This is a genomic window from Cupriavidus sp. 10L45 (genome assembly GCF_056395225.1).
On the sequence record NZ_JBFTJC010000013.1, the window covers coordinates 111,372 to 167,288 of the forward strand.

Annotated in this window: 54 protein-coding genes, 1 tRNA gene and 1 pseudogene (2 of these 56 running past the window's edge); 24 read left to right on the forward strand and 32 right to left on the reverse strand. The window is 67.6% G+C overall.

Annotation, left to right across the window (positions count from 1 at the left end; translation table 11 throughout):
- From AC1DFU_RS22180 to trpS, 5 genes are all read left to right on the forward strand, one after another.
- Window positions 1-93 carry the 3' portion of an LPS-assembly protein LptD gene (locus AC1DFU_RS22180; RefSeq protein WP_441591713.1) on the forward strand. 2,385 nt of this gene lie to the left of the window's left edge, so 93 of the gene's 2,478 nt are visible here — the last part of the coding sequence; its start codon lies beyond the left edge, outside the window; it ends in the stop codon at window positions 91-93.
- A gap of 9 nt (window positions 94-102) precedes the next feature.
- Window positions 103-1,614 (forward strand): peptidylprolyl isomerase, encoded by a 1,512-nt coding sequence (locus AC1DFU_RS22185; protein WP_441591715.1) that lies wholly within the window; start codon window positions 103-105, stop codon window positions 1,612-1,614.
- Window positions 1,615-1,644: 30 nt separating this feature from the next.
- Window positions 1,645-2,700 (forward strand): 4-hydroxythreonine-4-phosphate dehydrogenase PdxA, encoded by a 1,056-nt coding sequence (gene pdxA / locus AC1DFU_RS22190; RefSeq protein ID WP_092291935.1) that lies wholly within the window; start codon window positions 1,645-1,647, stop codon window positions 2,698-2,700.
- Between the two features lie 18 nt (window positions 2,701-2,718).
- A complete protein-coding gene (rsmA, locus tag AC1DFU_RS22195; RefSeq protein ID WP_092291937.1) occupies window positions 2,719-3,564 on the forward strand; it encodes a 16S rRNA (adenine(1518)-N(6)/adenine(1519)-N(6))-dimethyltransferase RsmA in 846 nt (281 codons plus the stop codon).
- A 61-nt stretch (window positions 3,565-3,625) separates the two neighbouring features.
- Window positions 3,626-4,663: a tryptophan--tRNA ligase gene (gene trpS / locus AC1DFU_RS22200; RefSeq protein ID WP_092291939.1), complete on the forward strand. Its 1,038-nt coding sequence runs from the start codon at window positions 3,626-3,628 to the stop codon at window positions 4,661-4,663.
- A gap of 46 nt (window positions 4,664-4,709) precedes the next feature.
- Here trpS and AC1DFU_RS22205 read toward each other — a convergent pair whose 3' ends face one another.
- From AC1DFU_RS22205 to AC1DFU_RS22270, 14 genes are all read right to left on the reverse strand, one after another.
- Window positions 4,710-5,615 carry a DMT family transporter gene (locus AC1DFU_RS22205; RefSeq protein WP_092291941.1) on the reverse strand — a complete coding sequence of 302 codons (906 nt, stop codon included), beginning with the start codon at window positions 5,613-5,615 and terminating at the stop codon, window positions 4,710-4,712.
- 9 nt (window positions 5,616-5,624) lie between these two features.
- Window positions 5,625-6,032 (reverse strand): lactoylglutathione lyase, encoded by a 408-nt coding sequence (gloA, locus tag AC1DFU_RS22210; RefSeq protein ID WP_092291943.1) that lies wholly within the window; start codon window positions 6,030-6,032, stop codon window positions 5,625-5,627.
- 92 nt (window positions 6,033-6,124) lie between these two features.
- On the reverse strand, window positions 6,125-7,000 hold the full coding sequence (locus AC1DFU_RS22215) for a M48 family metallopeptidase (RefSeq protein WP_092291945.1): 876 nt from the start codon (window positions 6,998-7,000) through the stop codon (window positions 6,125-6,127).
- Window positions 6,997-7,758, reverse strand: a complete 762-nt coding sequence (locus tag AC1DFU_RS22220) for a lysophospholipid acyltransferase family protein (RefSeq protein ID WP_092291947.1) — start codon at window positions 7,756-7,758, stop codon at window positions 6,997-6,999. The genes AC1DFU_RS22215 and AC1DFU_RS22220 overlap by 4 nt, the downstream gene beginning before the upstream one ends.
- Before the next feature lie 15 nt (window positions 7,759-7,773).
- On the reverse strand, window positions 7,774-8,370 hold the full coding sequence (gene gmhB / locus AC1DFU_RS22225) for a D-glycero-beta-D-manno-heptose 1,7-bisphosphate 7-phosphatase (RefSeq protein ID WP_092291949.1): 597 nt from the start codon (window positions 8,368-8,370) through the stop codon (window positions 7,774-7,776).
- A gap of 13 nt (window positions 8,371-8,383) precedes the next feature.
- On the reverse strand, window positions 8,384-10,507 hold the full coding sequence (gene glyS / locus AC1DFU_RS22230) for a glycine--tRNA ligase subunit beta (RefSeq protein WP_441591718.1): 2,124 nt from the start codon (window positions 10,505-10,507) through the stop codon (window positions 8,384-8,386).
- A gap of 35 nt (window positions 10,508-10,542) precedes the next feature.
- Entirely contained in the window at window positions 10,543-11,193 is a 651-nt protein-coding gene (locus AC1DFU_RS22235; RefSeq protein WP_441591719.1) for a hypothetical protein, read from the reverse strand.
- Window positions 11,190-12,155 (reverse strand): glycine--tRNA ligase subunit alpha, encoded by a 966-nt coding sequence (gene glyQ, locus AC1DFU_RS22240; RefSeq protein WP_441591721.1) that lies wholly within the window; start codon window positions 12,153-12,155, stop codon window positions 11,190-11,192. The genes AC1DFU_RS22235 and glyQ overlap by 4 nt, the downstream gene beginning before the upstream one ends.
- 499 nt (window positions 12,156-12,654) lie before the next feature.
- Window positions 12,655-14,274: an apolipoprotein N-acyltransferase gene (gene lnt / locus AC1DFU_RS22245; RefSeq protein ID WP_441591723.1), complete on the reverse strand. Its 1,620-nt coding sequence runs from the start codon at window positions 14,272-14,274 to the stop codon at window positions 12,655-12,657.
- Complete coding sequence (locus tag AC1DFU_RS22250) at window positions 14,271-15,155, reverse strand: HlyC/CorC family transporter (protein WP_092291957.1); 885 nt, start codon at window positions 15,153-15,155, stop codon at window positions 14,271-14,273. Before AC1DFU_RS22250 ends, lnt begins: the two co-directional genes overlap by 4 nt.
- Window positions 15,156-15,275: 120 nt before the next feature.
- Window positions 15,276-16,016 (reverse strand): rRNA maturation RNase YbeY, encoded by a 741-nt coding sequence (gene ybeY, locus AC1DFU_RS22255; RefSeq protein ID WP_092291959.1) that lies wholly within the window; start codon window positions 16,014-16,016, stop codon window positions 15,276-15,278.
- A gap of 2 nt (window positions 16,017-16,018) precedes the next feature.
- On the reverse strand, window positions 16,019-17,032 hold the full coding sequence (locus tag AC1DFU_RS22260; RefSeq protein WP_092291961.1) for a PhoH family protein: 1,014 nt from the start codon (window positions 17,030-17,032) through the stop codon (window positions 16,019-16,021).
- Window positions 17,033-17,040: 8 nt separating this feature from the next.
- Complete coding sequence (gene miaB, locus AC1DFU_RS22265; RefSeq protein ID WP_441591725.1) at window positions 17,041-18,393, reverse strand: tRNA (N6-isopentenyl adenosine(37)-C2)-methylthiotransferase MiaB; 1,353 nt, start codon at window positions 18,391-18,393, stop codon at window positions 17,041-17,043.
- Between the two features lie 99 nt (window positions 18,394-18,492).
- Window positions 18,493-18,879 carry a hypothetical protein gene (locus AC1DFU_RS22270; protein ID WP_092291965.1) on the reverse strand — a complete coding sequence of 129 codons (387 nt, stop codon included), beginning with the start codon at window positions 18,877-18,879 and terminating at the stop codon, window positions 18,493-18,495.
- 391 nt (window positions 18,880-19,270) lie between these two features.
- Here AC1DFU_RS22270 and AC1DFU_RS22275 point away from each other — a divergent pair, with 391 nt between their 5' ends.
- Window positions 19,271-20,878 carry a DEAD/DEAH box helicase gene (locus tag AC1DFU_RS22275; protein WP_092292153.1) on the forward strand — a complete coding sequence of 536 codons (1,608 nt, stop codon included), beginning with the start codon at window positions 19,271-19,273 and terminating at the stop codon, window positions 20,876-20,878.
- A gap of 14 nt (window positions 20,879-20,892) precedes the next feature.
- Entirely contained in the window at window positions 20,893-21,927 is a 1,035-nt protein-coding gene (locus AC1DFU_RS22280) for a serine/threonine protein kinase (RefSeq protein ID WP_092291967.1), read from the forward strand.
- A 9-nt stretch (window positions 21,928-21,936) separates the two neighbouring features.
- Here AC1DFU_RS22280 and AC1DFU_RS22285 read toward each other — a convergent pair whose 3' ends face one another.
- A complete protein-coding gene (locus AC1DFU_RS22285) occupies window positions 21,937-22,377 on the reverse strand; it encodes a universal stress protein (RefSeq protein ID WP_441591728.1) in 441 nt (146 codons plus the stop codon).
- A gap of 309 nt (window positions 22,378-22,686) precedes the next feature.
- Between AC1DFU_RS22285 and AC1DFU_RS22290 the strand changes: the two genes are divergently transcribed.
- From AC1DFU_RS22290 to AC1DFU_RS22310, 5 genes are all read left to right on the forward strand, one after another.
- Window positions 22,687-23,304, forward strand: coding sequence for a response regulator transcription factor (locus AC1DFU_RS22290; protein ID WP_092291971.1), 618 nt, complete (start codon window positions 22,687-22,689; stop codon window positions 23,302-23,304).
- Between the two features lie 249 nt (window positions 23,305-23,553).
- Entirely contained in the window at window positions 23,554-24,051 is a 498-nt protein-coding gene (locus AC1DFU_RS22295) for a Csu type fimbrial protein (protein ID WP_092291973.1), read from the forward strand.
- Between the two features lie 61 nt (window positions 24,052-24,112).
- Window positions 24,113-24,820, forward strand: coding sequence for a fimbrial biogenesis chaperone (locus tag AC1DFU_RS22300; RefSeq protein WP_092291975.1), 708 nt, complete (start codon window positions 24,113-24,115; stop codon window positions 24,818-24,820).
- Between the two features lie 18 nt (window positions 24,821-24,838).
- Window positions 24,839-27,325 (forward strand): fimbria/pilus outer membrane usher protein, encoded by a 2,487-nt coding sequence (locus AC1DFU_RS22305; protein WP_477159780.1) that lies wholly within the window; start codon window positions 24,839-24,841, stop codon window positions 27,323-27,325.
- A complete protein-coding gene (locus AC1DFU_RS22310; RefSeq protein ID WP_441591733.1) occupies window positions 27,322-28,305 on the forward strand; it encodes a Csu type fimbrial protein in 984 nt (327 codons plus the stop codon). Before AC1DFU_RS22305 ends, AC1DFU_RS22310 begins: the two co-directional genes overlap by 4 nt.
- A gap of 13 nt (window positions 28,306-28,318) precedes the next feature.
- Here the strand turns inward: AC1DFU_RS22310 and creC are convergent, their stop codons facing one another.
- The 13 genes and pseudogenes from creC to AC1DFU_RS22375 form a co-directional block, all read right to left on the reverse strand.
- Window positions 28,319-29,791 (reverse strand): two-component system sensor histidine kinase CreC, encoded by a 1,473-nt coding sequence (gene creC / locus AC1DFU_RS22315; protein WP_441591734.1) that lies wholly within the window; start codon window positions 29,789-29,791, stop codon window positions 28,319-28,321.
- A 13-nt stretch (window positions 29,792-29,804) separates the two neighbouring features.
- Complete coding sequence (gene creB / locus AC1DFU_RS22320; RefSeq protein WP_092291979.1) at window positions 29,805-30,491, reverse strand: two-component system response regulator CreB; 687 nt, start codon at window positions 30,489-30,491, stop codon at window positions 29,805-29,807.
- A 50-nt stretch (window positions 30,492-30,541) separates the two neighbouring features.
- The gene (locus AC1DFU_RS22325) at window positions 30,542-31,648 is read right to left on the reverse strand and encodes an NAD(P)/FAD-dependent oxidoreductase (RefSeq protein WP_092291980.1); all 1,107 of its coding nucleotides are present in this window, start codon (window positions 31,646-31,648) and stop codon (window positions 30,542-30,544) included.
- A 125-nt stretch (window positions 31,649-31,773) separates the two neighbouring features.
- Window positions 31,774-32,301 carry a nucleoside deaminase gene (locus tag AC1DFU_RS22330; RefSeq protein ID WP_092292155.1) on the reverse strand — a complete coding sequence of 176 codons (528 nt, stop codon included), beginning with the start codon at window positions 32,299-32,301 and terminating at the stop codon, window positions 31,774-31,776.
- 66 nt (window positions 32,302-32,367) lie between these two features.
- Window positions 32,368-33,084: pseudogene (locus AC1DFU_RS22335) on the reverse strand (alpha/beta fold hydrolase); the annotation flags it as partial.
- A gap of 7 nt (window positions 33,085-33,091) precedes the next feature.
- The gene (locus AC1DFU_RS22340; RefSeq protein ID WP_441591736.1) at window positions 33,092-34,060 is read right to left on the reverse strand and encodes an isopenicillin N synthase family dioxygenase; all 969 of its coding nucleotides are present in this window, start codon (window positions 34,058-34,060) and stop codon (window positions 33,092-33,094) included.
- Window positions 34,061-34,212: 152 nt separating this feature from the next.
- On the reverse strand, window positions 34,213-35,223 hold the full coding sequence (locus AC1DFU_RS22345) for a LysR family transcriptional regulator (RefSeq protein WP_092292159.1): 1,011 nt from the start codon (window positions 35,221-35,223) through the stop codon (window positions 34,213-34,215).
- A gap of 62 nt (window positions 35,224-35,285) precedes the next feature.
- The gene (locus tag AC1DFU_RS22350) at window positions 35,286-36,275 is read right to left on the reverse strand and encodes an MBL fold metallo-hydrolase (protein ID WP_092291981.1); all 990 of its coding nucleotides are present in this window, start codon (window positions 36,273-36,275) and stop codon (window positions 35,286-35,288) included.
- 180 nt (window positions 36,276-36,455) lie between these two features.
- Window positions 36,456-36,532, reverse strand: a tRNA-Met gene (locus AC1DFU_RS22355).
- A gap of 200 nt (window positions 36,533-36,732) precedes the next feature.
- On the reverse strand, window positions 36,733-38,427 hold the full coding sequence (locus AC1DFU_RS22360) for an MFS transporter (protein ID WP_441591737.1): 1,695 nt from the start codon (window positions 38,425-38,427) through the stop codon (window positions 36,733-36,735).
- 251 nt (window positions 38,428-38,678) lie between these two features.
- Window positions 38,679-39,032, reverse strand: a complete 354-nt coding sequence (locus tag AC1DFU_RS22365) for a DUF4212 domain-containing protein (RefSeq protein WP_441591739.1) — start codon at window positions 39,030-39,032, stop codon at window positions 38,679-38,681.
- Window positions 39,029-40,609: a sensor histidine kinase gene (locus AC1DFU_RS22370; protein WP_441591741.1), complete on the reverse strand. Its 1,581-nt coding sequence runs from the start codon at window positions 40,607-40,609 to the stop codon at window positions 39,029-39,031. Before AC1DFU_RS22370 ends, AC1DFU_RS22365 begins: the two co-directional genes overlap by 4 nt.
- A gap of 12 nt (window positions 40,610-40,621) precedes the next feature.
- Window positions 40,622-41,311 (reverse strand): response regulator, encoded by a 690-nt coding sequence (locus AC1DFU_RS22375; protein ID WP_092291989.1) that lies wholly within the window; start codon window positions 41,309-41,311, stop codon window positions 40,622-40,624.
- A 235-nt stretch (window positions 41,312-41,546) separates the two neighbouring features.
- Between AC1DFU_RS22375 and recA the strand changes: the two genes are divergently transcribed.
- The 11 genes from recA (at window position 41,547) to AC1DFU_RS22430 (ending at window position 52,054) form a co-directional block, all read left to right on the forward strand.
- Window positions 41,547-42,611, forward strand: coding sequence for a recombinase RecA (recA, locus tag AC1DFU_RS22380; protein ID WP_092291991.1), 1,065 nt, complete (start codon window positions 41,547-41,549; stop codon window positions 42,609-42,611).
- An 85-nt stretch (window positions 42,612-42,696) separates the two neighbouring features.
- Window positions 42,697-43,155, forward strand: coding sequence for a recombination regulator RecX (recX, locus tag AC1DFU_RS22385; RefSeq protein WP_441591743.1), 459 nt, complete (start codon window positions 42,697-42,699; stop codon window positions 43,153-43,155).
- Between the two features lie 347 nt (window positions 43,156-43,502).
- Window positions 43,503-44,177 (forward strand): DUF2889 domain-containing protein, encoded by a 675-nt coding sequence (locus AC1DFU_RS22390; RefSeq protein WP_092291995.1) that lies wholly within the window; start codon window positions 43,503-43,505, stop codon window positions 44,175-44,177.
- 89 nt (window positions 44,178-44,266) lie between these two features.
- Window positions 44,267-45,433: an ADP-forming succinate--CoA ligase subunit beta gene (sucC, locus tag AC1DFU_RS22395; RefSeq protein WP_092291997.1), complete on the forward strand. Its 1,167-nt coding sequence runs from the start codon at window positions 44,267-44,269 to the stop codon at window positions 45,431-45,433.
- Window positions 45,434-45,517: 84 nt separating this feature from the next.
- On the forward strand, window positions 45,518-46,399 hold the full coding sequence (sucD, locus tag AC1DFU_RS22400; RefSeq protein ID WP_092291999.1) for a succinate--CoA ligase subunit alpha: 882 nt from the start codon (window positions 45,518-45,520) through the stop codon (window positions 46,397-46,399).
- A gap of 280 nt (window positions 46,400-46,679) precedes the next feature.
- On the forward strand, window positions 46,680-47,375 hold the full coding sequence (locus tag AC1DFU_RS22405; protein WP_477159878.1) for a TerC family protein: 696 nt from the start codon (window positions 46,680-46,682) through the stop codon (window positions 47,373-47,375).
- 260 nt (window positions 47,376-47,635) lie between these two features.
- A complete protein-coding gene (locus tag AC1DFU_RS22410) occupies window positions 47,636-48,139 on the forward strand; it encodes a pilin (protein ID WP_441591746.1) in 504 nt (167 codons plus the stop codon).
- Window positions 48,140-48,350: 211 nt separating this feature from the next.
- Complete coding sequence (locus tag AC1DFU_RS22415) at window positions 48,351-48,878, forward strand: pilin (protein ID WP_092292005.1); 528 nt, start codon at window positions 48,351-48,353, stop codon at window positions 48,876-48,878.
- A gap of 11 nt (window positions 48,879-48,889) precedes the next feature.
- The gene (locus AC1DFU_RS22420) at window positions 48,890-49,414 is read left to right on the forward strand and encodes a pilin (protein WP_441591748.1); all 525 of its coding nucleotides are present in this window, start codon (window positions 48,890-48,892) and stop codon (window positions 49,412-49,414) included.
- Window positions 49,415-49,644: 230 nt separating this feature from the next.
- Entirely contained in the window at window positions 49,645-50,139 is a 495-nt protein-coding gene (locus tag AC1DFU_RS22425; protein WP_441591899.1) for a pilin, read from the forward strand.
- 130 nt (window positions 50,140-50,269) lie between these two features.
- Window positions 50,270-52,054 (forward strand): Wzy polymerase domain-containing protein, encoded by a 1,785-nt coding sequence (locus AC1DFU_RS22430; protein WP_441591750.1) that lies wholly within the window; start codon window positions 50,270-50,272, stop codon window positions 52,052-52,054.
- Between the two features lie 27 nt (window positions 52,055-52,081).
- Here the strand turns inward: AC1DFU_RS22430 and AC1DFU_RS22435 are convergent, their stop codons facing one another.
- The 3 genes from AC1DFU_RS22435 to moaC all read right to left on the reverse strand — a co-directional run bounded on the left by AC1DFU_RS22435 (window position 52,082) and on the right by moaC (window position 53,816).
- Window positions 52,082-52,606, reverse strand: a complete 525-nt coding sequence (locus tag AC1DFU_RS22435; RefSeq protein WP_092292011.1) for a hypothetical protein — start codon at window positions 52,604-52,606, stop codon at window positions 52,082-52,084.
- Entirely contained in the window at window positions 52,603-53,088 is a 486-nt protein-coding gene (locus AC1DFU_RS22440) for a hypothetical protein (RefSeq protein ID WP_092292013.1), read from the reverse strand. The genes AC1DFU_RS22435 and AC1DFU_RS22440 overlap by 4 nt, the downstream gene beginning before the upstream one ends.
- Window positions 53,089-53,339: 251 nt before the next feature.
- Window positions 53,340-53,816 (reverse strand): cyclic pyranopterin monophosphate synthase MoaC, encoded by a 477-nt coding sequence (moaC, locus tag AC1DFU_RS22445; RefSeq protein WP_441591752.1) that lies wholly within the window; start codon window positions 53,814-53,816, stop codon window positions 53,340-53,342.
- A gap of 111 nt (window positions 53,817-53,927) precedes the next feature.
- Here moaC and AC1DFU_RS22450 point away from each other — a divergent pair, with 111 nt between their 5' ends.
- Window positions 53,928-55,712 carry a beta-barrel assembly-enhancing protease gene (locus tag AC1DFU_RS22450; RefSeq protein ID WP_092292017.1) on the forward strand — a complete coding sequence of 595 codons (1,785 nt, stop codon included), beginning with the start codon at window positions 53,928-53,930 and terminating at the stop codon, window positions 55,710-55,712.
- A 9-nt stretch (window positions 55,713-55,721) separates the two neighbouring features.
- Here the strand turns inward: AC1DFU_RS22450 and AC1DFU_RS22455 are convergent, their stop codons facing one another.
- Window positions 55,722-55,917 carry the 3' end of a DUF2946 family protein gene (locus tag AC1DFU_RS22455; RefSeq protein WP_441591754.1) on the reverse strand. It continues 413 nt past the right edge of the window, so 196 of the gene's 609 nt are visible here — the last part of the coding sequence; its start codon lies beyond the right edge, outside the window — the gene reads right to left on this strand; it ends in the stop codon at window positions 55,722-55,724.

Below are 55,917 nucleotides of genomic sequence, written 5' to 3' on the forward strand. Positions count from 1 at the left end.
AACCCGCTGGACATGCTGCGTCTGAACGTGCCCGGCTACGAGCCTGTTACCGCACGTCCGGTGCCCACGTCCCAGTACGATCACTATGAATGACGGACCAAGATGAAACGTCGAGCTTCCAACGCGCTGTCCCGATCCAACCCCCTGTGGCACGTGGCGATGGCTGCCGTGCTTGCCGCGCTGGCCGCGCCAGCCGTGGCGCAGCTCAAGGCCCCGTCGGCGCCCTCGGGCAAGCCGTCACTTTCCGGTAGCGGCAGCGGCAGCGGCCGCACCTCGGGCATCTTCCTGCAGCAGCCCGCCCAGCAGGCCGTGCCGCCGAGCGAGCCGCAGATGGGCGTGCCGCAGCCGGGCCAGAAGCGCTCGCAGCTTGTCGATGAAGTGGTGGCGGTGGTCAACAACAGCGTGATCACGCGGCGCGAGCTGCTGGACCGCGCCGACGAGATCGAGAGCCAGCTGCGCGCCGCGCAGCGTGAGGTGCCGCCGCGCGCCGACCTGCTCGGCGAAGTGCTCGAGCGACTGGTGATGGAGCGCGTGCAGACGCAGGCCGCGCAGGACGCCGGCATCCGCGTGACGGACCAGGAAGTCGACCGCGCCATCGAGTCCGTGGCGCAGCAGAACCGCCTGACCGCTACCGAACTGCGCAGCCGCGTGGAAGCCAGCGGCATGAGCTGGACCAAGTATCGTGACGAACTCCGCAAGCAGGTGCAGGTGATTCGCCTGCGCGAGCGCGAGGTCGACTCCAAGGTGCAGGTCTACGACGGCGAGATCGACAACTACCTCGCCGCGCGCAAGGGCGGCGCCGCGCCGGCCGGTTCGACCGAGTACAACGTCGCCCAGATCCTGATCCGCGTGCCCGAAAACGCGTCCGACGCCCAGAAGGCCGAGCTGAAGACCAAGGCCGAGGGCCTGCTGAAGCAGGCGCAGGGCGGGGCGGACTTCGCCGCGCTGGCCAAGGCCAACTCGGAAGCACCTGAGGCGGCGCAGGGCGGCGCGCTCGGTTTCCGCGAGATCGGCCGCCTGCCGGCGCTGTTCGCCAACGCCGTGGTGGACCTCCAGCCCGGCGCACTGGTGCCCGAGGTGGTGGAGTCGGCCAACGGCTTCCATGTGATCCGGCTGATGGCCAAGCGCGCCGCGCCGGCCGCCGACCAGCCGCAGGCCAGCGAGCGCATCACGCAGACCCAGGTGCGCCACATCCTCGTGCGCACCGGTCCGAACATGCCCGAGGCCGAGGCACGCCGCCAGATGACGACGCTGCGCGACCGCATCACGCACGGCGGCGACTTTGCCGACTTCGCGCGCCGCTTCTCGCAGGACGGCTCGGCCCAGCAGGGCGGCGACCTGGGCTGGGTCTCGTCGGGCGAACTGGTGCCCGAGTTCGAGCAGGCCATGAACCGGCTGCGTCCGGGCGAAATCTCCGACCCGGTGGTCACCCAGTTCGGCGTGCACCTGATCCAGGTGATGAATCGCCGCGAGACCGAGGTGTCGGCGGAGAAGCAGCGCGACTTCGCCCGTTCGGAAGTCCGGGAGCAGAAGCTGCGCGCCGCCTATGATGACTGGGTGCGCCAGCTCCGCAGCGCGGCGTACGTGGAATACCGCATCAACCGCCAGCGCTGATCCGCCGGCGCCCCCGACCCCACCCCATCCATGCCCGACCCGCTCGCGCTAGCCATTACCACCGGAGAACCTGCCGGCATCGGCCCCGACATCACGATCGGGGCGCTGCTGCAGCTTGCCGGCAGCAATGGCAACCGCAACGGGCACTACCGCTTCCATGTGCTGGGCGATGCCCGTCTGCTGGCCAGCCGGGCCGCGGCGCTGGGCGTCGGCCACGCCTGGACGCGCCAGATCGGCGAAGGCGGGGTGGTGGTGGAGGATGTGCCGCTCGGCGTGCAGAGTGAGCCGGGCAAGCTCGACGCCCGCAACGGCCGCTACGTGCTGGCGCTGCTGGACGCCGCCATCGACGGCCTGCAGGCCGGCAAATACGCGGCGATGATCACCGCGCCGGTGCAAAAGAGCACGATCAACGACGCGGGCGTGCCGTTCACCGGCCACACCGAATACCTGGCCGAGCGCGCCGCCGTGCCGCGTGTGGTGATGATGCTGGCCGGCCCGCAGCCGGCCCACGACAACGCCATGCTGCGCGTGGCGCTGGCCACCACGCACCTGCCGCTGCGCGCGGTGCCCGACGCACTCGACATCCCGATGCTGGTGGAGACGCTGACCATCATCGATACCGACCTGCGTCGCCATTTCGGCATCGCCCGGCCGCGCATCCTGGTGACCGGCCTGAACCCGCACGCCGGCGAGAGCGGCCACATGGGGCGCGAGGAGATCGACGTGATCGGCCCCGCCCTGTCCCTGGCCTGCGATGCCGGCATCGACGCCCGCGGCCCCTATCCAGCCGACACGCTGTTCCAGCCGCGCCACCTGCGCGACGCGGACTGCGTGCTGGCGATGTACCATGACCAGGGACTGGCGCCGCTCAAGTACGGCACCTTCGGGCACGGCGTGAACATCACGCTGGGCCTGCCCTTTATCCGCACCTCGGTGGACCACGGCACCGCGCTCGACCTGGCCGGCAGCGGCCGCGCCGAGCACGGCAGCATGATCGAGGCCATCCGCAGTGCCATTACCATGGCTGGCCACGCCAACGGGCGCCATCACGACGGCAATGCCGGCGTGTGGCCCGCTACCCGCTGACCGCCAGCCGCAGACACCATGCGTTCAAACGTGCACCAGGGCCATGTGGCCCGCAAACGATTCGGACAGAACTTCCTGGTCGATGACGGCATCATCCACGGCATCGTCGGCGCGATCGATCCGCAACCGAATGACATCGTGGTCGAGATCGGCCCGGGCCTCGGCGCGCTGACCGACCCGCTGCTCGAGCGCCTGCCGCAGATGCAAGTGGTGGAGCTGGACCGCGACCTCGTGGACCGCCTGCGCCGCCGCTACAACGACCGGCTGGTCGTGCACGCCGGCGACGCGCTGGCGTTCGACTTCGGCAAGCTGCACGAGACCGGCCGCCCGCTGCGCATCGTCGGCAACCTGCCGTACAACATTTCCAGCCCGCTGCTGTTCCACCTGATGGACTTCGCGGACCAGGTGCGCGACCAGCACTTCATGCTCCAGAAGGAAGTCGTGGAGCGCATGGTGGCGGACCCGGGCAGCAAGGCCTTCGGGCGGCTGTCGATCATGCTCCAGGTGCGCTATCACATGGAACATGTGCTCGATGTGCCACCTGGCTCGTTCAATCCGCCGCCCAAGGTCGATTCTGCCGTGGTGCGCATGATCCCGTGGCCGCGCGGCGAGGATGGCCGGCTGCGCTCACCGTACCCCGCCTGCGACGCAGGTGTGCTGGGCGACGTGGTGACCGCCGCGTTCTCCCAGCGCCGCAAGGTGCTGCGCAACACGCTGTCCTTCCTGCGCGATCAGGTCGACTTCGACAAGCTCGGCTTCGACCTTACCCGCCGCGCCGAGGAAGTGCCCGTGGCCGAGTATGTCGAGCTGGCGCGCACCGTCGGCGACAGCGCCGCGCCACGCCCCGCGCGCGGCGTGGCCTGAATCCCGCATAGTTTTCCGTTTTCCGAATTTTTTCGAATATTCCGAAGTTCCAGCGACGCTTATGACCGCCAACACGCTAACCGCGAAAACCGACCCGCGTCCCGTCATCCTGACCGGTGACCGCCCCACCGGCCCGCTGCACCTGGGCCACTTCGTCGGCTCGCTCAAGAGCCGCGTCGCCCTGCAGGACTCGCACAAGCAGTACGTGCTGCTGGCGGACACGCAGGCCATGACCGACAACGCCCACGATCCGGAAAAGGTGCGGCGCAACGTGCTGGAAGTGGCGCTAGACTACCTGGCCGTCGGCATCGACCCGGCCAAGACCACGATCACCGTGCAGTCGCACCTGCCCGCGCTGGCCGAACTGACGCTGATGTACCTGAATTTCGTCACGGTGGCGCGCCTCGAACGCAATCCGACGATCAAGGAAGAGATCCAGGCGCGCGGGTTTGGCCGTGACATCCCGGCGGGCTTCCTGTGCTATCCCGCCTCGCAGGCGGCGGACATCACCGGCTTCAAGGCCGTGCTGGTGCCGGTGGGCGAGGACCAGGCGCCGCTGATCGAGCAGACCAACGAGATCGTGCGCCGGATTAACCATCAGGTGGGTCGCGACGTGCTGCCCGAAGCCGCCGCGCTGATCCCCAAGCATGGCCGCCTGCCGGGTGTCGATGGCAAGGCCAAGATGAGCAAGTCGTTGGGCAACGCGATTCCGCTGGGCGCCTCGCCCGAGCAGATCAAGGAAGCGGTGCACCGCATGTACACCGACCCGAACCACCTGAAGGTGTCCGATCCGGGCCAGGTGGAGGGCAATGTCGTGTTCACCTACCTCGATGCGTTCGATCCGAACGTGGAGGAAGTGACCGAGCTGAAGGACCACTACCGCCGTGGCGGCCTGGGCGACATGGTGCTCAAGCGCCGTGTGGAAGGCATCCTGCAGGAGATGCTGCGCCCGATCCGCGAGCGCCGTGAGGAACTGGCGAAGGACCCGGGCTATGTGTTCGAGATCCTGCGCAAGGGCACGGCCGAAGCGCGCGAACTGACCCAGCAGACGCTGGAAGAGGTACGCGACGCGCTCGGAATGTTCTCGTTCCCGCGCTAAGTCGTTCGATGACAGGCGCCGCGAGCTTGATCGCGGTGCCTGTGCCTCAGCCCTTCCGGTTCACCAGCACGATCCCCAGCAGCACCAGCACCGCCGCCGCGCCGAAGCGCAGGCCGACGGCGTCGTGCATCAGCAGCACCCCGAAGGCTACGCCGAACAGCGGTGTCAGGAACGAAAACACCGACAGCCGCGACGCCAGGTACTGCCTGAGCAGCCAGAACCAGATCAGGTAGCTCGCAAACGCGATCAGCACCGACTGGTAGAACAGGCTCGCCACCACCATCCCGTTGACTTCCACCCGCCCGGCCTGACCCGCCGCTAGCGCCATCGCCAGCAGCAGCACCGCCGAGACCGCCAGCTGGTACAGCAGCGTCTTGCTGGCCGGGGCGCTTGAGAGCGAGCTGGCGCGCACGACGATGGTCGTGGCCGCCCAGAGCGCGCCGGCGACCACGCCCAGCGCGTCGCCGAGCAGCGTGCTGGCATGCGCCGAGGTGGCCGCGATGCCATCGACAAAGGCCAGCGCCATGCCGCAGAACGCCAGCACCACGCCCAGCCACTGGCCGCGCCGCAGGTGCTCGCCGGGCACGAAGAGGTGCAGGCCCAGCGCCGTGAAGATCGGCGCGGTGTAGAGGAACACGGCCATGCGCGAGGCCGTGGTGTGGCCCAGCCCGACGAAGATGCAGAAAAACTCGGCGCCGAACAGCAGCCCGGCCACCAGCCCGGGGCGCAGCGTGCCGTCGCGCTGCCACAGCGGCGTGCCGCGCCAGGACGCGAAGGCGAACACCAGCAGCGCCGCAATCGCCGAGCGCACGCCGGCCTGGAGCACGGCGCCCATCAGCGGCGCCGTCACCTTGATCACCACCTGTTGCAGGCCCCAGGCGGCGCACAGCAACACCATCAGGCCGATGGCCGTGCCGTCCAGCGGGCGCCGCGTCAGGGCTTGCGTGTTCATCGGGCTGGCTTACGGGCGCGACGCGTCACGCGTCGAATGCCGCTCGATCAGCTCGATCTTGTAGCCGTCCGGATCCTCGACGAAGGCGATCACCGTGGTGCCGCCCTTGACCGGACCGGCCTCGCGCGTGACCTTGCCGCCCGCCGCGCGGATGCGCTCGCAGGCCGCCGCGGCGTCCGGGGTTTCCAGCGCGATGTGGCCGTAGGCGGTGCCCAGGTCGTACTGGTCCACGCCGTAGTTGTAGGTCAGCTCGAGCACGGCCGTCTCGCTCTCGGGGCCGTAGCCGACGAACGCCAGGCGGTACTTGTACTCGGGGTTGTCGCTCTCGCGCAGCAGCTGCATGCCGAGCACGCGCGTGTAGAAGTCGATGGAGCGCTGGTAGTCGCCAACGCGGAGCATGGTGTGGAGGAGTCGCATGGGGAGCCCTTTTCTGGAATTCGTAGGATGGCGAGGCCGTATTTTAGTCCGGATGGCGGGGCCTCGCCGGCGGCTCCCCGCCTCGCCGGGCGTCAGAACGTCGGCAGCAGCTCGGGCGGATGCGCGCGCAGCTGGGCGCGGGCATCGCGGAACTCGGGAAAGATCGATTCCACTGTTTCCCAGAAGCGCGGGCCGTGGTTCATTTCCTTGAGGTGCGCCAGTTCGTGCGCGGCCACGTAGTCGATCATCGACAGCGGGAAATGCATGAGCCGCCAGTTCAGGCGGATCTTGCCGTCGGCGGTGCAGCTACCCCAGCGCGTGGCGGCCGAGGTCAGCGCGAAGCCGGTGTGGCGCACGCCGAGCTTGTCGGCGTAGATATCGAGCCGCTCCACCAGCAGGCGGCGCGCCTGGTGCTGGAGCCAGCCCTGCACGCGGTCCTTGATCTGCTGCTCGTCGGCGTGCGTCGGCAGCGCCAGGTGCAGCACGCGCGTGTCGGCGTCGAACAGCAGCGCGCCGGCCGGCGAATCGAGCTGGAGCGTGATCGGCTTGCCCAGGAACGGCAGGCTCGCGCCCTCGCGCCATTGCACCGTCGGCAGTATGCGGCGAGCCTCGCGGTGGCGCCACTCGCCCAGCTTGTTGAAGATCCAGCGCTGCTTTTCCAGGATGGCCGACTCGATATCGGTCAGCGTAACCCAGCGTGGCGCCGTGATCGACAGCCCGCGGTCATCCACCGTAAAGCCGATGGTGCGCCGCGACGAGCGCTTGAGCGCGTAGTGGAGCATGCGCTCGCCCACGTGCAGCGTGCGGCCGTTGGGCAGGGCGGGTGGCCAGGTGTCGGCCGGGGGCGTGTCCAGCGAGGGCGCCAGCAGCGCGGCATCCGCGGCGGAGGCAGCGCTGGGCGCAGCCTCCGCGAGCGGCAGTTCGAGCTGCGCGCCGGGGTTGTCGGGAGTGGGACGCAGCAGCTTCATGCGGCGGCTTCGCTGGGGTTGCGGCGATAGCTTTCGGGATCGATCCGGCGCATCTCGGCCTCGATCCACGCTTCCACTTCCTGGTTCAGCACGTCGGCGGTCTTGTTGGCCGACGAAATCGGCATGCCGATCGAGATCGTGATCAGGCCGGGGTATTTCAGGAAGGAGTTGCGCGGCCAGACGCGTCCGGAGTTGACCGCCATCGGGATCACCCAGGCGCCGGTTTCCACGGCCAGCCGGGCGCCGCCGCTCTTGTAGCGGGGGTTCTCCTGGCCGGCGCGCGTGCGCGTGCCTTCGGGGAACATGATGATCCAGGCGCCCTCGGCGAGCCGGTCGCGGCCCTGGCGCGCGGCCGAGGCGAACGCGCGCGTGCCTTCCTTGCGGTTGATATGGACCATCTTGAGCATGCCCAGCGCCCAGCCGAAGAACGGCACGAACAGCAGCTCGCGCTTGAACACGAAGCACAGCGGCTTGGGCATCAGCGCCACGTAGGCCACGGTTTCCCAGGCGGACTGGTGCTTGGAGAGCAGCACCACGGGCTTGTCGAGCATCGCGTCCATGCGCTCGCCGTTTTCGATGCGGTAGCGCATGCCGCAGATCAGGCGGCCAGCCCAGATCACGAGCAGGGGCCAGCCACGCACGAAGCGGAAGCGCCGGTCGGCGTTCATGAACGGGAAGGCGATGAAGCAGGCGCACGCGTAGGGCGGCGTGAGCACGATCAGGTACAGCGCGAACAGCAGGGAACGGATAAAGGTCATCAGTGTGGCCGGAATTCAGGGGGCGCTGGGCGCGGGTGACGAAGACGCCTTGTGGGCGGCATCGCCGGCAATCAGCCAGCGGGCGAACGCGGCCAGGTCGTCGTGGATGCGCGTGCCGGCGGGCAGGGTGCCCTTGTCACGCGTCTTCACGCCCTTGCCGGTCAGGACCAGATGGGGGATGCAGCCAACCGCCACGCCGGCTTCGAGGTCGCGCAGGGAGTCGCCCACCACGGGCACGCCGCGCAGCTCCAGGCCGAAGCGCTCGCCGATCTGCTCGAACAGGCCCGACTTGGGCTTGCGGCAGTCGCAGTTGTCGGCGGCCGTGTGCGGGCAGAAGAACACCGCCTCCACGCGCCCGCCGAGGTTGGCCAGCCCCTTGTACATCTTCTCGTGCATCGCATTCAGCGCGCTCATCTCGAACAGGCCGCGCCCGATGCCGGACTGGTTGCTCGCGATCACCACGCGGTAGCCGGCCTGGTTCAGCGTGGCGATGGCCTCGAGGCTGCCGGCGATCGGCACCCATTCATCGGGCGTCTTGATGAAGTGGTCGCTGTCGAGGTTGACCACGCCGTCGCGGTCGAGGATCACAAAGCGGGGCTGGGACTGTGGCATCGCAGGGCTCCGGTCAGGCGGCCAGCTTGGAGATGTCCGCCACGCGGTTGGCCAGCGTGTGCAGCGTGGCCAGCAGCGCAAGCCGGTTCGCGCGCAGGCGCGCGTCCTCGGCCATCACCATCACGTCGTTGAAGAAGCGGTCCACGGCGTCGCGGAGCTGGGCCAGGTCGCGCAGGGCGCCGGTGAAGTCGCCGCCGGCGAAGGCCGCTTCCACACCCGGACGCACGCGTTCGATGGCGGCATGCAGCGCGCCCTCGGCGTCTTCCTGGAACAGCGCCGTGTCGACCGTGCCGATGGCTTCGTCGGTCTTGCGCAGGATGTTCGTGATGCGCTTGTTGGCGGCGGCCAGTGCCTCGGCCTCGGGCAGCGCGGCGAAGGTGCGCACGGCCTCCATGCGGCCCAGCACGTCATGCAGTTGCTGCGGGCGCAGGCTCACCACGGCTTCCACCTCGTTGGTGGTGTAGCCCTTGTCCTTGAGGTAGCCGCGCACGCGGTCGAACAGGAAATCGGTGATGGCCTCGCGCGACGGCTTGACGGCGACGATCCCCGCGAACGCCTGCTCGGTCAGCGCCAGCAGGGTGTCCAGCGGCACCGCCAGCGGGCGCTCGATCAGCATGCGCAGGATGCCCAGCGCGTGGCGGCGCAGCGCGAACGGATCCTTCTCGCCGGTGGGCTGGAGGCCGATACCCCAGATGCCGACCAGTGTCTCGAGCTTGTCGGCCAGCGCCACGGCGGTGCTGACGGCACCCTCGGGCAGCGCGTCGCCGGCAAAGCGCGGGCGATAGTGTTCCGAGCACGCCAGCGCCACCTCGTCGGCTTCGCCGTCATGGCGCGCGTAGTAGGTGCCCATCGTGCCCTGGAGTTCGGGAAACTCGCCGACCATGTCGGTCAGCAGGTCGGCCTTGGCCAGTTCGGCGCCGCGCATGGCGGCGGCCTTGTCGACGGTCACGCCGTGGGCATTCATCGCGTCGGCGATGTGGCCGGCAATCTGCTGCAGGCGCTGCACACGGTCCAGCTGGCTGCCGATCTTGTTGTGATAGACCACGTTGCCGAGCTGCGGCACGCGCGAGGCCAGCGTCTTCTTGCGATCCTGGTCGAAGAAGAACTTGGCGTCGGCCAGGCGCGGGCGCACCACGCGCTCGTTGCCGGTGACGATGGACTCGGGCGTCTCGGTGGCCAGGTTCGACACGATCAGGAAGCGGTTGCGCAGGTGGCCGGCGGCGTCGGTCAGCGCGAAATACTTCTGGTTGGTCTGCATGGTCAGGATCAGGCATTCCTGCGGCACGGCCAGGAAGACTTCCTCGAAGTGGCAGGGATAGACCACCGGCCACTCGACCAGCGAGTTCACTTCGTCCAGCAGCGCGTCCGGCATGACCACCTGGTCGGCGCCGGCTTCCTTGAGCAGGACGGTGCGGATGCGCTCACGGCGGTCGGCATAGCTCGCCACCACGCGGCCCTTGTTCTCCAGCAGCGTGGCGTATTCCGCCGCGTGCGGGATCTCGAGGGTGCCTTCGGACAGGAAGCGATGGCCCAGCGTGACATTGCTGGCCGGCAGGCCGAGCACGGACACCGGCACGATCTCGGCGCCGAACAGCGCAATCAGGCTGTGCGCGGGGCGTACGAAGTGCACCGTGGTGCCGTCCGGGCGCTGGTAGCTCATCAGCTTCGGAATCGGCAGCTTGCCGATTGCCTCGTCCAGCGCGGCCTGGAGGCCGTCGGCCAGCGTAGCCCCCTTGGCGGTGTAGCGATGGAACAGCGCCTCGGCCTTGCCATCGGAGGCACGCTCCAGCGTCTGCCAGTCGATCTCGGCCACGCCGACGGACTTGGCCAGCGCGGCCAGTTTCTTGCCGAGCGGGGCGGTGGGGGCGCCGTTGGCGTCCAGCGCCACGGAGACGGGCAGGACCTTCTCGCGCTGCTCGCGGTCGGGGGCGCTGCGGCGCACGCCGGTCACCAGTGCGGCCAGGCGGCGCGGCGTGGCGAACGGGGTCACGCTGGCGCCGGCCTCAAGCAGGTCGCGCGCGCGCAGGCCGTCAGTCAGGCCTTGCGCGAAGGCATCGCCCAGGCGGGCGAGCGCCTTGGGCGGCAGCTCTTCGGTGAACAGTTCGATCAGCAGCGAATCGGTCATGGGTTGCGACATGAATCGTATCCAACGGGTATGAAAGGCGCGCGCTGTCAGCAGCGCGGCGCGAGATTGGGTTCTACGCCAGACAGCAGCCACAGGCCGTTCTGCTGGCGGAATTGCAGCGTGGTGTAGGCGCACTGCGCCACCACGCCGGAGGCGCCACGGGCGCCGGCGGCCGGGAAGCGGGCGTCGATGCGCTGCTGGCGGCGGTCATAGCGGATCTCGTCGATCCGTCCGCCCACCCAGAAATCGATCTTCTGCGGCAACTGCGCCGCTGAATAATAGTTGCGGACGGTGCGGCGCGAGCGGCCGTTGCGCTCTTCCCACGTTGCCCACTGCAGCGGGTAGCGGATGGCGCTCTCGTAGGTGCGCAGCGGCACGCGGTGCCAGCCGAGGTCGCGCGAGCCGGACAGGTCGCACGAGAACGAGCGCACCAGCTGCGTCCACTGGTCGATGCTGGCCAGCGACGGCTTCCAGTGCCGGGCGATGGCCTGCTGGAGCGCCTGCGGGTCGGCCTCGCAGATATTGGCGAGGTCGGCCGGCAGGTACAGCGCCTGCGGCACCGGGGTGGTGGCCGCGCGGGCAGCCGCCTGCGCCGCGCCGGACGCCGCCAGCAGCCCGCCCAGCGTTGCCAGCGACACCACGGTCGCCAGCGCTGTCAGGCGCCTCGGCATGCGTGCGCCGCGCACGCGCGAGGTCATGCGCGGGCCCCGTTGCCGCACATCGGGAAGCCGAGCGCTTCGCGCGAGTCGTAGTAGGCCTGCGCCACCTGGCGCGACAGATTGCGGATACGGCCGATGTAGGCCGCGCGCTCGGTCACGGAGATCGCGCCCCGGGCATCGAGCAGGTTGAACGTGTGTGCCGCCTTGAGCACTTGTTCGTAGGCCGGCAGCGCCAGACGCACGCCGGAATCCTTCTTCTGGCCGTCTTCGGTGGTCTCGCCGCGACTGTCACGCACCTCGCCCATCAGCCGGCGTGCCTCGCCCTCGTGCTCGGAGAAATGGCGGAACAGGATCTCGGTGTTGCTGTGTTCGAAGTTGTAGGTGGACTGCTCCACCTCGTTCTGGTGGTAGACGTCGCCATAGGTCAGGCGGCGCGTCTCGCCGTTCTCGACCCACTCGGTCCAGACCAGGTCATAGACGTTCTCCACCTGCTGGAGATACATCGCCAGACGTTCGATGCCGTAGGTGATCTCGCCCGTGATCGGCTTGCAGTCGATGCCGCCGACTTGCTGGAAGTAGGTGAACTGGGTCACTTCCATGCCGTTGAGCCAGACTTCCCAGCCTAGGCCCCAGGCGCCGAGCGTGGGATTCTCCCAGTCGTCCTCGACGAAGCGGATGTCGTTCTGCTTGAGGTCCAGCCCCAGCGCTTCCAGCGAGCCCAGGTACAGGTCGAGGATGTTCTCGGGCGCGGGCTTGAGTACCACCTGGTACTGGTAGTAGTGCTGCAGGCGGTTCGGGTTCTCGCCATAGCGGCCATCCTTGGGGCGCCGCGACGGCTGCACGTAGGCCGCGCGCCAGGGCTCGGGGCCGATCGCGCGCAGGAACGTGTGCACATGCGACGTCCCTGCGCCGACCTCCAGATCGATCGGTTGCAGCAACGCGCAACCCTGCCGGTCCCAGTAGGCCTGCAGGGTAAGAATCATTTGTTGGAAGGTCAGCATAGGAAGACGAAAAAGAAAGCCGCCGGCAAGTGCACGAGCGGTCTCGTGCCAGGATTGCCAAACCCTGAATTCTATCGGGTTTTGGCCACAAGCCGACCGGAACAGGGGGCAATCCCGTACGTTGTGTCACGAAACGGGCCCCGGCGGCGGTGTCGGGCTTTCGCAACGGGTCGGGTAAATCCTGACACGCCATTCAGAACCCGCCGATAGGTGCCGATACTATTTTTGTATACAGTGGAACTACGCAGCCGCTTCACTGCGCGCTGCTCCCGGGCAGCCTCCTCAGGGGGACAACCGCTCATAAAAGGTGTCCGGGCAACAATAACTTTTGGGGATTGGTCATGACGCTACTTTCTCGCAAACCATATCTTGTCGCCCTGGCCGTGATGGCCGCCGCAGCCGCGGTATCGGTGGCGACCTCGGTCCTGGGCTAACCGCTCCGGGCCGTAAAGAAAACGGGCCCTCAGGCCCGTTTTTTTCATTGGCGAAGCTCACGCCGCTACGGGCGTGCCCGCCGCCGCGCGCCGAACGCCAGCGCAAGCACGATCAGGCAGGCCGCCAGCGCCGGCACATTGCCCCATCGCACAAAGGGGGTGAGCCCCTGCGTACCCTGCACCGTGGCCGCGAGCGTGCCGAGCTGGAAGGTCGGCAGCCGCGCCTGCACCGTGCCATCTGGCTTCACCACCGCCGTCATGCCGGTATTGGTCGCGCGCAGCATCGGGCGGCGCGTCTCCAGGGCGCGCATCCGCGAGATCTGGAGATGCTGGTCCAGGGCGATGGTGTCGCCGAACCATGCCAGATTCGTCACATTTGCCAGCATATTGGCCGGTGACGGCTGCTGGCGCAGGGTGGCGGCGATTTCCTCGCCGAACAGATCCTCGTAGCAGATGTTGGGCGCCACATGGATGCCGCGCACCGGCACCGCCGGCTGGTCCAGCCCGCCGCGCCGGAAGTCGCCGAGCGGCATCTTCATCATGTCCACGAACCAGTGGAACCCGAACGGGATGAACTCGCCGAACGGCACCAGATGGTGCTTGTTATAGCGGTAGAGCATGGGCTGCTCCGGGCCGATGGCGAACACGCTGTTGGTGAAGTCCACCGGCGAATCGGCCCCGGCCGCGCCGAACAGCACCGTGGTGCCGGTCGATTCCATATGCCGGCGTACCGCCTGGGCGATATCGACCGGCAGTTCCTGGAGGATCACCGGAAACGCGGTTTCGGGCGTGACCACGAGGTCGGCCGGCTCCGCCGTAATCAGGTCGCGGTACAGCTCCAGCGAACGCTGGATGCCCACCGGCTCGAACTTGATGTCCTGCGCGACGTTGCCCTGCAGCAGCCGCACCGAGATTGGCTCGCCCACCGGCGTGGTCCAGGCGATGGGCGTCAGCGCGAAGCCCAGCGCGGGCAGGCCGATGACGAGGGCCAGCGCGGTGACGAGGCCACGGCGCGATGCGGTGTCCGGCGTGGCGTCCTGCGTAGCCGAGCGGCGCAGGGCGGCGCGTACCGCCGTCACCAATAGCGCGGCTACAACCGCAGCCAGCGCGGTAATGCCGTACACGCCGATCAGCGGGGCGAAGCCGGCGAGTGGCCCGTCGGTATGGGGATAGCCGCTGCCCAGCCACGGGAAGCCCGTGAAGACCACGCCGCGCAGCCATTCGCCCAGCGCCCAGGTGGCGCCGAACGCCAGCGCCGGCAGCACGCCGTGGCGTCCGCGCTGGGTCAGCCAGTGCCAGACGCCGCCCGCCAGCGCGGGCCAGATCGACAGATAGCCGGCAAACAGCACCACGGCCAGCCCGGCCATCCAGGCCGGCATCTCGCCGTAGACATGCATGCTGATATAAAGCCACCAGATGCCGGACAGGAACCAGCCCAGCCCGAACGCGTAGCCCGTGGCGGCCGCCGCGCGCGGGCGCGGGGCATCGGCGAGCAGGGCGACCAGCCCGGCCATCGACAGGATCTGCAGCCACCACCAGTCATGGGGCGCGAACGCCTGCGTATGGGCGACGCCGAGCGTCGCCGCCATGAGCAGCCGGAACACAGCGGTAGCGGACCCGGCGCGCTGGCCGGTTTGCCGGGCGCTCGCCGTGCTGGCGGCGCCGGCCTGGACTTCGCGCGTCATGCGTCGGCCACGGCCAGGTGGTCGGTCGCCTCGCGGCGCACCTGGAGCAGGTGCACCTGCCGTGCGTCGGCGCGCAGCACTTCGAAGCGGAGCGGCGGCAAAGTGATGATTTCGCCACGATGGGGCACATGCCCCAGATGATTGGTCAGCAGGCCACCCACGGTGTCCACGTCGTCATCGGGGAAGGCGGTACCGAAGGCCTCGTTGAACTGCTCGATCTCGGTCAGCCCGTGCACGCGCCAGGCGCCATCGGCGGTCGGCAGGATGTTGTCGTGGTCCTCGTCGAGGTCGAATTCGTCCTCGATGTCACCCACGATCTGTTCGAGCACGTCCTCGATCGTCACCAGCCCCGCCACGCCGCCGTACTCGTCCACGACGATGGCGATGTGGTTGCGGTTGATCCGGAACTCGCGCAGCAGGATGTTGAGCCGCTTGGACTCGGGGATGAACACGGCCGGGCGCAGCGTTTCGCGCAGGTCGAACGTGTCGTCGGTGTAATAGCGCAGCAGGTCCTTGGCCAGGAGGATGCCGATGATGTTGTCGCGGCTGCCTTCGTAGACCGGAAAGCGCGAGTGCGCCGTCTGCTGCATATAGGGGATAAACGTCTCGGGCGCGTCGGCGATGTTGACGGCGTCCATCTGGGCGCGGGGCACCATGATGTCGCGGGCGGTCAACTCGGAGACCTGGAATACACCCTCGATCATCGAGAGCGAATCGGCGTCGATCAGGTTGCGCTCATGCGCTTCCTGCAGCACTTCCAGTAGTTCGGCGCGCGTGTCCGGCTCAGGGGAAATGAAATCGGTGAGGCGTTCGAGAAGGGACCTTGGGCGATCCGCCTGCTTGTGATTGGCAGGTTTCGAACTGGGATAGGGGTCGTTCATGTCGCGGCTTAGCGCGTGGTGGAGATCGTCTGAAGCATACACTAAAAGGATTCCAGCCCCGTGACAGGGGGTGCCGTGGCGCACGCAGGTGGCGCACACGGCACTTCACAATCCTTCGCTTCAGCGATCCTCGCGCACCGGCAGGTACGGGTCGGCGTAGCCGAGCGCCTGGAGCGTCTCGGTCTCGATCGCCTCCATTTCCTCGGCCTCGCCGTCATGCTCGTGCTCGTAGCCCTGGGCGTGCAGCGCGCCATGGACGATCAGGTGCGCGTAGTGGGCGTCGAGCGGCTTCTTCTGCGCCTTGGCCTCGGCCTCCACCACTGGGCAGCACAGCACGATGTCGCCGGTCACCGGGTCGTCGGCGTGCTCCGCGTAGGCGAAGGTCAGCACATTGGTCGCGTAGTCCTTGCCGCGATAGGTGCGGTTCAGCGTGCGGCCTTCTTCCTCGTCGACGAAACGGATGGTCAGCGTGGCATCGGCGAACAGCGCCGAGCGCACCCATTTGCCGATCTGCTTGGCGGAGGGCAGGCCGGTGCGCTTGCGCACGCCATCGCCATACTGGACGTCGAGTTCGACCTCAGGCGGCGTGGCCGGGGTGCCGGTGGTGGTCACAAGTGGCGTAGCCGTCACGGCGACCGACACGGCGTCGTGGTTGTCCGGCCGCACCAGCAGGCCGGCCTGCTGGCGGGTATCGGTGTGTTCGGCCAGCAGGGCCACCACGCCGTCGGCGGCCTGGGACAGGTCCACGGTCAGGCTGCGCCCATCGGGCAGTTGCACGCGCAGCGCGTTTGCGGCGCTCTTGCGCGCGCGGCCGTCGGCATCGAACAGGATGAGGCTGGCGGCGGGAGACTTCTTGGTCAAGATCAGGCGTCCTTGTGCTGGGCGTGGAATTCGTCATACGCATCGACGATGCGCGCCACCAGGGGATGGCGCACGACGTCGGTGCTGGTAAAGCGCGTGAACGCGACGCCGCGTACATCGCGCAGCACGTGCTGGGCTTCCACCAGGCCGCTTTTCTGCCCGCGCGGCAGGTCGATCTGGGTGGTATCGCCGGTAATCACGGCCTTGGCGCCGAAGCCGATCCGCGTCAGGAACATCTTCATCTGTTCCGGCGTGGTGTTCTGGGCTTCGTCGAGGATGATGAACGCGTGGTTCAGCGTGCGGCCGCGCATGTAGGCCAGCGGCGCGACTTCGATCATCTGGCGCTCGAACATTTTCTGCGTGCGATCGAAACCGAGCAGGTCGTACAGGGCGTCGTAGAGCGGGCGCAGGTAGGGGTCCACCTTCTGGGCGAGGTCGCCCGGCAGGAAGCCGAGCCGCTCGCCGGCCTCCACGGCCGGGCGGGTCAGCACGATGCGCTTGACGGCATCGCGCTCGAGCGCGTCCACGGCGCAGGCCACGGCCAGGTAGGTCTTGCCCGTGCCGGCCGGGCCGATGCCCAGCGTCAGGTCGTGCGCGAGGATGTGGCGCAGGTACTCGCGCTGCGTGGCGGTGCGGCCCTGCAGCCCGATGCGGCGCGTGTGCAGCACCGGGGATTCATCCAGCCCGCGCGGGTCTTCCTCGCCATTGGCGTAGCCGCTGGCCGTGGTCTCGGGCAGGTAGGCGCCGTGCGCGGAGATCTGGCGCGATTCCACCAGCCCAAGCTGGATGTCGTCGATCGACAGCGACACGCGCGAATCGTTATAGAAGCGCTCCAGCGCCAGCGCGGCGTCCTGGGCGCGCGCGCCGCGCACCGTCATGCGGTGGCCGCGGCGCTGGATCGTCACGTCGAGCGCCTGCTCGATCTGGCGCAGGTTCTCGTCGAGCGGCCCGCACAGGTTCTGGAGCCGCGCGTTGTCGTCCTTGGGTGCGACGAATTCCGCCGTCTGGATTTTCATGGAGGTCCTTACTGGCGCACCACGATCTCGCCGCGCAGCGAGTGCGGGAATGCCTGCGTGATGCTGACATCGACCATCTGGCCGATCATCTGGTCGCGCCGCGCCTGCGGTACGCCGGGCAGCGCGAAGTTGACCACGCGGTTGTTCTCGGTGCGGCCGTGCAGCTCGGTGGGGTCCTTGCGGGCCGGGCCTTCCACGAGGATGCGCTGGACCGTGCCGACCATGCCCTGGCTGATGCGCTGCACGTTTTCCTCGATGGTGGCCTGCAGCCGCTGGAGGCGGCGCAGCTTCACGTCATGCGGGGTGTCGTCGTGCAGGTTGGCCGCCGGCGTGCCGGGGCGCGGGCTGAAGATGAACGAGAACGAGGTGTCATAGCCGACTTCCTCGATCATCGACATCAGCTTCTCGAAGTCGGCATCGGTCTCGCCGGGGAAGCCGATGATGAAGTCGGACGACATCGACATGGTCGGCCGGATCGCCCGCAAGCGGCGAATAATGCTCTTGTACTCGAGCACGCTGTAGCCGCGCTTCATCGCCATCAGGATGCGGTCCGAGGCGTGCTGCACAGGCAGGTGGAGATGGTTCACCAGCTTGTCGCAGCGCTCGTACAGCTCCACCAGCCGCGAGGTGAACTCCTTCGGATGGCTGGTGGTGTAGCGGATGCGCTCGATGCCGGGGATCTCGGCCACGTATTCGATCAGCAGGGCGAAATCGGCGATTTCCGTCGTACCGCCCATCGCGCCGCGATAGGCGTTGACGTTCTGGCCCAGCAGCGTGACTTCGCGCACGCCCTGGTCGGCCAGGCCGGCCACTTCGGCCAGCACGTCCTCGAACGGGCGCGAGACTTCCTCGCCGCGCGTGTAGGGCACCACGCAGTAGCTGCAATACTTCGAGCAGCCTTCCATGATCGAGACGAACGCGCTCGGGCCGTCCACCTTGGCGGGCGGCAGGTGGTCGAACTTCTCGATCTCGGGGAAGGAAATGTCGACCTGGGACTGGCCGGTGCGGCGGCGGCGATCGATCAGGTCCGGCAGGCGGTGCAGCGTCTGCGGGCCAAACACGACGTCCACGTAGGGCGCGCGGGAGACGATGCTGGCGCCTTCCTGGCTGGCCACGCAGCCACCCACGCCGATCACGAGGTCCGGCTTGGCGGCCTTGAGCGCCTTCATGCGGCCCAGCTCGGAGAACACCTTCTCCTGGGCCTTCTCGCGCACGGAGCAGGTGTTGAAGAGGATGACGTCGGCGTCTTCGACGTTGTCGCAGGGCTCCATGCCCTGCGTGGCGTTGAGTACGTCCACCATCTTGTCCGAGTCATACTCGTTCATCTGGCAGCCGTACGTCTTCACGAATACTTTTTTCATGGTGCCGGTCTCAGTGGTTTACCTGGGGGCATCAGGGTTTGCTTCTGCTTCTGGGGACAACGCGGCCGGGGGCGGGCCGCCTGCTACGTGTTTTTCAACTTAATGCGAGGCCTTCCATTCCTTCACCTCGGCATCGGTCAGCACCCAGGCGGTCTGGAGCTGGCCGTAGAGGTCCAGCTTGTAGCGCACCGGGAGCTTCTTGCCGGCGATGACCACCGGGTTCAGCAGCTGCGTTTCCGTGCTGAAGACCCGCAGGCCGGGCGCCGTGGCCACCGTCTTGCTGTCGAGCTTGGCGGTCAGCGGCGTGGAGGCCGTGGGCATCGCCATCACCATGCGCGCCATCGGCGCATCGGCCGGAATCACGCGGACCGGGGTGCCGGCCACGGGCACGTCCTGGGCCAGCGCGGCCGCGCCGGGCAAGGCCAGGGCGGCGGCAACCACCGCCAGGAACACGGACTGACGCGTCAGGGAGAACCGCAAGGACATGATGACTCCGGCTTCGGGTGACTGGTGAGGGGAATGGCGCCGTCCGCGCGACATGCGCACGGGCCGGGCAACCCGGCATTCTACCCGCATCGCCCGCCTTGTACCCCCGTTGGGAGGGTGCCGGGCGCCTGATGTGGCGAGATCCGGACACCCCCGGCGGCCCGGGGCGGGGGGCGGCGGGGGTGGAGCCGGCGCCACCCCATCGCCGGCAGGGTATGGGGAGGGCGCCGGGCTGGTACACTACGGCCCTTCTCCCCACCGGAGGCGGGGGCAATCGGCCCGTCCCACCGGGACCTGACCCCCTTCGGGGTGCTTCAGGTTCGGTTTCCTACCCATGCCGCCCTGCGATTGGCGCAATCCCTTGCGTGACGGGCGGCTGAAGCGTCATTTCATGTCTTTTTCCGATCTAGGCTTGTCCGACAAGCTGGTGCGTGCCGTGGCCGAACAGGGCTACACCACGCCGACCCCGATTCAGGCGCAGGCTATCCCTGCCATTCTCAAAGGTGGCGACCTGCTCGCCGGCGCCCAGACCGGCACCGGCAAGACCGCGGGCTTCACGCTGCCCATGCTGCAGCTGCTGGGCGAATCCGCCGCCCACAATCCGGCCCCGCGCGGGGCACGCCAGCCAGTGCGCGCACTGGTGCTGACTCCCACGCGTGAGCTTGCCGCCCAGGTGGAGGAGAGCGTCCGCAACTATGGCAAATACCTGAAGCTGCGCTCGATGGTGATGTTCGGCGGCGTGGGCATCAACCCGCAGATCGAGGCCCTCAAGCGCGGCGTCGATATCGTCGTGGCCACGCCGGGCCGGCTGCTCGACCACGTGTCGCAGCGGACCATCGACCTCTCCCAGGTAGAACTGCTGGTGCTGGACGAAGCCGACCGCATGCTCGACATGGGCTTCATCCACGATATTCGCAAGATCCTGAATATCCTGCCGGCCAAGCGCCAGAACCTGCTGTTCTCGGCCACGTTCTCGGACGATATCCGCGCGCTGGCCGACCGCCTGCTGAACAACCCCGCCTCGATCGAAGTGGCTCGCCGCAACACCACGGCTGAAACCGTGGCGCAGCGCGCCTACCCGGTGGACCGCGAACGCAAGCGCGAACTGCTGGCCCACCTGGTGCGCGAGGAGGACTGGCACCAGGTGCTGGTCTTCACGCGTACCAAGCACGGCGCCAACCGGCTGGCCGAGCAGCTGACCAAGGACGGCCTGTCCGCGCTGGCGATCCACGGCAACAAGAGCCAGTCGGCGCGTACGCGCGCGCTGTCCGAGTTCAAGGCCGGCACGCTGCGGCTGCTGGTGGCGACTGACATCGCGGCGCGTGGCATCGACATCGACCAGTTGCCCCACGTGGTCAACTTCGACCTGCCGAACGTGCCCGAGGACTATGTGCACCGTATCGGCCGTACGGGCCGCGCCGGCGCCGAGGGCGAGGCGATCTCCCTGGTCTGCGTGGATGAGCACGGCCTGCTGCGCGATATCGAACGATTGATCAAGCGCCAGATCGAACAGACCGTCCTGCCGGGTTTCGAAGTGGACCCGAGCATCGTGGCCGAGCCGATCCAGAAGGGCCGCCAGCAACGTGGCGGCGGTGGTGGTGGCCAGGGCGCAGGCCGTGGCCAGCGCCCGCCGGCACAGGCCAAGCCCCGGGGCGAGGGCGGCGACCGCCGTCAGGAACGCGCCCCGAAGCCCGCCGCACCGCGCCCGGAAGGCCAGCGCCAGGACGCACCGCGCAACCGCCCGGCCCAGCCGGCGCGCGGCGCCAACGGGAACGGCAATGGCAACGGCAACGGTGCCAACGGCGGCAACCGCGGTGGCCGACAGGCTGCCGGCAACGGTGGTGGCAACGGTGGTAACGGTGGTAACGGCGGCGGCAATGGCCGCGGCGGCAACGGCAACAACGCCCCGCGCCCGGCGCAGGACGCTGCCGGCGCGCCGCCCGCGCGCAACCGTCGTCCGGCGTCGCAGGCAGCGCTGCTCGGCGGCCGCAAGCCCTGAGCGGCACGCGCCCCATGACAGCGCCCGTCGACGAGGATGTGCCCTATGCCGGCCTGACGCCGGAGTGCATCCTCGACGCCCTGGAAGCCGCCGGCTTCCAGCCGGACGGGCGCCTGCTGGCGCTCAACAGCTACGAGAACCGCGTCTGGCAGATCGGCATCGAGGATGCCGCGCCGGTCATCGCCAAGTTCTACCGGCCGGGCCGCTGGACTGACGCCGCCATCCTCGAGGAACACGCGTTCGTCCAGCAACTGGCCGATGCCGAGATCCCGGCGGTGCCGGCGCTGTCTGCCTCGCTCGGCGGACAGCCGCCCGCCACGCTGCTCGTACACGACGATTTCCGATTTTCCGTTTTCCCGCGCTGCGGCGGCCGCGAGCCGGCGCTCGATCGCGCCGAGACGCTCACGTGGCTGGGCCGCTTTATCGGGCGCATCCACGCGGTGGGCGCGTCGGCGCCGTACCAGGCCCGTCCCACGCTCGACGTGGAGACCTTCGGCGTGGTCCCGCGCGACTACCTGCTCGCCCACGACTGCATTCCCGCCGACCTGCTCGCGCCGTGGCGCGCCGCCGTGGACCTGGCCCTGGACGCCGTGCGTCGCTGCTACGACCGCGCCGGCGATATCCGCCTGCTGCGGCTGCATGGCGACTGCCATCGTGGCAATGTGTTGTGGATCGATCCGGAAGACGCCCGCGGACGCGGCGCGCCAGGCCCGCATTTCGTCGATTTCGACGACAGCCGCATGGGGCCGGCGGTGCAGGACCTGTGGATGCTGCTCGAAGGCGACCGCGCGGCGATGCAGGGCCAGCTGGCCGACATCGTGGCCGGCTACGAGGATTTTGCTGAATTCGAGACGCGCGAGCTATGGCTGGTGGAGGCGCTGCGCACGCTGCGCCTGCTGCACTACAGCGCCTGGCTGGCCGCGCGCTGGCGCGATCCCGCTTTCCCGGCCGCGTTCCCGTGGTTCGGCACGGCGCGCTACTGGCAGGACCGCATCCTCGAATTGCGCGAGCAGATCGCGCTGATGGACGAACCCCCGCTCTGGGGGTAGGCCAGCCGATCAGGCGGGGCGGCGATCGCCCTTGACCATCATCACCGGGCAGTCGGCCTGCGCCAGCACGCGGCCCGCCACGGAACCAATCACCGCATCGAAGAACGACCCCCGGCCATGGGTGCCCATGACGATGGCATCGGCATGGACCGCCCTGGCGTGCGCCAGGATCTTGTCCGGCGCGAAGCCGCGCAGCGGTTGGCGCTCGAACGGCACGCCGGCATCGCCAAGGATCTTGCAGACGGAGGCCATGGCCTTCTCGCTTTCATCGTGGTGCCAGGCGTCGATGGTGTCCTTGTTGACGAACGCGCGCACCTGACCCGTGACTTCGGGCGAGACGTGCACCACGTGCACGGTATAGCCCGGTTGCAGCAGCCGTCCGGTGGCCAGGAAGTGCGCGGCGGCATCGCTGAAGTTCGATCCATCGGTGGCAAGGATGATTTGGGGCATGGCGGCGATCTCCGGTTGTGGCATGACACAGGTGTCACGCATCCTCATCAGATTGGCAGATGTGCGGGGCTCGCCTTTCAACTTAGGTCAAATTCAGACGAAATTTTCAGGATTTCACGATTGTCATGTCCGTCGCGATGTGATTTGCCGATGTCATCCGCGCGCCCCGGGCGGACACAAATCCGCAGGAGCTGAAATTTCCGCATCGATACACGGAAGTTTCGCAGTGTCATTGCCGACGTTTCCGCATCCTGCACGGAAACGGACGGCCTATGCTCGGGCATCACTCAACTGTAGGAGCCCGAGCCCATGCCCACCGCCCTTGTCGTGGATGATCACCCCGCGATCCGGCTTGCCGTCAGAAGCCGCCTCACCGAGGACCTCGATTTCGACACCGTGACGGAAGTCACCAACGGCGCGGACGCGCTGCGCGTGCTGCGCGACGCCATCGCCGACCTGATCGTCGTGGACCTGAGCCTGCCCGGCGTGCCGGGCGAGGCCCTGCTGGCCGAACTCGTGTCGCGCCATCCCGCCACCCGGGTGCTGGTGCTGTCCGCGATGACCGGCGCCGGCGAGCGCGCCATCCATGGCGGCGCCCATGGCTATGTCGACAAGGGCGACGGCCTGCACGCACTCACGCCGGCCCTGCGCGCCGTCATGCAGGGCTTCGCGGTGTTTCCCACGCACCTGCTGCCCACGCTGCGGCGCCTCTCGGCCGTGGCCGGCGACCCCGCGCGCATTTTGAGCCGGCGCGAACTGACGGTATTGCGCATGCTGGCCTCGGGCCATACCAATAAGGCGATATCCGAATTACTGGAAATCAGCAATAAAACCGTCAGCTCGCACAAGGCAAATATCATGAGCAAATTGAAATTCAAATCGCTGATTGAACTGGCAGAGTTTGCGCGACGACATCACTTGCTGTAAGTCCCGACGTGATGGGGGCGCTCCGTGATGAATCTTTCTTGAGTCTCGCGACGCACGATTGACTTCGATTTATCCGGCATCTATATCAGCAGTGCGCGGAAATATCTTTTTGCTGTTTCTCACCGCGAGCGTTGGAAACCGATTTATCAGTGAATGCCGATTCAGCGATTTCCAAGTAAATCCGGCGAGATTCCCGCGCAATTCAACGACCTGCAATGCGAACCCGATAGATCCGGACAAGGAGATGCCATGCCTGCTCGTCTTTCACGTGTCATGGCCATCGCGGCCGTGCTGTCACTGCCGGTGCCACAGCTGGCAGGGGCGGCCACCAAGACCGGCACGTTCCTCGTGAGCGCCGTGGTGGTCAGCGATTGCGACATCCGTAGCACGCCGAACCTCGCCTTTGGCGAAGTGGGCGCGATCAGCCAGCCGGTGGATGTGACCACCGTCATCATCGTGGCGTGCACGACCGGCACCGCCTACACGATCGCACTGAACGCCGGTGACGGCACCGGTTCCACGGTGCCGGACCGGCGCATGAGCAACGGCACGAATTCGCTGAAATACCAGTTGTACAGCGACACCGCCCGCACGGCGGTCTGGGGCCAGACGGTCGGCACGGACACCGTTGGCGCCACCGGCAACGGCAATGACCAGGAGCGGACGATCTACGGCCGCATGCCACCCCAGACCATGCCGGCGGCGGGCACCTACCAGTCGCTGGTGACCGTCACTGTCCAGTATTGAGCCGCGCGCCTAACGGCACCTGCCGCGCCATCTCCACCCGACCCCCTGTCGGAGACACAACATGACAAGAACACTCCTGGCGACTTTTGCGCTCCTGCTGGCGATGCCCTTTGCGAACGCGGCGACGATTCACGTCAAGCCGACCATGACGCTGATTCCACCCGGCCAGTCCGCCGCCGTCATCACGCTGACCAATCAGGGCGATACGCCGCTCAACGCGCAGGTGCGATTGTTCGGCTGGGACCAGGTGGGGGGCGAGGACGCGCTGTCGCCCACCAACCGGCTCGTCGCCAGCCCGCCGATGCTGACGCTGGCGCCGCGCCAGACGCAATCGATCCGGCTCGTGCGCACGGAGAAGTCGCCGGCCACGCAGGTCGAGGCGTACCGAGTGCTGGTGGACGAGGTCCTGGACAGCAGCCAGCCCCGGCCGACCGGCGTGACGCTGCAGATGCGCTACTCACTGCCGGTGTTCGTGCTGCCGCGCGAGAAGCTCAAGCCCGCGCAGGTCACGGTGACGGCCTCCGCCGACGGCAATCTGGTGAAGCTAGGCGCCGTGAACCGTGGCGAAAGCCACGCGCAGGCCACCGACGTCTCGTTGGTATACCGTGGCGGCGGCACCAGCCCCGTGGTGCCCGGCCTGCTCGGCTACGTGCTGCCAGGCAAGTCGATCGAATGGAGGCTGCCACTGCCCGCCGATGCCGCGGCCAAGGGCCGGCCCACGCGCGTCAAGATGATGATCAACGGCCGCGAGATGCTGGTCGACCTCTGATGCCGACCGTGCCCGCCCATGTCAAAACCGCCCCGTGGAGGTGCCGCCGCCCGCGCACCCCGCAAGCTGGCGCTCGCGCTGCTCTGCGGCGTTGCGATGGACCTGATGGCCGGCGCGCATGCGTGGTCGCAACCGGTGCCGGAGGCCGATGACGGTGCCTCCACCGCCTTCTACCTGCAGGCGGCTGTCAACGGTGTCGAAAAGGAGCTGATCGTTCGCGTCGACCGGCGGGCCGGTGTGCTGTACATGGCCGCCGGCGAGTTGGAGGAACTCGGCGTCCGCGTCGACGACCTGCCGTTCGGCCCAGACCAGCAGATCGCCCTGGACGCCGTGCCTGGCCTCGGCTACGACTACGACGCCGCCGCCCAGCGCATCGCGCTGCGCGTGCCCGAGGGGCTGCTCAGGGCCCAGCGGCTCGGCGCCGAGCCGCCCGTGCTGCCGCCGGTGCAGTCCGGCACCGGCCTGGTGGTGAACTACGCGTTCAATCTCCAGACCACGCGGCTCTCGCTGGACGAGCAGCGCGCGGCGCAGCGCAAGCCCAGCCCGCTGCAGGGCTCGGGCACGCACGGCCCGCAGCCGCTGCTCGGCGAGCAGGCCTTCGCAGACAGCTACGACCGCCTGAACCGGACCTTGTCCCTGTCGAGCGAGCTGCGCTTCTACGCGCCGTTCGGCGTGTTCCAGAACTCGGGCGTCACCACGCTGCACGAGGGCCAGACCGAGTACCTGCGCCAGGACACCTACTGGACCTACGAGGACCCCCGCCGGCTGATGAGCTACACGATTGGCGATTTCGTCTCCGCCGCCTTGCCGTGGTCGCGGTCGGTGCGCATGGGCGGGATCAGCGTGGCGCACAACTTCAACACCCGCCCGGACCTCGTGACCTACCCGGTGCCGTCGCTGGGCGGCAGCGCGGTGGTCCCGACCACGGTGGACCTCTATCTCAACGGCTTGCGCCAGTTCTCGGCGCAGTCGTCGGGCGGCCCCTTCGTGATCGCCACGCCGCCGGCCCTGACTGGCGCGGGCACCGCCACGCTGGTCTACCGCGACCAGCTGGGGCGCGAGGTGATCGTCAACCGGCCGCTGTATGTCGATTCGCGGCTGCTCGCGAAGGGGTTGTCGGAGTACGCGGTGCAGGCCGGCTACGCGCGGCGCAACTATGGCAGCTTGTCCTTCGACTACGCCGGCTCGCCCACCGCCACGGCCTCGGGACGCTATGGCGTGACCGACGCCGTGACCGTGGAAGCGCATGCGGAGGCCGCCAGCGGCCTGCGCAACGCCGGCATCGGCGGGCTGGTGCAGCTCGGGTACTTCGGTGTGGCGAACGCGGCCATCTCCGGCAGTACAGGCGATGCCAGCGGCATGCAGTTCAGCGGCGGCTACCAGTACATCTCGCGCGCGTTCAGCTTCACGGTGCAGGGCATCCACGCGGCGAACCAGTATCGCGATCTCGGCACGCTCGAGGGCGTGCCCGTGCCGGAGAATCAGCTGTACATCACGCTCAGCGTGCCGCTGACGGCGCGCCAGACGCTGTCGGTCAGCTACTCGCGCCAGGACGCGTCGTTCCTCGGCGGCTCGCGCATCGTGTCGGTCGGCTATACGGCGGCCATCGGCTCGCGTTTCAACATCTTCGCCAACGTGTTCAAGGACTACGACCAGCAGCAGACCGTCGGCGCCTTCATCGGCGTGACCATTTCACTCGGCAACAGCGTGAGTGTCGGCACGAATGCCAGTTCGTACGATGGCCGCAAGAGTGTCTCGGTGTCGGCCAACCGGCCCGTCGACTACGACAAGGGCGGTTTCGGCTGGAACGTGCAGGCCGACGCCGGCAGCGAAAGCTATCGCCGTGGCCTGGGCCGGGTGGACTATCGCGGCCGCTATGGCGACGTGACGGCGCAGGCCGAGCACATCAACTCGGGCAGCATCGAGTCGAACCATGTCTCGCTCTACGGGGCGGGGTCGCTGGTGGTGGCGGATGGCGCGCTGCTGGCCGGACGGTCGATCTACGACGCCTTCGCCGTGGTGTCGACCGACGGCCTGCCCGATGTGCCGGTCCTGCGCGAGAACCGGCTGGTCGGCAAGACCAATGCCGGCGGCCGCCTGCTCGTGCCCGACCTGCTGCCGTACGACGGCAACCGGATCGCCATCAGCACCCTTGGACTGCCGGCCGAGGCCAGCGTGACGACGGACCGCCAGGTCGTGGTGCCGCCCACGCGTGCCGGCGTGACAGTGCGCTTCTCGGTCACGCGCTACGAGGGCGCTACCGTGCTGCTGGTCGATGGTCAGGGCCAGCCGCTGCCGGTGGGGGCGCATGTCGTGCTGGAAGGGAGCGATGCCACGGCCGTGGTCGGCTACGACGGCGCCGTGTTCCTCCCCGCGCTGCAGCCGGACAACCGGGTGACAGTGACCTTTGGCGACAGGACCTGCACGGCGCAGGTGCCCTATGCCCCGCGCGATGTGATGACCACCATCGGCCCCTTCCCCTGCGTCCTCCGGGAGCGCCCATGAACACCGGCCTGGTTCGCCGTCTGGTCCACCACCTGCTGGCCTGCGGGCTGTTCATCTGGCTGGGGTGGGCGGGCAGCGCGTACGCCATCGACTGCACCGTCACGATGAGCGATATCGAGTTTGGCGATGTCAACGTGCTGACCACCACGCCGGTCAGTGTCAACGGCGAGGTGAAAGTCGAATGCACCGACATGACGACCAAGTTCGCCCGTGTCTGCCTGAGTTTCGGCTCGCCGGGCGGCGGTACGGTGGCGAATCGGACCATGACCGGCGCGACCTCGACGCCGCTGGCGTACAACCTCTACCAGAACGCGTCGCACACCACCCCGTGGGGCTCCGTGTACTTCACGCCGCCGCAGTCCCGGTCGGTGACGCTGCAGGCCGATTCATTCGGCATGGCCACCGCCACGGTGATGTACTACGGCTACATGCTGCTGCCGCAGGCGACGGTGCCGGCCGGCAGCTATACCGCGATCTACACCACCGCGGACACGAACATGAACGTGCAAGGCTATGTGTCCACGCCACCGGCCTGCTCGATGAGCATGCCGCAAGGCACGTCCTGGACTTTCACCGTCCGCGCGACGGTGGTGTCGGACTGCAACATCACGGCGACCAATATCGATTTTGGGCAGATCGGCCTGATCAGCGGGCCCGTGTCGGCCAACGGCAACATCAGCGTGACGTGCACGGCGGGCACGGCCTATTCGCTCACGCTCAACAACGGCACGGGCGCAGGGGCCACCCCAACCGCGCGCAAGATGACACGCGATGGCGGCACGGAGACCCTGACGTATGGCTTGTATATCGATGCCACGCACAACATCGCATGGGGAGATGGTACCGGTGGTGCGACCGTCCTGATGGGTACGGGCAATGGCTTGACCAACCAAAACACGGTCTACGGCCAGGTGCCACCGCAGGCCGGAGCAGCGCCGGGCCTCTATCGCGACACGATCATCGTCACGATTACGTACTAGTTCACGTACTCGCTCACATGCCAGAGGCGGGCAGCGACAGCGTCGCGACGGCGCCACCGCCGGGGCGGTTCTCCACGGCGATGTGGCCATGGTGCAGCGCCGCCACCTCGCGCACGAGGCACAGCCCGAGGCCGGTGCTCTTGTCCCGCCCATTGGGGCGCGGCAGCGAATAGAAGCGCTCGAACAGCCGCCCCTGCGCATAGGCGGGGATGCCCGGGCCATCGTCGGTAATGCGGATGTCGATCATCCCGGCCGCGCCGGGCAGGACGGCGATGTCCACCGTGCCGTGCGCCGGCGAGAAGTCGAGCGCATTGTCGAGCAGGTTGGCCAGCGCCTGATGCAGCAGGAACGAGTCGCCGCTGACCACGGGCGCCCCGAATCCTTCCGGCCGCGGCTGGCGGTGCAGCGTGACGCCGCGCTGGCGCGCACGCGGCTCGCACGCCGCCACGATCGCCTCCAGCAGCGGCAGCAGCGCCACCGGCTCGCTGGCATCGAGCTGCTGCTTCTGCTCCACCGCCGCCAGCATCAGCAGCTTGCCGATCATCAGTTCGAGCCGCCGGGTCTGGCCCTGGATATTGGCGGCGAAGCGGCGCCGGTCGTCGGCAGGCATCTCCTCCTGCAACAGTTCCGCCGCCCCGCCGATGGCCGCCAGCGGGCTTTTCATCTCGTGGGTCAGCGTGTGGATGTAGTGCTCGACGTACTGCTTGTCCTCCAGCCGCAGCCGCATCGTCTCCACGGCGCGGCCCAGCTCCGCCAGTTCGCCGGCGCCGCGCAGCGGCATCTCCGCGCGCTCGCCGGCGGCCACCGCGCGGGCGTAGCGTTGCAGCCGGCGCAGCCCGTGCACCAGCCACAGCGTGCACGCCAGCCCGATCACGAAGGCGCAGCCCATCAGCAGCAGCCCGTGGAGCAGGATCTTCTGTCGGCTGCGGTCGATGAACGGCGCCATCACGCGATTCGGCTTGGAGACGGTCAGCACGCCGATGATCGGACCGCCATGGGGCGTACCGCCCGCGTCATCGGCCCGGATCGGCGCCGCGACGTGCATCACGGTGCTGTCCTCGTCGTCCGGGTCGGTGCGTGTGCTGCGGGCGCCGTACTTGCCCTGCAGGGTGCGCGCCACATCGTTCCAGCGGGAGTGGTCGGCGCCCGCGGCGGTGCCGGCGGAGTCGAAGCGCACGATGCCCCGGCTGTCGGTGATGGTCACCCGATAGTGGATGGTGTCCTTGTGCACGCCCCAGATCGTCGCGTCTACCGGCACGCTGGCCAGCGTGGCCACGCGCCGCGCGAACGCGCCATCGCCGATGTGGCCCTGCTGCATGTCGTCGGCGGCCAACAGGGCCAGCACCTGGGCGGTGTCGGCCAGCGTGTCCTCCATCGCCTGGCGCACGCCCGGCTTCACCTCCTGCACGAACACCCGCAGCGTGAGGAACGCGGCCAGCCCCACGATCAGGAAGAAGCCGAAGAAGATGCGGAGTCCGATATGCATGCCGGCCGGGCGCTCAGGGATCGAGCGAGTAACCCATGCCGCGATGGGTGCGGATGGCATCGAACGTGGCATCCACCGCGCGCAGCTTGGCGCGCACGGTCTTGATATGGGTGTCGACGGTGCGGTCGATGGTGTCGGCGGCGTCGTGCCAGACCATGTCCATCAGCTGGGCGCGCGAGTAGATGCGCCCCGGCTGCGCCACCAGCAGCGCCAGCAGCCGGTACTCGTAGCGCGTGAGGGCCAGCCACTGGCCGTGGAAGGCGATGCGCGCGCCGGCGGCATCGTGGGTGAACCGGGCGGGTTCGGGCGCCGTGGGGGGTGCTCCGGCGCGACCGCCGGCACGGCGCAGGATCACCCGCACCCGGGCCGCCAGTTCGCGCGGCGAGAAGGGCTTGACCACGTAGTCGTCCGCGCCGATCTCCAGCCCGACGATGCGGTCGATCTCCTCGTGCCGCGCCGTCAGAAAGATCACTGGCACGTCAGAGAACGTGCGCAGCGTCCGGCAGACCTCGAAGCCGCTCATGTCCGGCAAGCCCACGTCCAGGATCACAAGGTCGGCCGGTGCCGCGCGCAGCCGCTGGAGGGCATCGCCGCCCAGCACGAGGTGCTCGGCCTGCATGCCGTCGGTGCGCAGTGCATAGAGGATGGTGTCGGCGATGGCGGCTTCGTCTTCCACCACGACGACGGTCGGCGGGTTCATTGGTTCCGGGGGCTCTGGGATGCTGGAATGCAGGGATTGGCGCGATCTTATCAGGCGTGCACCCCACGCCGATGGAAGTAGACCCGCTCGGCGGCCAGCCGCAGCGGCGCGGAATGGAGCAGCACCTCGAACGGCCAGTCGAACTGCAGGCGGTCGAACACCCAGCGCAGCGCGCGCTTGGTCAGGAAGCGTGGCGCGCTGGCCGCCGCCACCCGCTCCGGCGCCGGCCCGCCGTGGAGCAGGTGGGCGGCCATGGCCTCGCCGATGGTCTCGCCGTGGCGCCATGCCGAATGGATTCCGCCTGCCGTCACCGGTGAGACCACCCCGGCTGCATCCCCGGTCAGCATTACCCCGGGTCCGGCGATGGGCGCGACCGGCCCGCCGCACGGAATCAGCCCAGCCCGCGTGGCGCCGGGCATGGCGTCGTCCGGAATTTGCAGCAGATGGCGCACGCGCTGCAGAAAGCCGTCGATGTCAGGCGCACGCGGGCGGCGCGGCGTCTGGCGCAGGGCCAGCCCGGCTTGCACGCCGGTCGGGTTCTGCGTCACCCAGCCGATATAGCCTGGCGCGAAGCGCTTGCTGACGAAGCAGTGGAGGGCGCCCGGCTCGGGCAGCGTCATGCCGGGAAACTCGTACTCGACGCCATAGAGGAAGTCGTGCACGCGCCCCAGCCCGGCCGTGATCGCCACGCGCGAGCGCACCCCGTCCGCGCCGACTAGGTAGCGCGTGCGGCCCACCCCGGGCACGCGCCAGCCGCCCTCGCAGGGCTGGGCGCCCGTGAACGCGGTGCCGAGACGCAGGTCCACGCCATGGCTCACCAGTTCAGCGGCCAGCCAGCGCATCAGGCGCGGGGTATCGGTCGTCAGGAAGTAGTAGCCGGGGGCGCGCAGCGCCAGGTTGCGCAGGCTGGGCGCGTAGAGCCGCACCTGTTCCACGCGGTGCAGGCAGTCTGCCGGCGCGTGGCGCAGCCAGGTCTGCTCGGCGGCCTCCTTGACGATGATGCCGGTGGTGTGGAGTTTTTCGCCCGGATCGACCTTGCGCTCCAGCACCACCACGCGCAGGCCGGCCCGCGCCGCCGCCAGCGCACAGGCCGCGCCCGCGAAGCTGGCCCCCACGATCACCACGTCCGCATCGAAATTCGCACCGGCTGCCGTCATGTCACTGCTCCTGAAGTTGGACGGAGCGAGTGTCGCCAGCGACGGTGAAGCCGGTATGAGGCGAATGTGTGGCGTGGTGCAGCGCCACCGCGATGGCCGTCGCGCCGGCAGGCGCCACGGCCTTGCTACCGGCCGGCCCAGAAGCGACGCTGCGCCGCGGCGATCTCGGCCTCCATCTCCGGCACCGGGCCGATCAGCTCCACGGCCTTCTGGCAATGATCGAACACATAGCGCGACGGCACGCTCATGGTCGGGTTCTCCGCGTGGCTGCCTGTGTACTGCAGCAGCGCATGCTCGGTCATGCCGAACACCACCCGGCCGATATTGGCCCAGTAGGCCGTGCCGGCGCACATGCAGCACGGCTCCACGGTGGTGTAGAGCGTGCAGCCCCACAGGTAGTCGGCCGGGAAGTTGGTGGCGGCCACGCGTGCGAGCGTGGATTCGGCGTGGTTCACCGTGTCGATGTTGCACTGCTCCAGCAGCACGGTTTCCTGGTCCGGACCGACCAGGATGGCGCCGAACGGGTGGTGGCCCAGCGTCACGGCGCGCTCGGCCACCTGCTGGGCGCGGCGCAGGTGGCGGCGGATCTGTTCCGGCGTGGGCGGCAGGCCCTGGGCGGGCAGGGTAGTGGGTTCGGGCGTGGTCATAGACATGGTCATGGTCTCCGCAGGTCTTCGTGAGGGCATGGCTCGGAGGGGCAGCAAGGCGTCAGTCAGGGCCTGCGGGCAGGCCAGTTGCGGCACGTGGCCGCAGTCGAGCGAAATCCGGTGGGCGCCCGGCGTGAGCGCCTGCATGCGCCGCTGGAGCGGCAGCGTGACGGAGCGGTCCTGCAGGCATTCGACATAGACACGCGGCACGCGGCCGAAGCGCGCGGGGCTGAGCGTGTTGCGCATGTCGCGGCCTGTGTCTGGTTGGGGGCAGAGCCGCGCGGCGGCGGTCTGCGCGGCCTCGGGCGGGCAGTCGTGCAGGAAGATCTCGCGCGCGGCGGCGGGCGGCACGCGGCTGGTGGTGCCATCGGCATCCCATGCGAGGAGCGGCACGATGCCGGTGTAGTGGAAATCGGCATCGGCGGCGCGGCATTGGGCGATCACGTCGCCGAAGCTGACCCCGGTGGGCAGCATCATGCCGGCGAGGTAGACCAGCGCGCGTACGCGGTCTGGCAGGGTTTCGGCCACCTGCGAGGCGGTCAGGCCGCCGCCGCTGTGGCCGAGGACGACTGCGGGCGCGTCCAGCGCGGCCAGCAGTGCGCACACGTGGGCGGTGTAGCCGGCGAGGGTGGCGTCGGCTTTCCTTTCGGGGCTGCGGTCGTTGCCGGGCAGGTCCACGGCGTGTACCTGCCAGCCGGCGGCTTCGAGCATCGGCTGCCAGGCGGCGAAGGCCCAGCTGCCTTGCCAGGCGCCATGGATCAGCACGATGTGGGGGCGTTGCATCGACATGATCGGGTCAGCCGTAGGTGCGCCGGTAGCAGTCCATCAGATGCTGTTCGACGGTTACGGGCGGGTACTTGGCGGCCTCGCCTTCGGCACGGCAGGTCGGCAGGCACGCCACCTCGTGCAGCGGGTTGCCGGTGAAGAAGAACGGCACCGAATAGCGCTCGCGGCCCGAGCGGTTGATCACGCGGTGCAGCGTGGAGACGTAGCGGTCATTGGTCCAGCGCGCGAACAGGTCGCCGATATTGACGACGAAAGCGCCGGGCACGGGCGGGGCATCGATCCAGCTGGCCTGGAGGGCGTCCCAGACCTGCAGGCCGCCGGTCTCGTCCTGGAGCAGCAGCGTCACGCCGCCGAAGTCGGTATGTTCGCCGCAACCCTTCTCACCGGGCTGGGGCTGCGCGGGTTGGGGCGGGTAGTGCAGCAGCCGCAGCGTGGCGGAGGCGTCGTGCAGGTAGCCATCGAAATGGTCCTCGGGGAGGTCCAGCGCCAGCGCCAGCCCGCGCACGACCGTGGCGCCCAGCGCGTACGCCTGCTGGTAGTACGCCTCCATCACGTCGCGGAAGGCCGGCAGGGTGGCGGGCCACTGGTTCGGGCCGGTGTTGAAGCGGCCGGCCAGCACGCGCGGGTCATCGGCGGCAATCTCGGCACCAATATAGAAGCTCTCCTTCAGGTCCGGCGGCGCGCCGGCTTCCAGCGTCTGGGCGCGCAGCGGCTCATAGCCCCGGTTGCAGGGCGAGAGGCGCTTGTCCACGGCGAGCTTGTCGGCCATGCTCAGGTCGAAGAAGCGCTGGCTGGCCGCGAACACATCGCGGATCAGCGCCGGGTCGATGCCGTGGTTCGTCAGGTAGAAGAAGCCGCGATGCGCGCAGGCATCGTGCAGCTGCGTGGCCACGGCGCGGCGCGCGGCGGGCTCGGCGCTGTGCAGTCCGGCGATGTCGATCAGGGGCAGGCTGAGGGAGGCGGGGGCGGTGGCAGTCACGGTGAGCGGCGGGCCTCGAAGGCTGGGCGACGGATGCAACCCAGTCTAGGGAGGGGCCACTGCGCTGGATAGCGCCGATTTTTGCGCGGGGTGATGCCGAAATGCGAGCACCCCGGCGGGCCGCCCGGCGCACTGCCGGGGCGGCTATCGGCTCATGCACTCAAGGCGTGCGCGAGTGGCTCCGTCGATGCCTCGCTTTGGCGCGCCGGGGCACGGTCGCGGTGCGGCGCGGTGGGCTTGCGCAGCGCGAGGGCTTCGTCGCGCTCGCGCGCCTCGATGGCCTCCGCGGCAATCCGGATGAAGGCGTCCAGCGCCGGCGGCGGCGTGCGGCCGGCGCGCACATAGACGCCGAGTTCCGAGCAGATCGGCGCGGGGGTGTCCAGCGGCACGTGCACCAGCCGCCCGTCGCGCAGTTCGCGCTCGAGGCCCAGCCGGCTCTGGAAGAAGATGCCCACGCCGCGCTCCACGAGGCCCTTCGCCAGTTCGATCGACGAAGTTTCCAGCAGCACCTGCAAGGCGCGTTTGTGATGGGCGAGCACGGGCTGGAGCAGTTCATGCATCGACAGTTCCGGCCGGGGCAGGATCAGCGGGTAGGCCGCGCATTCGGCAAAGGCCACGTGCGGCAGGCTGGCCAGTGGATGGCCGGGCGGCACGATGGCGCCCAGCGCGAAACGCGACACCATGCACTGGCGCAGGCCGTCGTGGCGGCGGATGGAGAAGCCGATGCCAAGGTCCGCCTCGCCATCGATCACGGCCTGGGCGGCCTGTTCGGAGCCGCAGATGCGCACGTCGATCTGGATAGTGGGGTAGCGCCGGTGCATCTGCGTCAGCATCGCCGGCATGAGGTCGGCGTTGAGCCCCTCCACGGCCGCCACGCTGAGCGATCCGCGCCGCACGCCGCGCAGCAGTTCCAGCTCGGTGGCCAGGCGCTGCTCGTCCTGCAGCACGGTGATCACGTGGCGCGAGAACACCTCGCCGGCCGGGGTCAGGCGCAGGCCGGTGGCCAGGCGCTCGAACAGCGGGCTGCCGATCTCTTCCTCGAGCTGCAACAGCTGGCGGTTGATGGCCGACGAGGCCACGTGCAGCCGCCGCGCGGCTTCGCGGATGGAGCCGCAGCGGCGGATCATGTCGAAATACTTGATGGCGCGGGCGTGGATGTGCATGCCCGGATCGAGCATGCACCGTGCCAGCGCGGGGGGCGGCACCCGGTTCGCCCCCTTGCCGATCAGCGGTCGGCGCGGACCGGACCGTACTCCACCGGCACCCAGCTGTAGCCGCGCGCATCCTTGCGGATGTGGCCCAGGCCCGGGAACGGCATGTGCGCGCCGGCAATCAGCCAGCCCTTGGCGGCGGCCTGCGCGAAGACGGCCTTGCGCGTCTTGATGGCCTGCTGCTGGTCCGAATCGAACTCGATCGACACCTCGGGGTGGGCCATCTGCACCGAATGGCTGTGGACGATATCGCCCCACAACAGCAGCGTCTGGCCCTTCGACGTCACCAGATAGGAGCTGTGCCCCGGCGTGTGGCCCGGCGTGCCGAGCACGCTGAAGCCGGGCAGCGGCTGCGCGCCGTCGGCGTAGGTGTGGAGCGCGCCCTTGGCCTTGTAGGGCGCCACGGCGTCCTGGGCCATCTTGAAGAACGGCTTCTTGTCCTCGGGGGCCTGCTGCGCGGCGGCGTCGCTGAGCCAGTAATCGGCATCCTTCTGCGAGGCCCAGACCGTGGCATTGGGGAAGACCGCCGTGGTGCCCTGGGTCAGGCCGCAAGCGTGGTCGGGGTGCAGGTGGGTCAGGAGCACCGCGTCCACGTCCTCCGGCTTGTAGCCGGCGGCGCGGATGTTGTTCACCAGCCCACCCATGGTCGGGCCGAAACACTGCGCCGCGCCGGCATCGACCAGCACGAGCTTGTCCTGCGTATGCACCAGGAAGCCGTTGACGGCAGTCTGCACGCCGTTCTTGTCGACCACGAACATGCGCGCCATCAGCGACTGGAGATCCTTGGCCTGCATGCCCTTGAGGAGCTTGCTGCCGAGATCGACATAACCGTCATAGAGGGCGGTGACGACCACGTCGCCAACCTGCTGGCGATAGAAGCCGGGCACCTGCTCCTTGACCTGCGCGGGCGCGGCCGTGGCGGCAAGACTGGCAAACATCAAGCCGGCCAGCGCGGCGCGAACCAGCCGGCGGGCGGCCTTGGGGGCAAAGGCGAGGGATTTCATCGGGGACAGATCCTTCCTGGATGGGAGTGGAAGCGAATAGGACAGGCAAGTTGCCGGAGGCCCATTCTAATGATCTGTCGGAAAATGCGCGCTGAGGGTCACGCAGGAGGGGGGTGGCCGGAAGGCGGCCCCAAAGCAAAAAGCCGCAATCCCGTGAAGGACTGCGGCTTTTCTAATAGATGGTGGCGAATCAGGGATTCGAACCCCGGACCTGCGGATTATGATTCCGTCGCTCTAACCGACTGAGCTAATTCGCCAACGAAGACCGCAATTATACCCACGGATTGGAGCCTGTCAACACCCTCGTGACAGTTTTATGCACGCTTCCGCAGGCTGCCCAAAAAAATGGCAGATCCGAAGATCTGCCTGAGAAGGAGCGACCGGCCGTGTACTAGCTTTGCGGTGCCGGTCTATCCTGAGCGCGGTTGCGCAGCGCTGGCCTGAATCTGAATCTGGCTCAGTCGTTGGCGTAGATATCCACGTCCTTGGTTTCGCGGACGAACAGCGCGCCGATCACGAAGGTCATGGCGGCGATGATGATCGGGTACCAGAGGCCGTAGTAGATATTGCCGTTCTGGGCCACCAGCGCGAACGAGATGGTGGGCAGCAGGCCGCCGAACCAGCCGTTGCCGATGTGATACGGCAGCGACATCGACGAGTAGCGGATCCGCGTCGGGAACATCTCCACCAGCATCGCAGCGATCGGGCCGTACACCATCGTCACGTAGATCACCAGGATGACCAGGATCACCAGCACCATGATCGTGTTCATCTGGGCCGGGTCAGCCTTGGTCGGATAGCCGTGGGAGGCCATCGAGCCGGACACTTCCTTCTTGAACGCGGCGATCTTCCCCTTGCTCTCGTCGTCGAACGCGCCCTTCGCGACGGTGGCGTCGAACGCCTTGATCTCCTTGTCGCCGATCTTCACCGAGGCAGGCGTGCCGGCCGGGGCGTCGATCACTTCATAGCTGGCCGATGCCTGGGCCAGCGTGCGCTTGACGATGTCGCACGAGCTGCGGAAGTCGATTTCGCGGGCGATCGGGCTGCCCTGGAACGAGCAGGTCTTCGGGTCGGCCGTGACCACGATCTGCGCGGTCTGCTGGGCACGCTCCAGCGCCGGGTTGGCGTAGTGCGTGAGCGCCTTGAACAGCGGGAAGTAGGTCAGCACGGCGATGGCGCAGCCGATCATGATGATCCACTTGCGGCCGATCTTGTCAGACAGCGAGCCGAAGAAGATGAAGAACGGCGTGCCGATCACCAGTGCGCCGGCGATCAGCAGGTTGGCCGTCTTGGCGTCCACCTTCAGCACCTGCGTCAGGAAGAACAGCGAGTAGAACTGGCCCGTGTACCAGACCACGGCCTGGCCGGCGGTCAGCCCCAGCAGCGCCAGGATCACGATCTTCATGTTGCGCCACTGGCCGAATGCCTCGGTCAGCGGAGCCTTGGAGGTCTTGCCCTCGGCCTTCATCTTCTGGAACGCCGGCGATTCGCTCATCGACAGGCGGATGTAGACCGACATGCCGAGCAGCAGGATCGAGAGCAGGAACGGGATGCGCCAGCCCCAGACGTCGAAGTTCGGGCCGGTCAGCTCGCGCGTCAGCAGGATCACGATCAGCGACAGGAACAGGCCCATCGTCGCGGTGGTCTGGATCCAGGCCGTGTACGCGCCGCGCTTGCCGTGCGGGGCGTGCTCCGCCACGTACGTAGCCGCGCCGCCGTACTCGCCGCCGAGCGCCAGGCCCTGCAGCATGCGCAGCGCGATCAGGATGATCGGGGCCGCCCAGCCGATGGTGGCGTAGCCGGGCAGCAGGCCCACCAGGAAGGTGGACAGGCCCATGATCAGGATGGTGACCAGGAACGTGTACTTGCGGCCGATCATGTCGCCCAGGCGGCCGAACACCAGCGCGCCGAACGGGCGCACCAGGAAGCCCGCCGCGAAGGCCAGCAGCGCGAAGATGAACGCCGAGGTCGGGTCCAGGCCCGCGAAGAACTGCTTGGCGATGACCGCCGCCAGCGAACCGTACAGGTAGAAGTCGTACCACTCGAATACCGTGCCGAGCGAAGAGGCCAGGATGACCTTCCTCTCTTCGCGCGTCATCGGCGTGTTTTGTGCACCGCCCCCCGGCACTGCCACGTTTTGCGCGTTTGCCATTATTGTCTCCTCCGTCTCATCGAAAGGTTCCCCGTTGTCAGCGGCCACGCGTGTGCGGACCGCTGCATCGAAGTTGAAGAGGATTGTGGGAGGTGAAACTTACTGCGTTCTGACAGAAATGACGGGAATGGCGCCTAAATCGTCGGGGTATACGCTAGCGGGGGGAACTTCCCCCGAGGCGCCGGGGTTGCTGCGCTGCGGTTGGGCGCGGCACCGGGCGGGCCACGCGGTACGGCGGGGCGGGAATCTTGCTATGCAGCATCGGCCCCGGCAGGGGCTTGCGGGGGAGGTGGGGTGACGTGCGGGACGGCTTCGGCCCCGGCCGGCGGGGCAGGGTGGCCGTCAGGTTCGAACTCGTGGTCGGCGCGGTTCATGCGCCAGGCGTAGAGCGCGGCCATCGCCACGTAGACGATCAGCGCCCCCTGGGCGCCCACCCAGAACGAGAAGGGCCAGCCGAAGAAGTCGAAGCGCAGCTCCCGCGCGTACCAGCTCACCACGAACGACACCACGAACCACACTACCAGCAGCGCGCCGATCCAGCGCCGGTTGTGGCGCCACGCGCGGCGCTCCTGCGGCGACATGCGGTCGCGCGGGGGCTTTCTCATGCCGGCTCCCCGGTGCCGGTGCCGTTCTGGGCGCGGCGCAGTGTCACGCGCAGCCGCGTGCCGGCCAGCCGGGGCGACGGCTGGTAAACGTGATCGTCGATGGCCACCTCGCCGCCATGCTGCTGCACGATCTCGCGCACGATGGCGAGGCCCAGCCCGCTGCCCTCGGTATTGGTGCCGAGCACGCGGTAGAAGCGCTCCATCACCCGTTCGCGCTCGGACGGGGCGATACCCGGCCCGGTGTCCTCCACATCGAGATAGGCGAACGGCTCGAACGGATCGGCGGCCACGCGCACGGTGGCATGGCCGCCGGACGGCGTGTAGCGGATCGCGTTGTCCAGCAGGTTGTTGAGCATCTCGGTCAGCATCAGGCGGTTGCCGGTGATGGTCACCGGGTGGTCGTCGGCTTCCAGCCCCAGGTCGATGCGGCGCGCCCACGCCTGCGGCAGCCAGTCCTTGACCACCTCACGCGCCAGCGCGGTGAGGTCCAGCGGCGCCATGCCGCCCGCGCCGGCCAGGTTCTCCATGCGCGCCAGCGAAAGCAGCTGCGTCACCAGGTGCGCGGTGCGTTCGGAACTGCCGGCGATCTGCGCCAGCGAGCGGCGCAATTCCTCGGGCGACTGCTCGCGCTGCGCCAGCTCGGCCTGCATGCGCAGCCCGGCCAGCGGCGTCTTCATCTGATGCGCGGCATCGGCGATAAAGCGCTTCTGCGTCTGCACGGACTGGTCCAGTCGCGCCAGCAGGTCATTGAACGATGCCACCAGCGGCGTGATCTCCTGCGGCGCGGCGGTCTCGTCGATGGGGCTCGTATCGCCGGGGTTGCGCGCCCGGATGCGCTGCTGGATCGCGGTCAGCGGCGCCAGCCCGCGCGTGAGGCCGAACCAGACCAGCACCACGGCCAGCGGCAGGATCACGAACTGCGGCAGGATCACGCCCTTGATGATTTCGTTGGCCAGCCGCGCGCGCTTGTCGAGCGTCTCGGCCACCTGCACCAGCACCGGCTGGGAGCCGGCGCTTTTCAGGTCGACATAGGTATAGGCCACGCGTACGTCGTTGCCGGCCACGCGGTCGTCGCGCAGGGACACCAGCCCGGCATGGCCCTGGTCCTCCTCGGACGGCAGCGGCAGATCGTGGTCGCCGGCCACGTACTCGCCGCGCTTGCCCACCACCTGGTAATAGATATTGTCGGTTTCGTCGGCCCGCAGGATCTCGCGCGCGGAGAGCGGCAGCTGCAGCGTCACGCGGCCGTTCACCTCGCGCACCTGCTGGGACAGCACGATGGCGCTGGCCTCCAGCGCGCGGTCGAACGGACCGTTGGCGATGGATTTGGCGACGAGGTAGGTGACCGCAATGCTCATCGGCCAGAGCAGCAGCAGCGGGGCGAGCATCCAGTCGAGGATCTCGCCGAACAGCGAGCGCGGGGAGGGATGGGCGGACGATTCTTCCAGGTGCGGCAGGGCGTCGGCCAGCGCGGCGTCCTCCGCCGCGGCGTCGGCCAGGGTCGGCAGGGGCGGCGGCGAGTTGGGCAGGGGGGGCAGGGCCGGCGGGCGGCCCCAGCGCAGTCTCAGCAGGCGCATGCCGCCCCCGGATCAGCCATGCGCCGCCATCACCGGCTGGAACTTCTCCAGGCAGTAACCCAGGCCGCGCACCGTGGCGATGCGGATGCCACCCACTTCGATCTTCTTGCGCAGCCGGTGCACATAGACCTCGATGGCGTTGTTGCTGACTTCCTCGCCCCACTCGCAGAGGTGGTCCACCAGTTGTTCCTTGGAAACCAGCCGCCCGCTGCGCGTGAGCAGGATCTCCAGCAGGCCGATCTCGCGTGCGGACAGGTCCAGCATCTGCTCGTTCAGATAGGCGATGCGGCCGACCTGGTCGAAGGCCAGCGGCCCGTGGCGCATCAGCGTGGCGCCGCCGCCCGCGCCGCGCCGGACCAGCGCGCGCACGCGCGCCTCCAGCTCGGACAGCGCGAAGGGCTTGGCCATGTAGTCGTCGGCGCCCAGGTCCAGGCCCTTGACCCGCTCGTCCACGCCATCGGCGGCGGTCAGGATCAGCACCGGCAGCATCGCGCCGCGCGTGCGCAGGCGCTTGAGCACCTCCAGGCCGGGCATGCGGGGCAGGCCGAGGTCCAGGATCAGCAGGTCGAAATGCTGGGTCGACAGGGCCGAATCGGCTTCCACGCCGTTGGCGACGTGGTCGACGGCGTAGCCGGAATGCCGCAGCGAGCGCGTGAGCCCGTCTGCCAGCACGTCGTCATCTTCCGCAATCAGAATGCGCATGGTTGTCTCCACCCTGTTGCCAGCATCGCACGCCACGCGGTTGCGGAACCGGTGGGGCTTGCCAAGCATACTGTTTTTTTATACAGTACCCGACATTCCGCAGGCTGCCTTGTGGGCAGCCGGGTCGGGTCGCACGCCAGATCACTTTTCAGGCCGATTTCCGTCGGAAATCGCTTAAAAATCAGGCGTCGCGCCGCATGCGGCCTATTTATACACCATTGACTGAAGGACGACCATGGACGACAAGAAGGCCGGCGCCGGCGTGAGCGCTGAGAAGCAGAAGGCGCTTGCCGCCGCACTCTCCCAGATCGAGAAGCAGTTCGGCAAGGGCTCGATCATGCGTCTGGGCGATGGCGAGATCGAAAAGGACATCGAAGTGGTGTCGACCGGCTCGCTGGGGCTCGATATCGCGCTGGGCGTCGGCGGCTTGCCGCGCGGCCGCGTGGTGGAGATCTATGGTCCGGAATCGTCGGGCAAGACCACGCTGACGCTGCAGGTGGTGGCCGAGATGCAGAAGCTGGGCGGCACCTGCGCCTTTATCGACGCGGAACACGCGCTGGACGTGAACTACGCCGGCAAGCTGGGCGTGAACGTGGGTGAACTGCTGATCTCCCAGCCGGACACCGGCGAGCAGGCCCTGGAAATTACCGACGCCCTGGTGCGCTCGGGCTCGATCGACCTGATCGTGATCGACTCGGTGGCCGCACTGGTGCCGAAGGCCGAAATCGAGGGCGAAATGGGCGATTCGCTGCCCGGCCTGCAGGCCCGCCTGATGAGCCAGGCGCTGCGCAAGCTGACCGGTACGATCAAGCGCACCAACTGCCTGGTGATCTTCATCAACCAGATTCGTATGAAGATCGGTGTGATGTTTGGTTCACCTGAAACGACCACCGGCGGCAATGCGCTGAAGTTCTACGCCTCGGTGCGCCTGGACATCCGCCGCATCGGCTCGATCAAGAAGGGCGACGACGTCATCGGCAACGAGACCAAGGTCAAGGTGGTGAAGAACAAGGTGTCGCCGCCGTTCCGCGAGGCATTCTTCGACATCCTCTACGGCCAGGGCATTTCCCGTCAGGGCGAGATCATCGACCTCGGCGTGGATGCCAAGATCGTCGAGAAGTCGGGCGCGTGGTACAGCTACAACGGCGAAAAGATCGGCCAGGGCAAGGACAACGCGCGCGAATACCTGCGCGAGAACCCTGACATCGCCGCTGAGATCGAGAACAAGGTCCGTGCGGCGCTGGGCGTGGTGGCGATGAACGCCGCTGTCGTCAGCGCGCCGGCCGAAATCGAAGGCTGAGGCGGAGCTTTCTCCGCCCCTCGGAAGCCGTCGCAGATCGTGCGGCGGCTTTTTTTATTGGTACTGCACTGTCGATGACCCCCTGATGGCTGGCTCCCGCCCCCCGCTCTCGCTGAAGGCCCGCGCCGTTGGCTACCTGTCGCGCCGCGAGCACAGCCGCGCCGAACTGCGGCGCAAGCTGGCGCCGCACGCCGAGACGCCCGAGGAGGTGGATACCCTGCTCGACGCGCTCGAGCGCGAGAACTGGCTCTCCAACGACCGCTTCGTCGATAGCCTGGTCCATCGCCGCGCCAGCCGCTATGGCGCCGCCCGGGTGATGCAGGAGGCCAAGACCCATCAGCTCGGCAATGAACAACTGCATGACCTCCAGGACCGCCTGCGGGACACCGAGGTCGAGCGGGCCCGGGAGGTCTGGCGCAAGCGCTTCGGCACCGCCCCGGATTCTCCGGAGGCCAAGGCCAAGCAGATCCGCTTCATGGTCGCGCGCGGCTTCTCGCGCGCCGTGGTCGGCAAGATCATCCGCGGCGCGGAAGATGACGAGTGAGATGGCAACAACGTGTCGATTACGCCACGTAGACCACTGTATACCTGCGTGCGCAACAGGGATTTTGTGATCCGGCGCCTAACGTTGCGGCGCCGCACCACCGACCGTGCCGCCGGATACGATGGCCGCCCGCCAGCCCTTGTCGCGCCGTGGTTCGGCGTTGTCACCGGCGCAACAATTCGCCCCCGACATTCCGTATCGCAGGATGTTCCCGGTCAAAGCGGCGCGGCATGTTAAACTCTCCCGGTTTTCCGGCCTTGGCGGCCGTGCGGCTGTCGGCCGTCCCGCCCCGGCCGTGACGTTTGCCCCCGGTCACACCTCAACATCCCGCGTCAGCCCCAGCTGTCATGCCACTTTCCCCGCCTGCCAACCGCACCTTGCGTCATCGCCGTGCCATCACGGCGGAAGCGTATGCGCGGGAAGACGGTCTGTGGGACATCGAGGCCCGCCTTACCGACACCAAGCCACGTGACATCGAACTCGCCGGCGGCGGCATTCGCCCCATCGGCCAGCCGCTGCACGACCTCTGGCTGCGCGTGACGATCGACCTCCGCATGAACGTGGTGGATGCTGAAGCCTGCTCAGACTGGGTGCCGTATCCGACGCATTGCGACACGATCGGCCCGGCCTACCGGAAGCTGATCGGCCTGAACCTGACAAAGGGCTTCCGCAAGGCGGTGCGCGAGCGGCTGTCCGGCGTGTCCGGCTGCACCCACCTGACGGAGCTGGCCGGCGTGCTGCCGACCGCCGCCATCCAGGCGTTTGCCGGCGATGTCTTCAATGTGCGCGACGGCGCCACCGTCAACGATCCGAATCCCGAACCGCCTTACCAGCTCCATGGATGCCACGCGCTCCATTTCGAGGGCGAGGTGGTTCGCCAGTTTTACCCGCGCTGGTATGGCTACCAGCCGGCACCGAAGGCCGGCGCTGCGGCGTCATCGTCCCAGACCGCGTCACGCGTCGATGCTCCGGCATCGGGCGACGACACCCTGGCCCACCGGCCCAACGGAACCTCGGGCTGACCGTCACGGTCCGCCCACAGGAACAGCGAGAGACGAATCGTCTCCCCCATTTTTCCCATCCCTTTACGCCTACCCGAAAGGAAACACGCATGAATATCCATGAGTATCAAGGCAAGGAAATCCTGCGCAAATACAATGTGCCGGTTCCGCGCGGCATCCCGGCTTTCTCGGTTGAAGAAGCCCTGAAGGCGGCTGAGCAGCTCGGCGGTCCGGTGTGGGTCGTCAAGGCACAGATCCACGCAGGCGGCCGCGGCAAGGGCGGCGGCGTGAAGGTGGCCAAGAGCATCGAGGACGTCAAGACCTACGCCACCAACATTCTGGGCATGCAACTGGTGACGCACCAGACCGGTCCGGAAGGCAAGAAGGTCAACCGCCTGCTGGTCGAAGAAGGCGCTGACATCAAGAAGGAACTGTACGTGTCGCTGGTGGTGGACCGTGTCTCGCAAAAGGTGGCCCTGATGGCCTCCAGCGAAGGCGGCATGGACATCGAGGAAGTGGCTGCGCACAGCCCGGAAAAGATCCACACGCTGATCGTGGACCCGGCCGTGGGCCTGCAGGACGCCGAAGCCGACGACATCGCCCGCAAGATCGGCGTGCCGGACGCCAGCGTGCCGCAAGCGCGCCAGGCACTGCAAGGCCTGTACAAGGCGTTCTGGGAAACCGACGCTTCGCTGGCCGAAATCAACCCGCTGATCCTGACCGGCGACGGCAAGGTGATCGCTCTGGACGCCAAGTTCAACTTCGACTCCAACGCGATGTTCCGTCACCCGGAAATCGTGGCCTACCGTGACCTGGACGAAGAAGACGCCAACGAAATCGAGGCCTCGAAGTTCGACCTGGCCTACATCTCGCTGGACGGCAACATCGGCTGCCTGGTGAACGGCGCCGGCCTGGCCATGGCCACCATGGACACCATCAAGCTGTTCGGCGGCGAGCCGGCCAACTTCCTGGACGTGGGCGGCGGTGCCACCACCGAGAAGGTGACCGAAGCCTTCAAGCTGATGCTGAGCAACCCGAACGTGGAGGCCATCCTGGTCAACATCTTCGGCGGCATCATGCGCTGCGACGTGATCGCCGAAGGCGTGATCTCGGCTTCGAAGGCCGTGCAGCTGGGCGTGCCGCTGGTCGTCCGCATGAAGGGCACCAACGAAGACCTGGGCAAGAAGATGCTGGCCGAGTCGGGCCTGCCGATCATCTCGGCGGACACGATGGAAGAAGCCGCCCAGAAGGTTGTGGCCGCTGCCGCTGGCAAGTAAGCCGAAGCCGATACGCCAACAAATGCAAGCGCGCGGTGCGCAGGCCCTGCCCGCGCCGCGCGACGCCAAGCAAAGGATTACAGCATGTCGATTCTGATTAACAAAGATACCAAGGTCATCACCCAGGGGATTACCGGCAAGACCGGCCAGTTCCACACCCGTGGCTGCCGCGACTACGCGAACGGCAAGAACGCCTATGTGGCGGGCGTGAACCCGAAGAAGGCCGGCGAGGATTTCGAGGGCATTCCCATCTACGCGAGCGTGAAGGACGCCAAGCAGGCGACCGGCGCGACCGTGTCGGTGATCTACGTGCCGCCCGCCGGCGCTGCCGCCGCCATCTGGGAAGCCGTTGACGCCGATCTGGACCTCGTGGTCTGCATCACCGAAGGCATTCCCGTCCGCGACATGATGGAAGTCAAGGACAAGATGCGTAAGCAGAACAAGAAGACCCTGCTGCTGGGTCCGAACTGCCCGGGCCTGATCACGCCGGACGAGATCAAGATCGGCATCATGCCGGGTCACATCCACCGCAAGGGCCGCATCGGCGTGGTGTCGCGCTCGGGCACGCTGACGTACGAAGCCGTGGGCCAGCTGACCGCGCTGGGCCTGGGCCAGTCGTCGGCCGTGGGCATTGGTGGCGACCCCATCAACGGCCTGAAGCACATCGACGTGATGAAGATGTTCAACGACGATCCCGACACGGACGCCGTGGTCATGATCGGTGAGATCGGCGGCCCGGACGAGGCCAACGCCGCGCACTGGATCAAGGACAACATGAAGAAGCCGGTGGTTGGCTTCATCGCCGGTGTGACGGCGCCCCCGGGCAAGCGCATGGGCCACGCCGGCGCGCTGATCTCGGGTGGTGCGGACACCGCCCAGGCCAAGCTGGAAATCATGGAAGCCTGCGGTATCACGGTGACCAAGAACCCGTCGGAGATGGCCCGCCTGCTGAAGGCGATGCTGTAAATCATGCGTCACTTCCCGCGCCATGGCGTGCCGATTCGGGCGCCTGGCGTGTGGTGATTGCATCGCATTGCCCCCGCTCGCCCGGGGGCAATGTCATTCTGGCGAGACGCTGACCTAGGGTATTTCCCGAGCCGCCTGCCGGAAGGTTGAAACCGAATCGTAAGGTTCGTGCGATACATCTCCATGTCTGTAAGTTCAGACATCCAAAAGTTCGCAGTGGCGCCGCCTGCCGGGCGGTTGGCGAACGTGGAATAAACCTAGAAATTCGAGGAGTCTTGCCGTGGAATTGCTGTCGAGCAGCGCATTTTGGATTGCGCTGGGATCCATCATCCTGACCAATATCGTGCTGTCCGGCGACAACGCCGTGGTGATCGCGCTCGCCTCGCGCAATCTGCCGCCGGCCCAGCAAAAGAAAGCCATTTTCTGGGGCAGCGCCGCCGCCATCATCATGCGCGTGGTGCTGACCGTGGCCGCCGTGAAGCTGCTGACGCTGCCGTACCTGAAGATCGTCGGCGCCATCCTGCTGGTCTACATCGGCGTGCAACTGCTGACCGGTGATGACGGCGAGGAAGGCCACGACGCCAAGGACAACATCTGGCAAGCCATCCGCACCATCCTGATTGCCGACCTGGTGATGTCGCTGGACAACGTGGTGGCCGTGGCCGCCGCCGCCCAGAAGGGCCCCGAAGGCAGCCAGCTGATGCTGCTGGTGCTGGGCCTGGGCCTGTCGATTCCGCTGATTGTGTTCGGCAGCACCATCCTGCTGAAGGTGATGGAGCGCTTCCCGCTCATCATCGTGCTGGGCGCCGCGCTGCTGGGCTACCTGGCCGGCGAGATGCTGGTGAGCGACCCCGTGGATGCAGAGTGGTTCCAGGTGCATGTGCCGCACGCCCATCTGGTGTTTGGCTTGGTCGGGGCCGTGCTGGTGGTGCTGGTGGGCAAGCTGCTCARGCGTCGGAGCGCGCAGGTGGCCTGACGCCTCTGCATTGCAGTCTCGTCATGCCTGAAACGGGCGGCCGATCTGGCCGCCCGTTTTTCTTTGGTGGCGCCGCTACAACAGGGCGCTGTGGGCGCCCGCGCCACGAATTCCTGTGGATTTCCAAGCAATTCCCACAAGCCTGTGGGAATTGTCGGAGATCAATCGGAGTAGGGGGCTGACCTCCCGATCATGGGTGCCGTGCCGGTGCGCAATGCCGCGCGGCACGGACATCAACCATCACCATGAAAAGGGTCAATATGCAACGCAAGCCTTCCGTACGCCGCCATCGCGGCTTCACGCTGATCGAACTGATGATCGTGGTGGCGATCATCGGCATCCTCGCCGGGGTCGCCATTCCACAGTATCAGGACTACGTGGCGCGCTCGCAGTTCGCCGAGGGACTGAGCCTGGCGTCGGGGCAGAAGCCGGCGGTGATCGAAACGTTCTCGTACGGCGGCACCTGCCCCAGCAACGCCAGCGGGGCGGCGGACGGGATTCCGCTGGCGACCAGCATTGCCGGGACGTACATCAAGAGCGTGGTCACGGGCGGCACGCCCACGGCGGCGGGTGGCTGCACCATCGTCGCCAACTTCAAGGACGCTGGCATCGCCAAGGGGCTGGTCGGCAAGTCCCTGACGCTGCGCATGACCGGCGCGGACCAGGGTGCCGTGGCGTGGCAGTGCGAATCGGGCGCTGAACGGAAGTACCTGCCCAAGGCGTGCAGCCACGTGGCGGCGGCTGCGGCGGCCAGTCCGGCCTGATCTGCGCACCGGCGGCTGACAGGGGGTGGGAGCGCTCCCAGCCTCGGTCAGCATCGAAAAAATCGGGCCGAAATGCGCCATTTATGGTGCATTTCCATCAGAGTGAATCAACGTCCGGCGGCTTGCGCGCGATCAAATTTGTAGCGCGCAGCCCGCCACAGCATACGACCCCAGTCATCGCGTCGATGACGACAACCAGAAAGGGGGTCCTATGCAACACACCAACACTTATCCACGGCGGCTTGGCCGTCTTGTTCGCCGGGCCACGCGCGCCGGCTTCACGCTGATCGAACTGATGATCGTGGTGGCGATCATCGGCATCCTGGCCAGCCTTGCCATTCCGCAGTATCGCGACTACGTGGCGCGGGCCCAGTTTGCCGAGGCGCTGACGCTGGCGTCGGGCCTGAAGACGTCGCTGGTGGAGGCGTACGTCAGCTCCGGGTCGTGCCCGGACAACAAGACGGCCAATAACTCCGGCCTGCCGCTGAGTTCGACCATCAATGGCCGGTATGTGGCATCGGTGGAAACCAAGGCCAATGGCGTGGTGGGCGACTCCGGCGGTTGCGTGATCACGGCCCGGTTCCGGAGTGACGTCTCGCAGGCGCTGGCCGGCAAGCATGTGGAGTTGGAACTGAAGGGCTCCGAGGGCTCGTTCACCTGGGATTGCTTCTCCAACGTGGACCACAAGCTGATGCCGAAGTCCTGCAGCGTGCGGGGATCGAGTTCCACCTCGGCCTGAGGCGGTGCGCCATGGATCGCCGCAAGCGCCTTCCACGGCGGGCGGGCTTTTCGCTGATCGAGCTGATGATCGTGGTGGCGATCATCGGCATCCTGGCCAGCCTCGCCCTGCCGCAGTACCGCGCGTACGTGGCGCGGGCCCAGTTCGCCGAGGGGCTGTATTTGCTGGGGGGATTGAAGGTCTCGGTGCTGGAGACCTATGTCTTGTCCTCTCAATGTCCTGACAACACCGGGGAGAACGATGCCGCCTTGCCGCCGGCTGCAACCATTAACGGAAAGTACGTGGAGCGCGTGGTGGCCCAGCGCATGGGCCAGGTCTCAGACGGCGGCGGGTGCTTTCTCCGGGCGTACTTCCGCGAGGACGCGTCGCCGCTGCTCCGGGGCAAGTTCGTGGAGCTTGAGTTGAGTGGGACCGGCAAACCGTCTGAAGGCTACGCTGGCGGCGGCGCGGCGTCCTGGGACTGTTATTCGAATACCCGTGAAAATGTGCGGCCTAAGGCATGTCGGTACCGGTGGGGCTATACGCCTGAGGCTTGATCCGCCCACGCCGGTCCACTGCAAAACTTTGTCAGTCCCGTAGACACAAAATGTGACAAATTTTGTTGATTAGCCGTCCCTTGGAATCGTAGATCGGCCAAATTTTGTCACTCCCGCATGAGATTATCGGCATTTGCTGGCCTGGCACACTCCCTGCTTTAGGGGTAATGCATCACATGCAAGCAGATGTTTCTTTCTGTAACGAAAATCTCATCGAGGGGTCAATCCTTATGCAACGGGTACAACAAATCAAAAAACTGGGTCGCCAAGCCCAAAAGGGTTTCACGCTGATCGAACTGATGATCGTGGTTGCGATCATCGGTATCCTGGCTGCTATCGCGATTCCGCAATATCAGGATTACACGGCGCGTACGCAGGTGGCACGTGCAGTCAGCGAAATGGGCGCGTACAAGACGGCATTTGAAGATCGTCTGAGCAACGGCGCCGCGGTTGCCGCCTTGGCCGATATTGGCTTTGTTCAGTCGAATCTGTATGCCGATCCGAATGTGCCCGCTAACGTGAACACCGGCGCATTTGTCTGGTCGTCGACGCTGACCACGGACGCAGGCACCAACAAGAATGCTAGCCCTTCCGTGGCAGGTGCCACCATCAACTGGCAGCGCCAAGATACTGGTACGTGGCGCTGCTTCGTTACAGCTAGCAACAACGCTGGTTGGAAAGCCAGCTACGCTCCTTCGGGTTGCCCGATTGGCCAGGCGATTTAATATCAAGCCATCAGCGAGCCTTTCCCTCGCCTGATGCTGATGTAGAAAAAGCGCCTTCGGGCGCTTTTTCTTTTCCTGCTTCCGCAAGCCGCCACGCTATCATGGCGCCTTTCCTTCCCCTCGCGCCCGCATGCCGCCATCCAGGGCTTTGCTTCCGGGGTCGGCGATCATCGCCGCCTTTACCCTCCCGCTGCTGGTTTCGAAGCACACGCTTCCGCTCGCCACCTTCTACGGCGAATGGATGGCCGGCGTGCTCGGTGTCGCGCTGGTCTGCCTGCTGGCCTTTCGGCGTTCGCCAGACACCCCCCAAGTCCCCTGGATCGTCCTGCTGCCGCTCTGGCTGATCCTCACGACGCTCGTCCAGTCTGCCGCCGGCATGGCCGATATCACGGGCAGCCGCTTCACCACCCAGATCGTCCTCGCCCTCGGCGCCGCCATGATGGTCGCCGCATGGTGCCTTGGCCAGGGGTTGTCCACCGAGGAGCGCGCCGAAATTGTCGATGCCGTCGCCATCACCTTCCTCGTCGCCGGGCTGCTCGGCACGTTGGCCCAGTGGATCCAGGTCTTCCATATGGAAGACCAGATGTTCGGCCTCGTTTCGGAATATTTCTACGACACCAACCGCCGGCTGTGGGGCAACCTGAACCAGCCCAACCATCAGGCGACGATCCACGGCTTTGGCCTGGTTGCCGCGATGTGGCTGGCGCGGCGGGCGCGGCTCGGGTTTGCGGCTTGGCTGGCCGCCGTGCTGCTGCTCGAGTCGGGTATCGCGCTGACCGGCTCGCGCACGGGCCTTGTCCACGTTGGGCTGGCCGCCATCTATGCCCTGATCGCCGCCGCGATGGCGCGCGGCGAGCGGCGCGGGCCGAATCCGATGGCGCGCCCGCCCGGCCTCGTGCTCGCCGCCGTGCTGTTGGTCGTCGGCATCGTGGTGCTGCAGACGGTCATCAAGAGCGCCGGGCAGGCATTCGATTGGCGATTGTTCGATACCGTCGCGCAACTGAAGGCCGGCGATCAGGTCTCGGCACGCGGCGCGCTGTGGGCGCATGCCATCGCCATGTTCCGCTCGCATCCGCTGCTCGGCGTGGGTTACGGGGAGTTCGGCTGGGCGCAGTTCCAGCAGATGTCGCAACTGCGCGTGACGGCCGAGATGTCCCTGCACGCCCACAACGCCGTGCTCGATCTGCTGGCGAAGACCGGTTTGATGGGGACGGCGGGCGTGGGGGTGCTGCTGCTGGCGTGGCTGTGGCGCGTGGTGCGTAGTCGCCTCTGGCTCGCGGCGTCGGCGGAGCGGCCGCAGACCGTGGTGATCCTGCTCTGGCTGGCGATGGTCGGCGCGCATTCGATGCTCGAATACCCGCTCCATTACCTCTACTTCTTCCTGCCGTTCTGCTTCCTGCTGGGCTGGCTGGAGCCGTCCGGCTTCGGCAAACTGCGCCTCCCCAAGCCGGCGGCGATGGGCATCGGCATCGCCTTCGTCGCGCTCTCGGCCATCATCCTGACCACGCTCTGGCAGGACTACCGCCGCGTGGAAGCGCGCGAGTATGCGAGCGATGAACGGCGCGATGGCCTGCCGATGCCGCGCCACTGGTTCCGCCAGCACGCCGCGTCGGAGGCCATCGAGCGGACCGTCATCACGGCCCAGAATGCCGCCGAATTGCTACCCGGGCACCTCGACGCGCTGCACCTGCTGCCCACCCCGAACCTGATCGGCCGCACCGCGTGGCTACTGGCGCTGACCGGCCAGCCAGAGCGCGCGCGGCTGTGGATGGATCGCCTGCGCTATTACTATCAGGGCGACGAAGCCGCACAGTTCAACACGCTGGACAAGGCTTGCGAGGAAATGGACGACGCGCACCGTCCGCGCGACTTCTGCGCCTGGGTGCGCGTACGCGCCCGGCAGGGCCACGGCTGAGCCGAAACCCAGCCAGGGCCGAAGCCGTCAGCGCACGTAACCGGGCGGCGGGGGCGGAGGATAGTAGGGCTGGTAGTTCGACGGCGGCGCCGCGTAGCTGGTGGCGCGCGGCGTGGACACCATCTGCCCGTAGACCGGCACGCGGTTGCCGCTGGCGTACATGCACTGGACGTAGGCGGCGTCGTACTGCCGCTGCGAGCCATATCCCGCGTTATACGAGTTCCCGGCCCCCACGGCGGCGCCAGTGAGCAGGCCCACGCCGGCGCCGATGGCCGCGCCCGAACCGCCGTCGAAGGCCGCCCCGGCCGCTGCGCCGAGTGCCGTGCCGATGGCCGCGCTGCCCACGGCGGCCGTGTTCGATGCCTGCTGGGCGCTTACGCCGCCCACCTGACCGAATGCGAACTGGCGGCAGTTGTAGTCATCGCCCCGGAATTGGTCGAAGGTCTTGCCGGTGCCCGGCAGCGCCATCACGCTCGGGCCGGACGGCATGACCGCGCAGGCGCCAAGGCCCAGCGTGCCCGCCAGCAACAGGGGAAGGATGCGCGGATTCATGACGTCGCTCCCGGAACACGGCCCTGCGGCGTGGTGGACGAAGACGGCGTCGGCGGCACCCGCTGCCAGCCGGTGGGACACTCGCGGACGTACGGGTAGAAGCCCTCGGGCGAATCGCAGTGGTACCACCAGGCGTTGGGCGAGTCATTCGGCGCGCCGCTGGCCGATGGCGCGGGCACCGGATTGCCATCCGCGCCCTGTTCGATGTACTGCGGCGGATTCGGCGCCGGCACCGCGACGACGGCGGGCGGATAGTAGCCGGGCCCGTAGTAGGGGCCATAGGCATAGGGTCCCCAACCGGGCCCCCAGCCTGGACCCCAGCCGGGTCCCCATCCTCCCCAGCCCGGTCCCACGTAGACGCCCACGCCGACGCGCGCGCGCCCCCCGTGGTAGTGGCCGCCGGCCATGGCCGACGTGCTGACAGCGGCCGAGGCCACCGCCGCGAAAGCCAGGGCGATCTGGCAAAGCTTGCGCCCGTTCATGATGTGTACCCCTACCCAATGTGCTGCATGCGTGCCGGCGACATCCCGAAAGCGGCGTTTCCGGCGTTGTGACCTGTTACCTAACCCTCAACGCTCGACCCGCCCGATCCGTGGACGGGCGGCGCCGGGCCTTGCTGGTAATTCAATACCAATTTTCCGGAAGTGGCGCCGGCGCGGGGGGCTTGGAAATGCGGCGTTACCTTTATTACGGGCGGGACAACGGGGGACAACGGGGGGCACGGGGCGACAAATCAGCCCGCCACCCAATCCCCCGACTTCCCGCCATGCTTTTCCAGCAGCTTCACGTTGCCCATCACCATCCCCCGGTCCACCGCCTTGCACATGTCGTAGATGGTCAGCAGGGCCACCTGCACGCCGGTCAGCGCCTCCATCTCCACCCCGGTCTGGCCGTGGGTTTCGGTGCGTACCACGCAGGCGATGGTGGAACTCGGTTCGTCCAGCGCGAAATCGACCGCCACCTTGGTCAGGCCGATGGGATGGCAGAGGGGGATCAGGTCGGAGGTGCGCTTGGTCGCCATGATCGCGGCCACCCGGGCGATGCCGAGCACGTCGCCCTTCTTGGCGGTGCCGTCGCGCACCAGCGCGAAGGTATCCGGCTGCATGGTGATGGTGCCGGTGGCCACCGCCACGCGATGGGTGCTGGCCTTGTTGCCGACATCGACCATATGGGCTTGTCCGGCGGCGTCGAAGTGGGTGAGTTGGCTCATGGCGTCAGAATTCGAGGGATGAAATAGCGCCCGTCGCAATCCGGAGAAACAACGCGGGGCAAGGGGTCTGCCGGATTGGGAACGCGCGGCGGAGGCCGCTATCATAGCAATATGCCCAAGACCTCCTGGCGCCGCCGCCTGCCCGCTCCGGCGCGCGCCGCCGACACCGCTCCCGCTGCTTTGGCCGCCCCCGCCATGCGCGCGTCACTTGCCCGTGCCGTGGCCGCCGCCCTCGTGCTGACCATGGCCGCGCCGGCCTGGCCGCAGGGCTTGACCGTACCCGCCGCGCGGCTGGCGCCGTCCTCGCAGCAGCCGGCGCCCACTACGGAGCTGGTGCCCGACGCCAGCGATCAGGTCTACGACAATCTCAACCGCAGTGTCAGGGCGGGTCAGAAATCCGAATTCGGATTGCGGACCAATAACCCGGTGGTGGAGGGCGGCAGCCTGCAGCTCCCGGACCTCGGCGACCCGTCCACGGCATCGCTGTCGCCGGACATGGAGCGGCGGCTGGGCGACCGGATCATGCGGGATATCCGCCGCGATACCGACTATGTCTCGGACGCGCTGCTCAACGATTACCTGAACGCGCTCGGCTACCGGCTGGTGCAGGCCGCGCGCCGCCAGAACGTGGCCGGTTCGAATGGCGCGGGCACCTTCGCCACCGGTTTCGAGCTGTTTGGCGTGCGGGACCGCTCGATCAACGCCTTCGCGCTGCCGGGCGGCTATATCGGCGTGCATACCGGGCTGCTGGTCCAGTCCGAGACCGAATCGGAACTTGCCTCCGTGCTCGGCCATGAAATCGGCCACGTGATGCAGCGCCATATCGCGCGCGGCATCACCAAGCAGGATGAGTCGATGTGGATCGCGCTGGCGTCGATGGTGCTGGCCGGGCTGGCGGCCACCAAGAGCGGCGATGCAGCGGCGGCGCTGGCGATGGGCGGGCAGGGCGCGGCCGTGGCCAACCAGCTGTCCTTCTCGCGCGGGGCCGAGCGCGAGGCTGACCGCGTCGGCTTCCAGATCATGACCGCTGCCGGCTTCGACCCGCAGGGCATGCCCGATTTCTTCTCGCGGCTGCAGCGCGTGACCGGCATCTCGGACAACTCGATCCCGGCCTATGTGCGCACCCACCCGCTGACCTCCGAGCGGATCGCCGACATGCAGGACCGCGTGCGCCACGTGACCGCCCGCAAGGTCGGCAACACGCCCGAGTACGAGTTCGCCCGGGCGCGGGCGCGCGTGATTCAGGCCACCACCCCCAACGACCAGCGCAACGTGCTGGAGACGTTCCAGTCGCAAGTGGCGAACGCCTCGCCGGTGCGGCAGCCGGCGATCTACTACGGCATCGCCTTCGCCAACCAGCGGCTGGGCCGCTACGCGGATGCCGAACGGGCGCTGGCCGAGGCGCGCCGGCTCTATGGCACGATTCCGTCCGCCACCTCGGGCAGTCCGATGCTGGACGTCATGGCGATCGAGCTGGCGCGCGCCGAGGGCCGTCCGCAGGAAGCGCTGACGCAGGCCAACGCCTCGATGCGCGCGTTCCCGCTCTCTCATGCCGTGGCGCTGACGTATGCCGATTCGCTGGTCGCCGCCGGCAAGCTGGGCGACGCCGTGACCTTCCTGCGCGCCCGCACGCGCGAGGAAAAGGCGCGTGCCGAATGGTGGGAGCTGCTCGCGCGCGCCTACGCGGCGCAGGGCAAGCGGCTGCAGCAGCATCAGGCGCTGGCCGAGAAGTACGCGATGGACGGGTCCTACCAGGCGGCCATCGAGCAATTGCAGATCGCCCGCAAGGCCAATGATGGCGATTTCTACTCGCTGTCCGAGGTCGATGCGCGGCTGCACCAGCTCCAGCTGCAGTTCCGCGAGGAAAAGCAGGACAACAAGGGCATGCCGAACTGAGGCTGGGCCTCAGCCAGCTTCGGCTTCCGGTGCGGGTGCAGGTGTTCGCACGAAGCCGAAGCGCGTCGGCACCTCGTCCTCGGCAATCGGTTCGATGTCGAAATCGCGCCCGGCGTGATGGAACACCCCCAGCGCCGCACCGCACCCCTCGCCATGCCAGGTGCAGGCGCTGCTGAAGGCATCGAGGTCATGGTCGTGCAGCAGC

Bases quoted from the DNA above. Each gene is read 5' to 3' on its own strand.
- AC1DFU_RS22275 (WP_092292153.1), top strand. From the start codon at position 19,271: ATGTCTTTTTCCGATCTAGGCTTGTCCGACAAGCTGGTGCGTGCCGTG.
- AC1DFU_RS22300 (WP_092291975.1), top strand. From the start codon at position 24,113: ATGACAAGAACACTCCTGGCGACTTTTGCGCTCCTGCTGGCGATGCCC.
- AC1DFU_RS22290 (WP_092291971.1), top strand. From the start codon at position 22,687: ATGCCCACCGCCCTTGTCGTGGATGATCACCCCGCGATCCGGCTTGCC.
- glyQ (WP_441591721.1), bottom strand. From the start codon at position 12,155: ATGCTGACCTTCCAACAAATGATTCTTACCCTGCAGGCCTACTGGGAC.
- sucD (WP_092291999.1), top strand. From the start codon at position 45,518: ATGTCGATTCTGATTAACAAAGATACCAAGGTCATCACCCAGGGGATT.
- AC1DFU_RS22260 (WP_092291961.1), bottom strand. From the start codon at position 17,032: ATGAAAATCCAGACGGCGGAATTCGTCGCACCCAAGGACGACAACGCG.
- sucC (WP_092291997.1), top strand. From the start codon at position 44,267: ATGAATATCCATGAGTATCAAGGCAAGGAAATCCTGCGCAAATACAAT.
- AC1DFU_RS22185 (WP_441591715.1), top strand. From the start codon at position 103: ATGAAACGTCGAGCTTCCAACGCGCTGTCCCGATCCAACCCCCTGTGG.
- miaB (WP_441591725.1), bottom strand. From the start codon at position 18,393: ATGAAAAAAGTATTCGTGAAGACGTACGGCTGCCAGATGAACGAGTAT.
- gloA (WP_092291943.1), bottom strand. From the start codon at position 6,032: ATGCGACTCCTCCACACCATGCTCCGCGTTGGCGACTACCAGCGCTCC.
- AC1DFU_RS22250 (WP_092291957.1), bottom strand. From the start codon at position 15,155: ATGAACGACCCCTATCCCAGTTCGAAACCTGCCAATCACAAGCAGGCG.
- moaC (WP_441591752.1), bottom strand. From the start codon at position 53,816: ATGAGCCAACTCACCCACTTCGACGCCGCCGGACAAGCCCATATGGTC.
- AC1DFU_RS22440 (WP_092292013.1), bottom strand. From the start codon at position 53,088: ATGAACGGGCGCAAGCTTTGCCAGATCGCCCTGGCTTTCGCGGCGGTG.
- gmhB (WP_092291949.1), bottom strand. From the start codon at position 8,370: ATGCCACAGTCCCAGCCCCGCTTTGTGATCCTCGACCGCGACGGCGTG.
- recA (WP_092291991.1), top strand. From the start codon at position 41,547: ATGGACGACAAGAAGGCCGGCGCCGGCGTGAGCGCTGAGAAGCAGAAG.
- trpS (WP_092291939.1), top strand. From the start codon at position 3,626: ATGACCGCCAACACGCTAACCGCGAAAACCGACCCGCGTCCCGTCATC.
- AC1DFU_RS22410 (WP_441591746.1), top strand. From the start codon at position 47,636: ATGCAACGCAAGCCTTCCGTACGCCGCCATCGCGGCTTCACGCTGATC.
- creC (WP_441591734.1), bottom strand. From the start codon at position 29,791: ATGCATATCGGACTCCGCATCTTCTTCGGCTTCTTCCTGATCGTGGGG.
- creB (WP_092291979.1), bottom strand. From the start codon at position 30,491: ATGAACCCGCCGACCGTCGTCGTGGTGGAAGACGAAGCCGCCATCGCC.
- AC1DFU_RS22330 (WP_092292155.1), bottom strand. From the start codon at position 32,301: ATGTCTATGACCACGCCCGAACCCACTACCCTGCCCGCCCAGGGCCTG.
- AC1DFU_RS22270 (WP_092291965.1), bottom strand. From the start codon at position 18,879: ATGTCCTTGCGGTTCTCCCTGACGCGTCAGTCCGTGTTCCTGGCGGTG.
- AC1DFU_RS22280 (WP_092291967.1), top strand. From the start codon at position 20,893: ATGACAGCGCCCGTCGACGAGGATGTGCCCTATGCCGGCCTGACGCCG.
- AC1DFU_RS22420 (WP_441591748.1), top strand. From the start codon at position 48,890: ATGGATCGCCGCAAGCGCCTTCCACGGCGGGCGGGCTTTTCGCTGATC.
- AC1DFU_RS22285 (WP_441591728.1), bottom strand. From the start codon at position 22,377: ATGCCCCAAATCATCCTTGCCACCGATGGATCGAACTTCAGCGATGCC.
- AC1DFU_RS22235 (WP_441591719.1), bottom strand. From the start codon at position 11,193: ATGACCTCGCGCGTGCGCGGCGCACGCATGCCGAGGCGCCTGACAGCG.
- AC1DFU_RS22450 (WP_092292017.1), top strand. From the start codon at position 53,928: ATGCCCAAGACCTCCTGGCGCCGCCGCCTGCCCGCTCCGGCGCGCGCC.
- AC1DFU_RS22310 (WP_441591733.1), top strand. From the start codon at position 27,322: ATGAACACCGGCCTGGTTCGCCGTCTGGTCCACCACCTGCTGGCCTGC.
- AC1DFU_RS22435 (WP_092292011.1), bottom strand. From the start codon at position 52,606: ATGAATCCGCGCATCCTTCCCCTGTTGCTGGCGGGCACGCTGGGCCTT.
- AC1DFU_RS22425 (WP_441591899.1), top strand. From the start codon at position 49,645: ATGCAACGGGTACAACAAATCAAAAAACTGGGTCGCCAAGCCCAAAAG.
- AC1DFU_RS22360 (WP_441591737.1), bottom strand. From the start codon at position 38,427: ATGGCAAACGCGCAAAACGTGGCAGTGCCGGGGGGCGGTGCACAAAAC.
- AC1DFU_RS22325 (WP_092291980.1), bottom strand. From the start codon at position 31,648: ATGACGGCAGCCGGTGCGAATTTCGATGCGGACGTGGTGATCGTGGGG.
- AC1DFU_RS22350 (WP_092291981.1), bottom strand. From the start codon at position 36,275: ATGAAATCCCTCGCCTTTGCCCCCAAGGCCGCCCGCCGGCTGGTTCGC.
- AC1DFU_RS22390 (WP_092291995.1), top strand. From the start codon at position 43,503: ATGCCACTTTCCCCGCCTGCCAACCGCACCTTGCGTCATCGCCGTGCC.
- AC1DFU_RS22345 (WP_092292159.1), bottom strand. From the start codon at position 35,223: ATGCACATCCACGCCCGCGCCATCAAGTATTTCGACATGATCCGCCGC.
- rsmA (WP_092291937.1), top strand. From the start codon at position 2,719: ATGCGTTCAAACGTGCACCAGGGCCATGTGGCCCGCAAACGATTCGGA.
- AC1DFU_RS22205 (WP_092291941.1), bottom strand. From the start codon at position 5,615: ATGAACACGCAAGCCCTGACGCGGCGCCCGCTGGACGGCACGGCCATC.
- AC1DFU_RS22215 (WP_092291945.1), bottom strand. From the start codon at position 7,000: ATGAAGCTGCTGCGTCCCACTCCCGACAACCCCGGCGCGCAGCTCGAA.
- AC1DFU_RS22430 (WP_441591750.1), top strand. From the start codon at position 50,270: ATGCCGCCATCCAGGGCTTTGCTTCCGGGGTCGGCGATCATCGCCGCC.
- AC1DFU_RS22365 (WP_441591739.1), bottom strand. From the start codon at position 39,032: ATGAGAAAGCCCCCGCGCGACCGCATGTCGCCGCAGGAGCGCCGCGCG.
- pdxA (WP_092291935.1), top strand. From the start codon at position 1,645: ATGCCCGACCCGCTCGCGCTAGCCATTACCACCGGAGAACCTGCCGGC.
- glyS (WP_441591718.1), bottom strand. From the start codon at position 10,507: ATGTCGCAACCCATGACCGATTCGCTGCTGATCGAACTGTTCACCGAA.
- AC1DFU_RS22305 (WP_477159780.1), top strand. From the start codon at position 24,839: ATGTCAAAACCGCCCCGTGGAGGTGCCGCCGCCCGCGCACCCCGCAAG.
- recX (WP_441591743.1), top strand. From the start codon at position 42,697: ATGGCTGGCTCCCGCCCCCCGCTCTCGCTGAAGGCCCGCGCCGTTGGC.
- lnt (WP_441591723.1), bottom strand. From the start codon at position 14,274: ATGACGCGCGAAGTCCAGGCCGGCGCCGCCAGCACGGCGAGCGCCCGG.
- AC1DFU_RS22375 (WP_092291989.1), bottom strand. From the start codon at position 41,311: ATGCGCATTCTGATTGCGGAAGATGACGACGTGCTGGCAGACGGGCTC.
- AC1DFU_RS22220 (WP_092291947.1), bottom strand. From the start codon at position 7,758: ATGACCTTTATCCGTTCCCTGCTGTTCGCGCTGTACCTGATCGTGCTC.
- AC1DFU_RS22370 (WP_441591741.1), bottom strand. From the start codon at position 40,609: ATGCGCCTGCTGAGACTGCGCTGGGGCCGCCCGCCGGCCCTGCCCCCC.
- AC1DFU_RS22295 (WP_092291973.1), top strand. From the start codon at position 23,554: ATGCCTGCTCGTCTTTCACGTGTCATGGCCATCGCGGCCGTGCTGTCA.
- AC1DFU_RS22415 (WP_092292005.1), top strand. From the start codon at position 48,351: ATGCAACACACCAACACTTATCCACGGCGGCTTGGCCGTCTTGTTCGC.